The sequence below is a fragment of the Microbacterium sp. H83 genome, from assembly GCF_001650405.1.
Classification (GTDB): Bacteria; Actinomycetota; Actinomycetes; order Actinomycetales; family Microbacteriaceae; genus Microbacterium.
Genome location: NZ_LWCU01000007.1, coordinates 1 through 55,702, shown reverse-complemented (window position 1 = coordinate 55,702; position 55,702 = coordinate 1). Strand labels below are relative to the sequence as shown.

Annotated in this window: 53 protein-coding genes (1 of these 53 cut by a window edge); 35 read left to right on the top strand and 18 right to left on the bottom strand. The window is 71.7% G+C overall.

All coding sequences use genetic code 11. The features are described from left to right. Positions 1-938: the 3' portion of a LacI family DNA-binding transcriptional regulator gene (locus A4X16_RS04160; RefSeq protein WP_067116805.1), read on the top strand. 85 nt of this gene lie to the left of the window's left edge; 938 of the gene's 1,023 nt are visible here — the last part of the coding sequence; the start codon falls outside the window, past its left edge; the stop codon is at positions 936-938. A 33-nt stretch (positions 939-971) separates the two neighbouring features. On the opposite strand, the gene A4X16_RS04155 is transcribed toward A4X16_RS04160, so the two are convergent. Further along, entirely contained in the window at positions 972-1,817 is an 846-nt protein-coding gene (locus A4X16_RS04155) for an NAD-dependent epimerase/dehydratase family protein (RefSeq protein ID WP_067116802.1), read from the bottom strand. A gap of 66 nt (positions 1,818-1,883) precedes the next feature. Here A4X16_RS04155 and A4X16_RS04150 point away from each other — a divergent pair, with 66 nt between their 5' ends. From A4X16_RS04150 to A4X16_RS04130, 5 genes are all read left to right on the top strand, one after another. Next, positions 1,884-2,888: a LacI family DNA-binding transcriptional regulator gene (locus A4X16_RS04150; protein WP_067116799.1), complete on the top strand. Its 1,005-nt coding sequence runs from the start codon at positions 1,884-1,886 to the stop codon at positions 2,886-2,888. A gap of 229 nt (positions 2,889-3,117) precedes the next feature. Continuing rightward, the gene (locus A4X16_RS04145) at positions 3,118-3,855 is read left to right on the top strand and encodes an L-ribulose-5-phosphate 4-epimerase (protein WP_442922899.1); all 738 of its coding nucleotides are present in this window, start codon (positions 3,118-3,120) and stop codon (positions 3,853-3,855) included. Continuing rightward, positions 3,852-5,444 (top strand): xylulokinase, encoded by a 1,593-nt coding sequence (locus A4X16_RS04140; protein WP_067116796.1) that lies wholly within the window; start codon positions 3,852-3,854, stop codon positions 5,442-5,444. The genes A4X16_RS04145 and A4X16_RS04140 overlap by 4 nt, the downstream gene beginning before the upstream one ends. A 25-nt stretch (positions 5,445-5,469) precedes the next feature. Beyond that, complete coding sequence (gene araA / locus A4X16_RS04135) at positions 5,470-6,987, top strand: L-arabinose isomerase (protein ID WP_067116793.1); 1,518 nt, start codon at positions 5,470-5,472, stop codon at positions 6,985-6,987. Next, positions 6,987-7,898, top strand: a complete 912-nt coding sequence (locus A4X16_RS04130; RefSeq protein ID WP_067116790.1) for an aldose 1-epimerase family protein — start codon at positions 6,987-6,989, stop codon at positions 7,896-7,898. Before araA ends, A4X16_RS04130 begins: the two co-directional genes overlap by 1 nt. A 78-nt stretch (positions 7,899-7,976) precedes the next feature. Here the strand turns inward: A4X16_RS04130 and A4X16_RS04125 are convergent, their stop codons facing one another. Further along, complete coding sequence (locus A4X16_RS04125; protein ID WP_067116787.1) at positions 7,977-8,564, bottom strand: antibiotic biosynthesis monooxygenase; 588 nt, start codon at positions 8,562-8,564, stop codon at positions 7,977-7,979. Positions 8,565-8,767: 203 nt separating this feature from the next. On the opposite strand from A4X16_RS04125, the gene A4X16_RS04120 reads away from it, so the two are divergent. The 5 genes from A4X16_RS04120 to A4X16_RS04100 all read left to right on the top strand — a co-directional run bounded on the left by A4X16_RS04120 (position 8,768) and on the right by A4X16_RS04100 (position 14,919). Then, positions 8,768-9,952 carry a thiolase family protein gene (locus A4X16_RS04120; RefSeq protein ID WP_067116913.1) on the top strand — a complete coding sequence of 395 codons (1,185 nt, stop codon included), beginning with the start codon at positions 8,768-8,770 and terminating at the stop codon, positions 9,950-9,952. A gap of 396 nt (positions 9,953-10,348) precedes the next feature. Next, positions 10,349-11,851, top strand: a complete 1,503-nt coding sequence (locus A4X16_RS04115) for a CoA-acylating methylmalonate-semialdehyde dehydrogenase (RefSeq protein WP_067116784.1) — start codon at positions 10,349-10,351, stop codon at positions 11,849-11,851. A gap of 8 nt (positions 11,852-11,859) precedes the next feature. Then, positions 11,860-13,068 carry an acyl-CoA dehydrogenase family protein gene (locus A4X16_RS04110; RefSeq protein ID WP_067116781.1) on the top strand — a complete coding sequence of 403 codons (1,209 nt, stop codon included), beginning with the start codon at positions 11,860-11,862 and terminating at the stop codon, positions 13,066-13,068. Then, positions 13,065-13,976 (top strand): 3-hydroxyisobutyrate dehydrogenase, encoded by a 912-nt coding sequence (mmsB, locus tag A4X16_RS04105; protein WP_067116777.1) that lies wholly within the window; start codon positions 13,065-13,067, stop codon positions 13,974-13,976. The genes A4X16_RS04110 and mmsB overlap by 4 nt, the downstream gene beginning before the upstream one ends. A 166-nt stretch (positions 13,977-14,142) precedes the next feature. Next, entirely contained in the window at positions 14,143-14,919 is a 777-nt protein-coding gene (locus A4X16_RS04100) for an enoyl-CoA hydratase-related protein (RefSeq protein WP_067116774.1), read from the top strand. Positions 14,920-15,037: 118 nt separating this feature from the next. Here A4X16_RS04100 and A4X16_RS04095 read toward each other — a convergent pair whose 3' ends face one another. Together A4X16_RS04095 and A4X16_RS04090 are read right to left on the bottom strand one after the other, a co-directional pair. Further along, positions 15,038-15,481: a YdeI/OmpD-associated family protein gene (locus A4X16_RS04095; RefSeq protein WP_067116771.1), complete on the bottom strand. Its 444-nt coding sequence runs from the start codon at positions 15,479-15,481 to the stop codon at positions 15,038-15,040. A 45-nt stretch (positions 15,482-15,526) separates the two neighbouring features. Further along, positions 15,527-16,063 (bottom strand): MarR family winged helix-turn-helix transcriptional regulator, encoded by a 537-nt coding sequence (locus A4X16_RS04090; RefSeq protein ID WP_082914259.1) that lies wholly within the window; start codon positions 16,061-16,063, stop codon positions 15,527-15,529. Positions 16,064-16,172: 109 nt separating this feature from the next. On the opposite strand from A4X16_RS04090, the gene A4X16_RS04085 reads away from it, so the two are divergent. From A4X16_RS04085 to A4X16_RS04075, 3 genes are read left to right on the top strand one after another with little or no spacing between them, the layout of a single operon-like run. After that, the gene (locus A4X16_RS04085) at positions 16,173-16,949 is read left to right on the top strand and encodes an electron transfer flavoprotein subunit beta/FixA family protein (RefSeq protein WP_067116765.1); all 777 of its coding nucleotides are present in this window, start codon (positions 16,173-16,175) and stop codon (positions 16,947-16,949) included. 1 nt (position 16,950) lies between these two features. Beyond that, the gene (locus A4X16_RS04080) at positions 16,951-17,922 is read left to right on the top strand and encodes an electron transfer flavoprotein subunit alpha/FixB family protein (protein ID WP_067116763.1); all 972 of its coding nucleotides are present in this window, start codon (positions 16,951-16,953) and stop codon (positions 17,920-17,922) included. A gap of 2 nt (positions 17,923-17,924) precedes the next feature. Next, positions 17,925-19,688: a cytochrome b/b6 domain-containing protein gene (locus A4X16_RS04075; protein ID WP_197491766.1), complete on the top strand. Its 1,764-nt coding sequence runs from the start codon at positions 17,925-17,927 to the stop codon at positions 19,686-19,688. Positions 19,689-19,818: 130 nt separating this feature from the next. Here A4X16_RS04075 and A4X16_RS04070 read toward each other — a convergent pair whose 3' ends face one another. Next, a complete protein-coding gene (locus A4X16_RS04070) occupies positions 19,819-20,325 on the bottom strand; it encodes a GNAT family N-acetyltransferase (RefSeq protein ID WP_067116760.1) in 507 nt (168 codons plus the stop codon). A gap of 130 nt (positions 20,326-20,455) precedes the next feature. Here A4X16_RS04070 and A4X16_RS04065 point away from each other — a divergent pair, with 130 nt between their 5' ends. The 8 genes from A4X16_RS04065 (at position 20,456) to rocD (ending at position 29,695) form a co-directional block, all read left to right on the top strand. Continuing rightward, entirely contained in the window at positions 20,456-21,016 is a 561-nt protein-coding gene (locus A4X16_RS04065; protein WP_067116757.1) for an acyl-CoA thioesterase, read from the top strand. A gap of 3 nt (positions 21,017-21,019) precedes the next feature. Next, positions 21,020-21,859 carry a sugar nucleotide-binding protein gene (locus A4X16_RS04060; protein ID WP_231880265.1) on the top strand — a complete coding sequence of 280 codons (840 nt, stop codon included), beginning with the start codon at positions 21,020-21,022 and terminating at the stop codon, positions 21,857-21,859. A 57-nt stretch (positions 21,860-21,916) separates the two neighbouring features. Further along, positions 21,917-25,654, top strand: coding sequence for a proline dehydrogenase family protein (locus A4X16_RS04055; protein WP_067116754.1), 3,738 nt, complete (start codon positions 21,917-21,919; stop codon positions 25,652-25,654). Positions 25,655-25,731: 77 nt separating this feature from the next. Further along, a complete protein-coding gene (locus A4X16_RS04050) occupies positions 25,732-26,166 on the top strand; it encodes a hypothetical protein (RefSeq protein WP_067116751.1) in 435 nt (144 codons plus the stop codon). Beyond that, entirely contained in the window at positions 26,166-26,396 is a 231-nt protein-coding gene (locus A4X16_RS04045) for a helix-turn-helix transcriptional regulator (RefSeq protein ID WP_067116748.1), read from the top strand. The genes A4X16_RS04050 and A4X16_RS04045 overlap by 1 nt, the downstream gene beginning before the upstream one ends. A 1-nt stretch (position 26,397) precedes the next feature. Beyond that, positions 26,398-27,423 carry an NAD(P)-dependent alcohol dehydrogenase gene (locus A4X16_RS04040; RefSeq protein WP_067116745.1) on the top strand — a complete coding sequence of 342 codons (1,026 nt, stop codon included), beginning with the start codon at positions 26,398-26,400 and terminating at the stop codon, positions 27,421-27,423. A gap of 152 nt (positions 27,424-27,575) precedes the next feature. Beyond that, positions 27,576-28,466, top strand: a complete 891-nt coding sequence (gene ddaH, locus A4X16_RS04035) for a dimethylargininase (RefSeq protein WP_067116742.1) — start codon at positions 27,576-27,578, stop codon at positions 28,464-28,466. Then, entirely contained in the window at positions 28,463-29,695 is a 1,233-nt protein-coding gene (gene rocD / locus A4X16_RS04030) for an ornithine--oxo-acid transaminase (RefSeq protein ID WP_067116905.1), read from the top strand. The genes ddaH and rocD overlap by 4 nt, the downstream gene beginning before the upstream one ends. 124 nt (positions 29,696-29,819) lie before the next feature. Here rocD and A4X16_RS04025 read toward each other — a convergent pair whose 3' ends face one another. The 3 genes from A4X16_RS04025 to A4X16_RS04015 form a co-directional block, all read right to left on the bottom strand. Then, entirely contained in the window at positions 29,820-30,269 is a 450-nt protein-coding gene (locus A4X16_RS04025; RefSeq protein WP_067116738.1) for a hypothetical protein, read from the bottom strand. Between the two features lie 101 nt (positions 30,270-30,370). Continuing rightward, on the bottom strand, positions 30,371-31,714 hold the full coding sequence (locus A4X16_RS04020) for an MFS transporter (protein WP_067116735.1): 1,344 nt from the start codon (positions 31,712-31,714) through the stop codon (positions 30,371-30,373). A 5-nt stretch (positions 31,715-31,719) separates the two neighbouring features. Continuing rightward, positions 31,720-32,160 carry a MarR family winged helix-turn-helix transcriptional regulator gene (locus A4X16_RS04015; RefSeq protein WP_067116732.1) on the bottom strand — a complete coding sequence of 147 codons (441 nt, stop codon included), beginning with the start codon at positions 32,158-32,160 and terminating at the stop codon, positions 31,720-31,722. 81 nt (positions 32,161-32,241) lie between these two features. Here A4X16_RS04015 and A4X16_RS04010 point away from each other — a divergent pair, with 81 nt between their 5' ends. From A4X16_RS04010 to A4X16_RS03985, 6 genes are all read left to right on the top strand, one after another. After that, complete coding sequence (locus A4X16_RS04010) at positions 32,242-32,979, top strand: copper homeostasis protein CutC (RefSeq protein WP_067116729.1); 738 nt, start codon at positions 32,242-32,244, stop codon at positions 32,977-32,979. A gap of 40 nt (positions 32,980-33,019) precedes the next feature. Further along, a complete protein-coding gene (locus A4X16_RS04005; protein ID WP_067116726.1) occupies positions 33,020-33,874 on the top strand; it encodes an alpha/beta fold hydrolase in 855 nt (284 codons plus the stop codon). Positions 33,875-34,003: 129 nt separating this feature from the next. Further along, positions 34,004-34,741 carry a DUF1684 domain-containing protein gene (locus A4X16_RS04000; RefSeq protein ID WP_067116724.1) on the top strand — a complete coding sequence of 246 codons (738 nt, stop codon included), beginning with the start codon at positions 34,004-34,006 and terminating at the stop codon, positions 34,739-34,741. A 51-nt stretch (positions 34,742-34,792) separates the two neighbouring features. Beyond that, a complete protein-coding gene (locus tag A4X16_RS03995) occupies positions 34,793-35,842 on the top strand; it encodes a lipoyl protein ligase domain-containing protein (RefSeq protein ID WP_067116721.1) in 1,050 nt (349 codons plus the stop codon). Next, complete coding sequence (locus A4X16_RS03990; RefSeq protein ID WP_442922900.1) at positions 35,839-36,831, top strand: DNA-methyltransferase; 993 nt, start codon at positions 35,839-35,841, stop codon at positions 36,829-36,831. The genes A4X16_RS03995 and A4X16_RS03990 overlap by 4 nt, the downstream gene beginning before the upstream one ends. A gap of 30 nt (positions 36,832-36,861) precedes the next feature. After that, positions 36,862-38,367, top strand: coding sequence for a carboxylesterase/lipase family protein (locus A4X16_RS03985; protein WP_067116718.1), 1,506 nt, complete (start codon positions 36,862-36,864; stop codon positions 38,365-38,367). Here the strand turns inward: A4X16_RS03985 and A4X16_RS03980 are convergent. The 4 genes from A4X16_RS03980 to A4X16_RS03965 form a co-directional block, all read right to left on the bottom strand. Continuing rightward, entirely contained in the window at positions 38,355-38,702 is a 348-nt protein-coding gene (locus A4X16_RS03980) for a cupin domain-containing protein (protein ID WP_067116715.1), read from the bottom strand. The genes A4X16_RS03985 and A4X16_RS03980 overlap by 13 nt on opposite strands. Next, the gene (locus tag A4X16_RS03975) at positions 38,699-40,105 is read right to left on the bottom strand and encodes an NAD(P)/FAD-dependent oxidoreductase (RefSeq protein WP_067116899.1); all 1,407 of its coding nucleotides are present in this window, start codon (positions 40,103-40,105) and stop codon (positions 38,699-38,701) included. Before A4X16_RS03975 ends, A4X16_RS03980 begins: the two co-directional genes overlap by 4 nt. Positions 40,106-40,139: 34 nt before the next feature. Beyond that, complete coding sequence (locus tag A4X16_RS03970) at positions 40,140-40,607, bottom strand: Lrp/AsnC family transcriptional regulator (RefSeq protein WP_067116712.1); 468 nt, start codon at positions 40,605-40,607, stop codon at positions 40,140-40,142. Positions 40,608-40,708: 101 nt separating this feature from the next. Continuing rightward, positions 40,709-40,942 carry a hypothetical protein gene (locus A4X16_RS03965; protein WP_067116709.1) on the bottom strand — a complete coding sequence of 78 codons (234 nt, stop codon included), beginning with the start codon at positions 40,940-40,942 and terminating at the stop codon, positions 40,709-40,711. Between the two features lie 161 nt (positions 40,943-41,103). Here A4X16_RS03965 and A4X16_RS03960 point away from each other — a divergent pair, with 161 nt between their 5' ends. From A4X16_RS03960 to A4X16_RS03950, 3 genes are read left to right on the top strand one after another with little or no spacing between them, the layout of a single operon-like run. Further along, positions 41,104-42,285, top strand: a complete 1,182-nt coding sequence (locus A4X16_RS03960; protein ID WP_067116706.1) for an ROK family transcriptional regulator — start codon at positions 41,104-41,106, stop codon at positions 42,283-42,285. After that, positions 42,285-43,196, top strand: a complete 912-nt coding sequence (locus tag A4X16_RS03955; protein WP_067116703.1) for a polysaccharide deacetylase family protein — start codon at positions 42,285-42,287, stop codon at positions 43,194-43,196. The genes A4X16_RS03960 and A4X16_RS03955 overlap by 1 nt, the downstream gene beginning before the upstream one ends. A 5-nt stretch (positions 43,197-43,201) precedes the next feature. Next, a complete protein-coding gene (locus A4X16_RS03950) occupies positions 43,202-44,515 on the top strand; it encodes an MFS transporter (protein ID WP_231880264.1) in 1,314 nt (437 codons plus the stop codon). A gap of 10 nt (positions 44,516-44,525) precedes the next feature. On the opposite strand, the gene galE is transcribed toward A4X16_RS03950, so the two are convergent. From galE to galT, 3 genes are read right to left on the bottom strand one after another with little or no spacing between them, the layout of a single operon-like run. Next, on the bottom strand, positions 44,526-45,500 hold the full coding sequence (gene galE / locus A4X16_RS03945; RefSeq protein WP_067116697.1) for a UDP-glucose 4-epimerase GalE: 975 nt from the start codon (positions 45,498-45,500) through the stop codon (positions 44,526-44,528). Between the two features lie 39 nt (positions 45,501-45,539). Further along, on the bottom strand, positions 45,540-46,757 hold the full coding sequence (gene galK, locus A4X16_RS03940; protein WP_067116695.1) for a galactokinase: 1,218 nt from the start codon (positions 46,755-46,757) through the stop codon (positions 45,540-45,542). Further along, positions 46,754-48,001 (bottom strand): galactose-1-phosphate uridylyltransferase, encoded by a 1,248-nt coding sequence (gene galT, locus A4X16_RS03935; protein ID WP_231880263.1) that lies wholly within the window; start codon positions 47,999-48,001, stop codon positions 46,754-46,756. Before galT ends, galK begins: the two co-directional genes overlap by 4 nt. Positions 48,002-48,155: 154 nt before the next feature. Here galT and A4X16_RS03930 point away from each other — a divergent pair, with 154 nt between their 5' ends. Both A4X16_RS03930 and A4X16_RS03925 read left to right on the top strand, forming a co-directional pair. Further along, positions 48,156-49,106 (top strand): LacI family DNA-binding transcriptional regulator, encoded by a 951-nt coding sequence (locus tag A4X16_RS03930; protein ID WP_067116896.1) that lies wholly within the window; start codon positions 48,156-48,158, stop codon positions 49,104-49,106. Between the two features lie 32 nt (positions 49,107-49,138). Then, a complete protein-coding gene (locus tag A4X16_RS03925; RefSeq protein WP_067116689.1) occupies positions 49,139-50,287 on the top strand; it encodes a glycerate kinase in 1,149 nt (382 codons plus the stop codon). An 80-nt stretch (positions 50,288-50,367) separates the two neighbouring features. On the opposite strand, the gene pgm is transcribed toward A4X16_RS03925, so the two are convergent. Beyond that, complete coding sequence (gene pgm / locus A4X16_RS03920; protein WP_067116687.1) at positions 50,368-52,011, bottom strand: phosphoglucomutase (alpha-D-glucose-1,6-bisphosphate-dependent); 1,644 nt, start codon at positions 52,009-52,011, stop codon at positions 50,368-50,370. Between the two features lie 109 nt (positions 52,012-52,120). Here pgm and pheA point away from each other — a divergent pair, with 109 nt between their 5' ends. Together pheA and A4X16_RS17720 are read left to right on the top strand one after the other, a co-directional pair. After that, positions 52,121-53,071: a prephenate dehydratase gene (gene pheA / locus A4X16_RS03915; RefSeq protein ID WP_067116685.1), complete on the top strand. Its 951-nt coding sequence runs from the start codon at positions 52,121-52,123 to the stop codon at positions 53,069-53,071. 582 nt (positions 53,072-53,653) lie between these two features. Next, positions 53,654-54,223: a hypothetical protein gene (locus tag A4X16_RS17720; RefSeq protein WP_157559941.1), complete on the top strand. Its 570-nt coding sequence runs from the start codon at positions 53,654-53,656 to the stop codon at positions 54,221-54,223. A gap of 72 nt (positions 54,224-54,295) precedes the next feature. Here A4X16_RS17720 and A4X16_RS03905 read toward each other — a convergent pair whose 3' ends face one another. Further along, the gene (locus tag A4X16_RS03905; protein WP_067116679.1) at positions 54,296-54,502 is read right to left on the bottom strand and encodes a methyltransferase; all 207 of its coding nucleotides are present in this window, start codon (positions 54,500-54,502) and stop codon (positions 54,296-54,298) included. 89 nt (positions 54,503-54,591) lie between these two features. Further along, positions 54,592-55,626 carry an LLM class flavin-dependent oxidoreductase gene (locus A4X16_RS03900; RefSeq protein ID WP_067116677.1) on the bottom strand — a complete coding sequence of 345 codons (1,035 nt, stop codon included), beginning with the start codon at positions 55,624-55,626 and terminating at the stop codon, positions 54,592-54,594. Positions 55,627-55,702 lie beyond the last annotated feature (76 nt).

The following is a 55,702-nucleotide window of genomic DNA, read 5'->3' as shown; positions in this document are numbered from 1 at the left end:
CGCTCAATGACCGCGGCGATGTGTCGGCCAAGACTCGCGCGAAGGTGCAGGCGATCGCCGAGGAGCTGTCGTTCACGCCGAACGCGATGGCGCGAGGTCTGCTGGCCGGGCGCACCGGCACCGTCGGCCTGCTCACGAGCGACCTCGAGGGCCGCTTCATGATCCCGATCCTGATGGGCGCGGAGGACGCCTTCGGAGCCGGGCGCATCAACGTGTTCCTCTGCGATGCGCGCGGCGACGCGATCCGCGAGCAGCACCACCTCCGCGAGCTGCTCAGCCGCCGGGTCGACGGGATCATCGTGGTGGGGCGGCAGACCGATCCGCGGCCGTCGCTCGGTCAGGACATCCCCGTGCCGGTCGTCTACGCGTACGCCCCGTCGGACGATCCGAGCGATCTCTCGCTGACGCCCGACAACTACGCGGGCGGGCGTCTCGCGATCGAGCACCTGCTCTCGTGCGGCCGACGCCGCATCGCGCACATCTCGGGCGACCCCGCGTACGCCGCGGCTCAGGACCGCCTCGCGGGCGCCCGCGCGGCGCTCGGCGAGGCGGGGCTCGAGCTCGTCGGCGAGCCGATGTTCTCGGAGTGGACCGAGCACTGGGGGCGGGATGCCGCGGCGATGCTGCTGCAGCAGCATCCCGACATCGATGCGATCTTCTGCGGATCGGACCAGATCGCCCGTGGCGTGCTCGACTCGGCACGGGATCTCGGTCGCGGCGTCCCCGACGACCTCGCGGTGATCGGCTACGACAACTGGGAGGTCCTCGCGACGAACGCGCGTCCCGAGCTCACCAGCATCGACGCGAACCTGCAGCAGCTCGGGCGTCAGGCGGCGCTGCGGGTGTTCGACGCGATCGACGGGATCGACGTCGGCGAGGGCGCGCACCACCTGCCGGTGCGGCTCGTGATCCGGGGGTCGACGATCCCGCGGCGGTGACGCGTACCCGGCCGGTGCGGGACCGGGCAGCGATCAGACGTGGTCGCGCCAGGAGTGCTGCGGGTCGAACCCCAGGACGCGGCGGGCCTTGTCGATCGACAGCAGCGTCTCGTTCGGGGTGAACTCCCGCGCGACCGGCACGTCGGGGAAGACCTCGGCGAGCAGCTCGGCGTTCGGCCGCGACATGACCGTGTCGGCGGCCGCGATGATGAAGTTGTCGAACCCGGGAGCGGCGCTCTCGAGGGCGCGCTGCACGGCCTGGGCGCCGTCGCGGGCGTCGATGTAGCCCCAGAGGTTCCACTTGCGGCGCCGGGCGTCGGCGTCGAAGTCGGGGAACTCGGCATAGTCCTCCGGGTTCATGACGTTCGAGAAGCGCAGCGCCGTGATCGAGAGGTCGGGATGCCAGCGCACGAGCTCCCTCGCCAGCTGCTCCTCGAGCGTCTTGACCAGCGAGTAGACCGACTCCGGGCGTGCCGGATAGTCCTCGTCGACGGGCACGTAGGGCGGCGGCACGTCGAAGGGCAGGCCGAGCACGGTCTCGCTCGACGCGTAGACGATGCGGCGGATGCCGAGGCGCACGGCCGCCCAGAAGACGTTGAACGTGGCGGGCATGTTGTTGTGGAAAGTCGCCACGTCGCTGCGGATGCCGGGTGCCGGGATCGCCCCCAGGTGCACGACGGCGTCGATGCCGTCATGCCGGTCGCCGACAGCCGTGAACGCGTCGATGACCTGGCCGTAATCCGTGAGGTCGACCTGCACGAAGTCGGGGCCGCGGACGCCCGAGACGTCCATGCCGATGACCTCGTAGCCCTGGGCGCGGAGCTCCCGCGCGACGACGCTGCCGAGCTTGCCCGATGATCCGGTGAGTGCGATGCGCATGTCACCAGAGTGGCACGCCGAAGGGGGAGGCGGGCCGCTCCGCATACACTCGTCGGCGTGAGTGACATGAGCAGCCAGCCGCGACGGACCGTCGGAGTCCGCGATGTGGCGGCGCTCGCCGGGGTCTCTCGGCAGACGGTGTCACGAGTGCTCAACGACCATCCCGAGGTCGCGATCGAGACGCGGGAGCGGGTCGTCGCCGCGATGGACGAGCTCGGCTACCGCATGAACAACGCGGCGCGCGCCCTCGGCACTCGTCGGTCGCGCACGCTCGGCGTGCTCGCCTCGGACGCACTGCAGTACGGGCCGTCCCGCAGCATCGCGGCTCTCGAGGCATCGGCCCGGCGGTCGGGCTACTGGGTGAGCGCGGCATTCGCGGATGCGGGCGATGCGGACGCCGTCGTCGCCGCCGTCGACCACCTCGTGATGCAGGGGGTCGAGGGGATCGTCGTCGTCGCCCCGCACGCTCGCACGCTCGAGGCCCTGGACGCGCTGCGCATCGGGGTGCCCGTCGTGACGCTGCACTCGGCAGACCGCGGAGCGCGGGGCCTCTCGGTCGATCAGGCCGCCGGCGCCCGTCTCGCCGTCGCCGCGCTCGCCGATGCGGGGCACACGCGCATCGCGCATCTCGCCGGGCCCGCCGACTGGCTGGAGGCGGAATCCCGCGCGGACGGATTCGCGGCAGAGCTCGCCGCCCGCGGGCTGACGCCGGGACCGGTGATCGAGGGGGATTGGACCGCCGGCTCCGGGTACGCGGCGGTGGCCGAGGTGCGGGCATCCGGCGTCACCGCGGTCTTCGCAGCGAACGACCAGATGGCTCTCGGGCTGCTCGGCGGGTTGCACGAAGCGGGGCTCTCGGTGCCGGGCGACATCAGCGTGGTCGGGTTCGACGACATCCCGGACGCGGCGTACTACTGGCCGCAGCTCACCACCGTGCGACAGGACTTCGACGAGCTGGCCCGCCGCGCGGTCGCGGCGGCTCTGGCGGAGGGCGGGGTGGCGCCGGCATCCGACCTCGCGCCGGTCGCACCGGTGCTCGTGCGCCGTGACTCCGTCGCTCCGCCGCGCTGACCCTCCGCCGCTGCGCTGTTCACCACTCCGGCGCGATCACAATTCAGCAGGAGTCGGGCTGGCCGCGAGGCGGGCTCGCGTGATTCTGCGGTTTCGGGGGTCACGGCGACACGGCCGTGCTGAGTTGTGAACAGCGGCCGTCTGGTCCCCGTCGTCTTGACGCTCCGCCGCACCCCGTGACACACTGCTGTGACCGGTCACAGTGACCCCCGAGCACCCTGAGGTACCCGTGAGCAACGAAGCCCCCGCCGTCTCTGACGAGAACGTCTTCTCACCCGAGATCCATGCCGCGATCCGGGCCGTCCGCGCGGACGTCGCCCGACTGCACGCCGAGCTCGTGCGCTACGGCCTCGTCGTCTGGACCGGCGGCAACGTCTCGGGTCGCGTCCCGGGCGCCGATCTCTTCGTGATCAAGCCCTCGGGCGTCAGCTACGACGATCTCGCTCCCGAGAACATGATCCTGTGCGACCTCGACGGCGCCGTGATCCCGGGCACGCCCGGCAGCGACCGCTCTCCCTCGAGCGACACCGCGGCTCACGCCTACGTCTACCGCCACATGCCCGAGGTCGGCGGCGTCGTGCACACGCATTCGACGTACGCGGTCGCCTGGGCCGCGCGCGGCGAGGAGATCCCCTGCGTCATCACCGCCATGGCCGACGAGTTCGGCGGCCCGATCCCGGTGGGGCCGTTCGCGATCATCGGCGACGACTCGATCGGCCGCGGCATCGTCGAGACGCTGACCGGGCACCGCAGCCGCGCAGTCCTCATGCAGAACCACGGACCGTTCACGATCGGGGCGGACGCCAAGGATGCCGTGAAGGCCGCCGTCATGGTCGAGGACGTCGCGCGCACGGTGCACCTCGCCCGCGAGGCGGGACCGCTCGTCCCCATCCCGCAGGCCGCGATCGACAGCCTCTACGACCGCTACCAGAACGTCTACGGACAGAACTCGGACACCCGCCGATGACCGCGACCACCCCGACACAGGACATCGCCGACGGCCGCACGAGCCTCGGCATCGAGCTCGGCTCGACCCGCATCAAGGCCTGCCTGATCGGCTCTGACGCGACCCAGGTGCTCGCGACCGGATCGTTCTCGTGGGAGAACTCCTTCGTCGACGGCCTCTGGACCTACCCGATCGACGACGTGTGGGCCGGGCTCCAGGCCGCCTACGCCGACCTCGTCGCCGACGCCGAGCGCCGCCACGGCATCCGCCCCGAGACCTTCGGCGCGATCGGCATCTCGGCGATGATGCACGGATACCTCGCCTTCGATGCACAGGGCGAGCTGCTCGTGCCGTTCCGCACGTGGCGCAACACGAACACGGGCGCCGCGGCCGCAGAGCTCTCCGAGCTGCTCGGCGTGAACATCCCGCTGCGATGGTCGATCGCGCACCTGCATCAGGCGGTGATCGACGGCGAGGAGCACGTGCCTCGCATCGCCTCGGTCACGACGCTCGCCGGATACGTGCACGAGAGGCTGACCGGTGAACGCGTGCTGGGCGTCGGCGACGCCTCGGGCATGTTCCCGATCGACTCGACGACGGGAGACTGCGACGAGCGGATGCTGCAGGCGTACGATGCCCTCGCCGCAGACCGCCTTCCCGCTCCCGCGAGGGACCTCCTCCCGACTGTCCTCTCCGCCGGAGCCCCCGCCGGCGCGCTGAGCGATGAGGGCGCTCGTCTGCTTGACCCCACGGGCGCCCTGCGCTCCGGCATCCCGTTGTGCCCGCCCGAGGGCGATGCCGGCACCGGCATGGTCGCGACCAACTCGGTCGCCCCGCGCACCGGCAACGTGAGCGCGGGCACGAGCATCTTCGCGATGGTCGTGCTCGAGCGCCCGCTCGCCGAGCAGCACCATGAGCTCGACCTCGTCACGACCCCTGCAGGCGACGCGGTCGCGATGGTGCACTGCAACAACGGAGCGAGCGAGCTCGCCGCCTGGGCCGGTCTCTTCACTCGCTTTTCCGCGGCGGCCGGACAGCCGCTCGACGGCGACGCCGTGTTCGACGCGCTGTTCCGCGAAGCACTCGAGGGCGAAGCGGATGCCGGGGGCCTGCTCGCCTACAACCACCTCGCCGGAGAGCCGATCGCCGGGCTCACGGAGGGGCGACCGCTCGTCGTCCGCACCCCCGACAGCGCCTTCACGCTCGCGAACTTCATGCGCGCGCAGCTCTACGGGGTCTTCGGCACGCTGGCGCTCGGGATGCAGGTGCTCGCCGCAGAGGGCGTCGAACTCGACCGCATGTTCGCGCACGGCGGCATGTTCCGCACCGCCGGGGTCGCGCAGCGCTTCCTCGCGGGTGCGCTCGAGGCTCCGGTCGCGGTCGGCGAGCTCGCCGCGGAGGGGGGAGCGTGGGGCATCGCGGTGCTCGCCTCGTATCTCGCCCACGCCGACGTGGCGTCGCTCGGGGAGTACCTGGAGCGTGAGGTGTTCGCGACGGCATCCCTCTCCGTCGTCGATCCCGATCCCGCCGACGTCGTCGGCTTCGCCGCCTACCTCGACCGCTATCGCGCCGGCCTCGCCATCGAGTCCGCTGCGACCACCGCACTGTAAGCACGACCCGCACCGAAGGACTCCCATGCCGAAGCTCTCCACCTCCCTCGACGCCTACGAGGTCTGGTTCCTCACCGGCAGCCAGCACCTGTACGGGCCCGAAACCCTCGCGCAGGTCGCCGAGCAGTCGCAGGAGATCGCCCGCATCCTCGACGAGGCCGGCGAGGTCCCCGTGAAGATCGTCTGGAAGCCGGTGCTCACCGACTCTGCCGCGATCAAGCGCACGGCGCTCGAGGCGAACGCCGACGAGAGGGTCATCGGCCTCATCGCGTGGATGCACACGTTCAGCCCCGCCAAGATGTGGATCGCGGGTCTCGACGCGCTGCAGAAGCCGCTCGCGCACCTGCACACGCAGGCCAACGTCGAGCTGCCGTGGGCCGACATCGACTTCGACTTCATGAACCTCAACCAGGCGGCGCACGGCGACCGCGAGTTCGGGTACATCCAGACGCGGCTCGGCGTGCCGCGCAAGACCGTGGTCGGCCACGCGAGCGATCCGCGGGTCCGTCAGCAGATCGCGACCTGGCAGCGCGCCGCCGCCGGCCTCGCCGCCGCGCGCTCGCTGAAGCTCGCGCGGTTCGGCGACAACATGCGCTTCGTCGCCGTCACCGAGGGCGACAAGACCGAGGCCGAGCTGCGCTTCGGCGTGCAGGTCAACACGTGGGGCGTGAACGATCTGGCGGATGCCGTCGCCGCGGCATCCGCGTCGGAGATCGACGCCCTCGTGGCCGAGTACGAGGAGCTCTACGACGTCGCGCCCGAGCTGCGCGCGGGAGGCGAGCGTCACCCGTCGCTGCGCGACGGCGCGGCGATCGAGATCGGACTGCGCTCGTTCCTCGAAGAGGGCGGCTTCGGAGCCTTCACGACCTCGTTCGAGGACCTCGGCGCGCTGACGCAGCTGCCGGGACTGGCCGTGCAGCGGCTCATGGCCGAGGGCTACGGCTTCGGTGCCGAGGGCGACTGGAAGACCGCGATCCTCGTGCGCGTCGCGAACGTGATGGGCGCGGGCCTCCCCGGCGGCGCCAGCCTCATGGAGGACTACACCTACGACATGACTCCCGGCGACGAGCTGATCCTCGGGGCGCACATGCTCGAGGTGTCGCCGTCGCTCACGACCGCGAAGCCCACGCTCGAGATCCACCCGCTCGGGATCGGCGGCAAGGACGACCCTGTGCGCCTCGTCTTCACGGCCGACCCCGGTCCCGCGATCGTCGTGGCGCTGAGCGACATGCGCGACCGGTTCCGCCTGACCGCGAACGTGGTCGAGAACGTCGAGCCGCGCGCCGCGCTGCCGAAGCTCCCGGTCGGCCGCGCCGTGTGGAAGCCCGCCCCGGACTTCACCACCAGCGCCGCCGCCTGGCTGACCGCCGGTGCCGCGCACCACACGGTCATGTCGACCGCGGTCGGGCTCGAGGCGTTCCGCGACTTCGCCGAGATGGCCGAGGTCGAGCTGCTCGTGATCGACGAGGACACCACGCTGCCCGAGTTCCAGAGGCAGGTCCGCTGGAACCAGGCCTACTACCGACTCGCGCAGGGGCTGTGATGACGGCATCCGCGGCTCGTCCGCTGTCGGGTCGTCAGCTGCGCATCACCGCCGGCGGCTACGACGCCGTGATCGCGAGCGTCGGCGCCTCGCTGCGCTCGCTCACGTTCGAGGGACGCGACCTGGTCGTGCCGTTCGACGCCGACGAGGTGCGTCCGGCGTACCGCGGCGCGACTCTCGCCCCGTGGCCCAACCGCATCGTCGACGGTCGGTACACGTTCGGCGGCGTCGAGCACCGGCTCGCGCTGACCGAGCCCGAGCGCGGACAGGCCCTGCACGGCCTGCTCGCCTGGGCGGAGTTCGAGGACCGCCTCGTGCTCGACGACCGGATCGTGCTCGCGGCGGTGATCGAGCCGCAGACGGGCTACCCGTTCCGGGTCGAGGTCGAGGTCGAGTACCGCCTCGACGGCGACGGGCTGCAGCAGACGGTCACCGCGCACAACCTCGGGGCGGATACCGCGCCGTGGGGCACTGGACCGCATCCGTACCTCGTGGCCGGGCCGGGGCCGGTGGATGACTGGACGCTGACGCTGCCGGCATCCGAGGTCCTCACCGTCACCCCCGACCGGCTGAGCCCGGTCGCCGTGGAGGGCATCGACGAGCATCCGGAGTGGGACTTCCGCGCGGCGCGCCGCATCGGCGACGTCTTCATCGACCACGCCTTCACGAGGCTGGCGCGCGCGGGTGGGATCGCCGAGCTGCGGCTGACGTCGGGTGCCGGGACGGGCGTCGCGATTCGCTTCGACGAGCGCTGCCCGTGGGTGCAGGTGCACACGGCCGACACCCCCGAGGTGCCGGAGACGCACCGTCTCGGACTCGCCGTCGAGCCCATGACCTGCCCGCCGGATGCGTTCTCGACCGGGACGGACCTTGTGGTGCTCGAGCCGGGCGGGACGCACGCGGCATCCTGACGTATCGCCGCGATCTGAGGCGGGGCGGCGCGGGGGTGCGGTTCTTACCCCGCACCGACGCGAGGATGCGCGCGAGCGCTAGCGCGTGAGCCACCGTCGCAGCGACCGGGTGACGAACGGCAGCACCCAGTAGGCCATGATCGGCGTGAGCACGGCGGTCGTGATGAGCACTCGCAGCCAGATCGGCAGCTCGTTCCAGCCCGGAACCGGGCTCATCGCATATGTGAACGCGAGGTTCACCGGGAAGAAGCCGAGCCAGATCGAGACGGCCTGCTTCCAGCGCGGGGGAGTGCTCACCATCGCCACCGTGGTCGTCGTGCCGTCGGCGCGCGGGAGCGTGATCGTGTCGGTGGTCGGCTTGTCGAACCAGCCCTCGATGCCCGTTCGGCGATGCACGTGCTCGCTGCGCACGAACTGCTCGCCCGTCGACTTCCACCACCCGCGCTCGTCGGACTGCTCCCACGCGATCAGCGACTTCTCGTCGGAGAACCGGTAGAGCATGTGCCACACGTGCGAGTCCTCGCCGTCGCGCACCCAGCCGGAGCCGAGGAAGCCCGGATACCGGTTGGCCAGATTCACCCCGGTCTGCACCCAGGCGGTGGCCTGGGCGACGTGCTCGGGATCGACCTCGCGGCGGATGGAGACGGTGATGGGTTCGCTGGACATGGTGGGTCCTCGGAGAGAGCGCAGCCCGGATCGCGGGCATGTGGGGCGGGGATGCGCCAGGGTCGCGGCGCATCGACCATTGTATTTCGGATGCCGCAGCGGAGGATCCCGCGGACGGATGGACGTCGCTCGGTCGGATGCCGGAGATCCGTCCGCGGGAAGAGCAGAAGGCCGAGGGCGGGTGGCGGAGTGAGAATGGACCCATGAGCACGCGCAGCGAAGCCGTCCTGATCGATGTCGTCCGCACGCCCGTGGGCCGTGGCAAGCCGGGCGGGATCCTGTCGGGCGTCCACCCCGTCGACCTCGCGGCGGGCGTGCTCGCGGCGATCCTCGACCGCAGCGGCCTCGAGTCCGCGCAGATCGACGACGTGCTGCTCGGCTGCGTGAGCCAGGTCGGCGACCAGTCGTCGAACATCGCGCGACAGGCCGTGCTCGCCGCGGGCTTCGACGAGAGCGTGCCGGCCGCGACGATCGACCGGCAGTGCGGGTCGAGCCAGCAGGCCGTGCACTTCGCCGCCCAGGGGATCATCGCCGGCGCCTACGACGCGGTGATCGTCGGCGGGGTCGAGTCGATGAGCCGAGTGCCGCTGGGGTCGTCGGCCGCCGGCGGCAGTCCGATGTCACCGCGCCTGCGCGAGCGCTACCCCGACGGCCTGGTCAACCAGGGCGTCTCGGCCGAGCTCATCGCGCACCGGTGGGGCCTGGATCGCGACGCCCTCGACGCGTACGCCGCGGAGTCGCACCGCCGCGCGGCGGCCGCCTGGGACGAGGGGTTCTTCGACCGCACGGCGATCGGAGTCGCGGAGGCGCCGGATGCCGTGCGCGACGAGACCGTGCGCGACGGCACGACGGCATCCGGTCTCGCGGGTCTGCAGCCCGCGTTCCGCACGGATGCGCTCGCCGCCCGCTTTCCCGAGCTCGACTGGCGGATCACTCCGGGGAACTCCTCGCCGCTCACCGACGGGGCATCCGCCGCACTGCTGATGAGCGCGGACCGGGCGGAGGCGCTCGGGCTGACGCCGCGCGCGCGGTTCCACGCGTTTACGGTCATCGGCGACGATCCGCTGATGATGCTCACGGGACCGATCCCGGCGACGCGTCGGATCCTCGATCGCACCGGACTCTCGATCGACGACCTCGACGCGTACGAGGTCAACGAGGCCTTCGCGTCGGTGCCGCTGGCATGGGCGGCCGAGGTCGGGGCGGATGCCGAGCGGCTCAATCCCCGCGGCGGCGCGATCGCCCTCGGACACGCGCTGGGCTCGTCCGGCACGCGGCTGCTCGGCACCCTGGTCGATCAGCTCGATGCCGTCGGCGGCCGGTACGGACTGCAGACGATGTGCGAGGGCGGCGGCATGGCCAACGCCACGATCCTCGAGCGGCTCTAGGACGCTGCCGGCGTTCGAATCGCGCACGTGCAGAGCGAGCGATTCCACCGGCGGGCGACAGAGAAGACCCCCGCCGACCCGATTCGGCGGGGGTCTTCGCGGTGTGTCACCGCTACGGGAGCAGACGCTCACCGTGTCGCACGGAAGACGCGACTACCCGATCCGGTCTGAGTCTCTGTGTCCGCGCTCCTGCAGTTGTACCCGGTGAAGGTGTCCGGCCGGTGAACGAGGCGGGAACACGAGCGATGGCGATCGGCCCGAACCGAATCGCCTCCCCGGGACCGCTGCCTTCGCAGCCGTCCCGCCATGAGCAGATGTATGGATGCCCTAGTAAATGGCGGGATGCCGAAGTATCATCGTCATAGTGCCAAAGACGGCGCGAAGGGACATCGCACAATGACTCGTACCATCCCCCATGTCGTAGGCGGATCGCTGCTCACCCCCGACAGCGGACGCTTCGCAGACGTGTTCGATCCGAGCACCGGATCCGTGCAGGCGCGCGTGCCGCTCGCGTCCGCCGAGGAGGTCTCGCGAGTGATCGCGAACGCTCACGACGCGCAGGCCGAGTGGGCGGCGACGAATCCGCAGAAGCGTGCCCGCGTGCTCCTGCGGTTCCTCGACCTCGCGCAGCGGGAGATGACGTCGCTCGCCGAGCTGCTCGCCAGCGAGCACGGCAAGACGGTCGACGACGCCAAGGGCGACATCCAGCGCGGGCTCGAGGTCATCGAGTTCTCGGCGGGCGCGCCGCACCTGCTCAAGGGCGAGTACTCGACGGGCGCGGGGGCGGGCATCGACGTGTACTCGATGCGGCAGCCGCTCGGCGTGGTCGCGGCGATCACCCCGTTCAACTTCCCGGCCATGATCCCGCTGTGGAAGGCCGGCCCCGCACTCGCGGCCGGCAACGCCGTGGTCCTCAAGCCCAGCGAGCGCGACCCGTCGGTGCCGGTGCAGCTGGCCGAGCTGTTCCTCGAGGCGGGGCTTCCCGCCGGAGTCCTCAACGTCGTGCACGGCGACAAGGAGGCCGTCGACGCGCTGCTGACGGACGACCGCATCCGCGCGGTCGGCTTCGTGGGATCGACGCCGATCGCCGAGTACATCTACTCGACCGCGGCCGCGCACGGCAAGCGGGCGCAGTGCTTCGGCGGCGCGAAGAACCACATGATCGTGATGCCCGATGCCGATCTCGACCAGGCGGTCGACGCGCTGATCGGCTCCGGGTACGGATCGGCGGGGGAGCGCTGCATGGCCATCTCGGTCGCCGTGCCGGTCGGGCAGCAGACGGCGGATGCTCTGGCCGCGAAGCTCACCGAGCGCGTGGCCCAGCTGCGGGTAGGCCCGTCGCTCGCGAAGGACGTCGACTACGGTCCGCTCGTCACCCGGGCGGCCGTCGAGCGTGTCGAGGGGTACATCCAGCAGGGCGTCGACGAAGGAGCCACGCTGCTCGCCGACGGTCGCGGCTTCACGGTCGACGGACACGAGAGCGGCTTCTACCTCGGTCCGACGCTGTTCGATCACGTCACGACGGACATGGCGATCTACCGAGAGGAGATCTTCGGCCCGGTCCTGGTGATCGCGCGTGCGGCCGACTACGAGGAGGCGCTGCGGATGGCCTCCGAGCACGAGTACGGCAACGGCGTCGCGATCTTCACGCGCGACGGCGACGCCGCCCGCGACTTCGCCGCGCGCGTCGAGGTCGGCATGGTCGGCGTCAACGTCCCGATCCCCGTGCCGATCGCGTATTACACGTTCGGCGGATGGAAGCGGTCGGGCTTCGGCGACCTGAACCAGCACGGCGCCGACGCCTTCCGCTTCTACACGAAGACGAAGACCGTGACGAGCCGATGGCCCTCGGCCGGCATCCGCGACGGCGCCAGCTTCGTCATCCCCACCATGCACTAGGAGTCCCGATGTCCGACACGATCACCGTCACCACCACCGCCGAGGAGCGCGAGGCGATCCTCGACGCCGTGCGCGATTTCGCCGAGATCGAGCTCGCCCCGTTCGCCGCGGAGCGCGACGAGAAGCACCTCTTCCCCCGCGAGTCCCTCGGCAAGGGCGGCGAGCTGGGCCTCGGCGGGATCTACGTGCGGGAGGACTTCGGCGGCACGGCGCTGAGCCGCCTCGACTCCGTCGCGATATTCGAGGAGCTCGCCCAGGGCGATCCCGCCGTCGCCGCGTACATCTCGATCCACAACATGGTGGTGTGGATGATCGACACCTACGGCGACGACGCGCAACGCTCCGAATGGGTGCCCCGGCTCACCTCGATGCGGGAGTTCGGCGGCTACTGCCTCACCGAACCCGGCGCGGGATCCGACGCGGCGAACATCGCCACGAGCGCTGTGCGCGACGGCGACGACTACGTGCTCACCGGTGTGAAGCAGTTCATCTCCGGTGCCGGAGAAGCCGCCGTCTACGTGGTGATGGCCCGCACCGGGGAGCCCGGCGCCCGCGGGATCAGCGCCTTCCTCGTGCCGGGGGACACCGAGGGCCTGAGCTTCGGCCCACCCGAGAAGAAGATGGGCTGGCATGCCCAGCCCACGCGCCAGGTCATCATGGACGGGGCGCGGGTGCCGGCATCCGCTCTGCTCGGCGACGAAGGGCGCGGCTTCGCGATCGCGATGTCGGCGCTGAACGGCGGACGCCTCAACATCGCCGCCTGCTCGCTGGGCGGAGCGCAGTGGGCGCTCGACCGGGCCGTGCAGTACGTGCACGAGCGCGTCGCCTTCGGTGAGCCGCTGGCCGAGAAGCAGTCGATCCTCTTCGCGATCGCCGACATGCGCACCGACCTGCAGGCCGCGCGGCTCATGATCCGAGACGGCGCGCGGGCGGTCGACGAGAAGGCGCCGGATGCGACGATGCGCTGCGCGATGGCCAAGCGCTTCGCGACGGATGCCGCCTTCGACGTCGCCAACCGGGCGCTGCAGCTGCACGGCGGATACGGGTATCTGCAGGACTACGGCATCGAGCGCGTCGTCCGCGACCTGCGCGTGCATCAGATCCTCGAGGGGACGAACGAGATCATGCGGCTCATCGTCGGACGCGAGATGCTGCGCCCGTCCGGGTCGCAGTCGCTCCAGCGAAGCGGCGGAAGCCCGATGAGGAGCGCGTCATGAGCACGGCATCCGTCGGGGTGCGGGTCGCGTTCCTCGGTCTCGGGCACATGGGGCTGCCGATGGCGAGGAACCTCGTCGCCGCCGGATACGAGGTGCACGGCTTCGACCTCGTCCCGTCGGCCGTCGAGGCGGCGGAGGCCGCCGGCATCCCCGTCGCGGAGAGCGGGGCGGATGCCGTCGCCACGGCCGACGTCGTCATCACGATGTTCCCCGCCGGACGCCATGTGCTCGACGCGTACCGCACCGAGCTGCTCGCCGCGGCCCGTGCGGACACCCTGTTCATCGAATCGTCGACCATCGCCGTCGACGAGGCCCGCGCCGCCCATGCGCTCGCGCTCGCCGCGGGGCACCGCAACATCGACGCCCCGGTGTCCGGCGGGGTCGTCGGCGCCGAGAACGGGACCCTGGCATTCATGGTCGGCGGCTCCGACGAGGACTTCGCGGCCGCGCTGCCGCTGCTCGAGGTGATGGGGCGGAGGATCGTGCACTGCGGCGGCCCGGGTCTCGGCCAGGCGGCGAAGGTCTGCAACAACATGGTGCTGGCCGTGTCGCAGATCGCCGTCGCCGAGGCGTTCGTGCTGGGAGAGCGGCTCGGGCTCGAACACCAGGCGCTGTTCGACGTCGTCTCCCAGGCCTCCGGTCAGTGCTGGTCGATCAGCACGAACTGCCCGGTGCCGGGGCCGGTCCCGACGAGTCCGGCGAACCGCGACTACCAGCCGGGCTTCGCGGGGGCGCTCATGGCGAAGGACCTCGGGCTCGCGCTGCAGGCGATCGAGCAGACGTCGACGGATGCCCGGATGGGGCGTCTCGCGCAGGAGCTGTACGCCGCGTTCGCCGCGGGCGAGGGCGCTGCCCGGGACTTCTCGGGGATCATCACCGACATCCGAGACGGATCGATCGGCCGGTGAGTGGTCGTCCTCCTGCAGTCTGCCCCGCTCTGCTGACGCTGTCCCGTTCCGCGAACCCTTTCCGCGGATTCGTCCGCCGATCGGGACGTCGTGTGCAGAACGGGCAGAGGTCGGATGCCGGACACGGCGCGACATACTGAGATGACCACGACGGAGAGGGCCCACCATGACCGAGTACGAGACGATCCTGGTCGAGCAGCGCGGACGCGTCGGCTGGATCACCCTGAACCGGCCGCAGGCGCTGAACGCGCTGAACAGTCGGCTCGCCGAGGAGATCACCGCCGCGGCTCGGGCGTTCGACCTCGATGACGGCGTCGGCGCGATCGTCGTCACCGGCTCCGAGAAGGCCTTCGCCGCGGGAGCCGACATCAAGGAGATGGAGGGCATGTCGGCGGCCGAGATGCTCGACACCGACCACTTCGGCATCTGGCACGAGTTCGCGGCGGTGCGCACCCCCGTGATCGCCGCCGTGTCGGGCTTCGCTCTGGGCGGCGGCTGCGAGCTCGCGATGATGTGCGACATCATCCTCGCGGCCGACACCGCGAAGTTCGGGCAGCCCGAGATCACCCTCGGCGTGATCCCGGGCATGGGGGGCACGCAGCGGCTCATCCGAGCGGTCGGGTACTACAAGACCGCGGAGCTCGTGCTGTCCGGCCGCCTGATGGACGCCGCGGAGGCGGAGCGCTCCGGTCTCGTGTCGCGCGTCGTGCCGGCAGCCGACCTGCTCACGGAGGCGTCGACGCTCGCCGACACGATCGCCGCGAAGTCGCTGCCGTCGCTGTTCGCCGCGAAGGCCGCGCTCGACGCCGCGATGGAGACGACCCTCGCCGACGGCCTGGCGCACGAGAAGCATGCGTTCGCCGCGCTGTTCGACACCCTCGATCAGAAGGAGGGCATGGCGGCCTTCCGGGAGAAGCGTGCGCCGGACTTCCAGAACCGCTGAGCCTGCTGAGCCGTCGTGCACAACTCAGCACGATCGGCCCGATTCCGGTCATGACAGGGCCGCGCGACGGGCAGACGGCGCATTCGTGCTGACTACCGCACGGCGCACGGCCGAGAGGTCAGCCGCGCAGCGACTCGACGATCTTCTCGACGCGGCGGTCGCGGGTGGCGTCCTGCTTCGCCTCGGCGACCGACCGGGCGTGCTCCTTGCGCGTCGAGTACGACAGCGCGTCGAAGGCGGCACGCAGGCCAGGATCGGCATCGAGCGCGTCGGCCAGGGCGGGCGGGACCTCGACGGCGCGTTCGGCGGCATCCACGGCGATGACGGCGTCGACCTCCTGGCCGATCTCGACGCCGAGATCCGCCCGCACGGCTTTGCTGAACCCGATCATGTTCTGACCGCCCATGCGGGCGAGCCGGAGTCGCGCCGTCCTGCCGTCGATCGTGACGGCGACGGGGAACGCCTTGCCGGCCCCGAACGAGGCGACCTGCTCGTCGGTGAGGATGATCGCCGCCGCGGGGCCGCGGCCCTCGAGAGTCGTGTGCAGTCGCAGTTCGCTCATGCGGGCAGTGTACGCCCGGGCCCCTCGAGCACGAAGCGGGCCATGTCAGAGCGGATCGGGCTGGGGGCGCGGGTCGGCGAAGTCGCCGGCGTCCTTGCGCAGACGTGCGACGATCGCGACGAGCTCTGCGGCGTCGGCGTCGCTGAGGCCGGGCGCGGCGAACACGTCGGCGTTCAGCGCCGTGGTCGCCCGGTCGACGAGCTCGCGGCCGGAATCGGTCAGCACGAGCAGCGCCGCACGACCGTCGTGCGGGTGCGGCTCGCGGACGACGAAGCCATCGCGGACGAGGCGCTCGGCCGTGCTGGTGACGGTCGTCGCATGCACCTGCAGTCGGGCGACGACGCTCGAGAGCGGGAGGCGTCCCGAGCGGCTGAAGGCCAGCAGGCGCAGCATCTCGTAGCGGGCGAAGCTCAGCGCGAACGGCTTCAGCGCGGCATCCACCCGCGCCAACAGCAGCTGCTGGGCCCGCATCACGGAGGTGACGACGGTCATGCCGTCGGCGGCATCCGTCCATCCGTGCGCGATCCACTGCCGCTTCGCCTCGGCGAGCGGATCCACGGGCAGCGGGCGGGGTCGGACCACGCTTCTACGGTAGGGCATGAGGGGCGTCCCCGGTGCTGATCCCCAGTTGCGCGCACGATGGTACTGAGTATCAAGGGACTAGAATCGAGGCAGTCGTGAGGAGCAATCGATGAAGATCGTCGTCCTGGTCAAAGAGGTGCCCGACACCTACGGCGACCGCAAGCTGGATCTCGAGACCGGACTCGCCGACCGCGGCGCCGGCGACGTGGTGCTCGACGAGATCACCGAGCGCGCGCTCGAGGTCGCGCTGGCGCATGCCGACACGAACGAGGGCACCGAGGTGGTCGCGCTGACCATGGCTCCGGAGGGGTCCACCGCATCCGTGCGCCGTGCTCTCGCGATCGGCGCCGGCTCGGCCCTGCACGTCGCCGACGAACAGCTCGTCGGCGCCGACCTGGGGCTCACCGCCGAGGTCCTGGCGGCGGCGATCCGTCGCATCGGGCCGGATCTCGTGATCACCGGCAACCTCTCGACCGACGGGTCGGGAGGCGTCATGCCCGCGATGATCGCCGAGCACCTGGGCTGGGCGCACGCCTCGGCGCTCGCCGCGGTCGAGATCACCGCCGAGGGGATCACGGGCACGCGAGGGGCGGATGCCGGTGCGCAGCCGATCTCGGCATCGCTCCCGGTCGTGCTCTCGATCACCGAGGCTCTTCCGGATGCCCGCTTCCCGAACTTCAAGGGCATCATGGCGGCGAAGAAGAAGCCGCTCGAGGTGCTCTCGCTCGAAGACCTCGACGTCTCGGCCGACCCGTCGATCGCGCCGCGCTCGATCATGATCGCCGTCTCCGAGAAGCCGCCGCGCGCCGCGGGAGTCAAGATCGTCGACGAGGGCGATGCCGCCGACAAGCTCGTCGACTTCCTCGTGCAGAACAGGCTGGTGTGACATGGCGTACCCCGAGAACCCCGTCCTGGTCGTCGTCGACGTCCTGCCCTCCGGCGACGCGGCGCCGAGCACCGCGGCGCTGATCGGAGCCGCCGCGACCGTCGGCTCACCCGTCGCGCTCGTCGTCGGCGGATCCGACGAGGCCGTCGCGCAGGTCGCGGCGGCGGGAGCATCCGTCGTCCTCACCGCCGACGCCGATGCCAGCCTCCTCACCGGCCCGATCGTCGACGCGCTGCAGGCGGCCTTCGCGCAGGTGCAGCCGGATGCCGTGCTCCTCTCGAACTCGATCAGCGGCCGCGACATCGCCGGACGATTCGCCGTGCGCGCGAAGCTCGCGCTGTGCGTCGACGCGGTCGGGGTCTCGCGCGACGACGAGGGCATCGTCGCGCACCACTCCGTCTACGGCGGGGCCTACCTCGTGGACGCGGCCGCCACGTTCGGCCCGCCCGTCATCACGGTGCGACAGGGCGCGGTCGAGGCGCGAGCCGATGCGGCGGCCTCGCCGACGGTCGAGACGCTGACCGTGCCGGCATCCGATGCGGCCGTCGCGACCGTGGGCGAGATCGAGGCCGTCGAGGTCACGTCGTCGCGGCCCGAGCTGCGAGGCGCCACGAAGGTCGTCTCCGGCGGACGCGGTCTCGCGTCGAAGGAGAAGTTCGTCCTCGTGGAGGAGCTGGCGGATGCTCTCGGCGCCGCCGTGGGCGCCTCCCGCGCCGCGGTCGACGCGGGGTACATCCCGCAGTCACACCAGGTCGGACAGACCGGGGTGTCGGTGTCGCCGCAGCTGTATGTCGCTCTCGGCATCTCCGGTGCGATCCAGCACCGCGCCGGCATGCAGACCGCGAAGAACATCGTCGCGATCAACAAGGACGCGGAGGCGCCGATCTTCGACGTCGCCGACTTCGGCATCGTCGGCGACCTGTTCACCGTCGTGCCGCAGGTGATCGCGGCGCTCGAGGCGCGGAAGAAGTAGTCATGGCCACGCGGATGCTGCGGCGCGGGCTGCCGCGCGTACCCGGCGGCGAGCCGTGGCCGCCCGCGGATGCTGTGGCGGCGCATGCTGTGACGGCGCCGGCGGGCGTGGCGGCGTCGGCGGGCGTGGCGGCGTCGGATGCGGCGTCTTCGGATGCGGCGGCGGATGGCGTGCGGGTCCCCGCCACTTCGGGGGCCGACACGCCACGTGGCGGACCGGCCGCCCCGCAGCGTCCGACCTCTGGTGTGTCGGCCCCCGCTCTGGAAGCCGCGACGACGTCCGTGCCCGCGCTGGCGTCGCCGCCTGCTGCCGTGCGCTCCGCCGTCCGGCGCGGGCTGCCGCGCGTGCCCGGCGGCGAGCCGTGGCCCCCGGCGGATGCCGTCGCGGCGCCTTCGGGCGCACGAGAGAGCAGCGAGGCGCCCGTCGTCGTCGCCGCTTCGGGGGCCGACACGCCACTCGACGGACCGGCTGCCCCGCAGCATCCGACGTCTGGTGTGTCGGCCCCCGGAGCGGTCGCCGCAGACGCGCCCGCGGCCGTGCCCGGTGCTCCGGACCCCGGTGCTTCGGCGCCGGGCCCTTCGACAGGCTCCGGCACCCCGGGTGTCCGGCGCGGGCTTCCGCGCGTTCGCGGGGGCGAGCCGTGGCCTCCGGCCGAGACGGTCGCTGCCGCATCGGCACGGTCCGCTTCGGGGGCCGACACACCGGATGTCGGACCGGGTCCGGTCGTCGGTCCTTCGAGTGGCGTGTCGGCCCCCGAAGCCGCCGTCGCCGTCGCGACCGTCGACGTCAGCACTCCGTTGCCGGCTCCCCGCACGGTGTGGAACGGCCGCGCACCGCGACACATCACCGCGGCCGCTCCGCCATCCGGGCGCGCCCGTCCGACCTGGACCCAGGCGATCGCCGTGCTGCTCGGTGCGGCGGCCCTCGGCATCCTCGCGGGCGCCGCGGTCGCGTTCGTGCGCGCGCTGCTGAGCTTCCCGTTCATGCAGGACTTCCTCACCGCGTTCCCCGGCGAGTACGAGCCCGCGGTGCACGTCGAGCCCGGCTTCGCACCCTGGGTCAACTGGGCGCACTTCTTCAACGTGTTCCTGATGGTGCTGATCATCCGGTCGGGGCTGCGGATCCGCTCCGAGAAGCGGCCGACAGCGTTCTGGACGCCGCGGAACAACCCCAAGGGCAAGGTCAGCCTGACGATCTGGTTCCACCAGGCGCTCGACGTCCTGTGGCTCGTGAACGGCGTCGTCTTCGTGGTGCTGCTCTTCACGACGGGACACTGGGCGCGCATCGTGCCGACCAGCTGGGAGGTCGTGCCGAACGCCCTCTCGGCGGCCCTGCAGTACCTCTCGTTCGACTGGCCGCACGAGAACGGCTGGAACAACTACAACAGCCTGCAGCAGCTGGCGTACTTCGCGACCGTGTTCCTCGCCGCTCCGCTGGCGGCGATCACCGGGTTCCGGATGTCGGGGATGTGGCCCAAGAAGGCCGAGCGCCTGTCGAAGGCGTACCCGATCGAGTGGGCGCGTGCGCTGCACTTCCCGGTGATGCTGTATTTCGTCGCGTTCATCATCGTGCATGTCGCCCTCGTGATGCTCACGGGCTTCCTGCGCAACCTCAACCACATGTACGCGTCGCAGGATGCCGTCACCTGGACCGGATTCTGGGTGTTCGTGGCGTCCCTCGTGGTCATCGCCGTCGGCTGGGTCGCCGCGCGTCCGCTCGTGATCGCGCCGATCGCGAAGGTGTTCGGGAACGTCTCCGGCCGCTGACGCGGGCGTCGGAGCGCCGGCGGGTCGGTGCCCTCACGTGCAGGATTCAGCACGAACGCGCTGACGGACGGGGAAACGGCCCCCGGATGCTCATCCGGGGGCCGTTCCTGCTGAATCGTGTGCGACGGGCTCAGCGCACGAAGCGGACCTCGGTCAGCGTCTCGCCGAGGAACGGCTCGGTGTGCGTCGCGCCGTCGAGCGCGAAGCCGTTGCGGGTGTAGAAGCGGTGCGCGCGAGGGTTGTCCTCCGCGACCCAGAGGTACAGCGGCTCGTCCGCGGCGACCGCGGCGTCGAAGAGCTTCTGGCCGATGCCGGTGCCGTGATACGCGTCGAGCAGGTAGATGAAGTAGAGCTCCCGGAACGCCGGGGCGTCCTTGTCGCGGGCGGGGCCCGAACCGACGAAGCCGACGATCTCGCCGTCGATGAGGGCGGCGTTCATGATGAACTCCGGTCCCTGAGCGGCCCAGTGCGTCCACAGCTCGGCCATCCGGCGGGGGGAGACCTTCTCGAGCGCGGCCTTGCTGATCAGGTGGTCGTAGGTCTCGTGCCAGCACTGCGCGTGCACGCGACCCAGGGCTTCCGCATCCACATCACGGACCGGACGGACAATGACTTCAGGCTGGGCATCGGCGCTCATGCCGTGACTCTACGCGCGGCATATCGGATCGCGAAATCGGGCGGATGCCGCCCCGACCGCTGCCCGAGAGGGTGGAGGAATCGCACAACGAAGTTCGCCGAACGTGCGCCGATGGCTACGATCGACACTCGTGAACGTGATCTGGCGCACCCTCCTCGTCATCCTCTCCGCACGGCGGCGCGTCCGACGGGGTCAGGCGCTCGACCCGACGGCGATCGGCACCGTGGCGCTCACCACGCTGCCGACGGACATCGACATCCTCCGCCACATGAACAACGGACGGTACCTGTCGCTGTTCGACCTCGGCCGCTGGGACCTGCTGATCCGCACCGGACTGTTCGACGCGATGAAGGACCGCGGCTGGTACGCGGTCGTCTCGAGCGAGACCATCACGTTCCGCAAGTCTCTCCAGCTGTGGCAGCGCTTCGAGGTGCAGTCCCGCTTCATCGGGCACGACGACAAGGCGCTGTTCCTCGACCATCGCGCGGTCGTCGACGGCGAGGTCTACGCGCGGGCCATCGTCCGCGCGCGGATGCTGCGCCGTTCGGGCGGTACGGTGAGCAATGAGGAGCTGTTCGCCGCGGTCGGCAAGCCCGATGGCGTGCCGGAGATCGACGCCTGGGTGCACGACTGGGCCGCAGCATCCGCTCTTCCGCCGACCCGCACCCCTGCGCCGAGTGTGTGGAGCTGACCGATGACGACATCCTGGGGCCTCGGACTGCGGATGCCGGGCAGGACGCTGCTCGTCGGGTGCGGCAAGATCGGCATCCGGCTCGGGGAGAAGGTGCTCGCGTCCGGCGGCGAGGTCACCGCGATCCGCCGCACCGCGGGGGCGCTGCCCTCGGGCTTCCGGACCATCGCGGCCGACCTCGAGAAGCCGTTGGCCGATGAGCTGCCCGAGTTCGACTCGGTCGTCGTGACGCTGCCGCCGAGCCGCGCGGAGTCGGACCGCGGGTCGATCTATCCCCTCGCGCTGCCCGCTCTCGCCGACGCGCTGCCGCGGGTGCCGTCGCGGGTCGTGTTCGTGTCGTCGACGCGGGTGTTCGAAGGGCGTCCGGGGCCGACGCCGCTGACCGAGGCGGACGAGACGAGGGCCACGAGCCCGGGCGGCACCGCCCTCGCGGAGGGCGAGCAGCTGGCCAGGGATCTGTTCGGCGCGATCGTCGTGCGACCGGCGGGGATCTACGGCCCCGGCCGCGACTCCCTGATCCGTCGGGTGCTCGCCGGCGACGCGGTCGACGGCACGCGGCGGACCAACCGCATCCACGAGACCGATGTCGTGCGGCTGCTCGATGCCCTGGTGCGCGCCGAGACGCCGCCCGCGCTGGTGCACGGCGTCGATCGGGAGCCGGTGCTGCTCGGAGAGGTCGCGGCCTTCATCGCCGCCGAGCTGGGCGTCGCCGCCCCGCCTGCAGTCGACCCGCCGGTCGGCGGCGGCACCGTGCTCGACGGCGGCCTGGCGCGGCAGCTGCTCGGCGAGCTCCGATACCCGACGTTCCGCGAGGGCTACGCGGAGATGATCGCCGAGCGCTGAGCGCGCCACCGCCCGTCGTTCGGCGGCAGGCGCCGCCCGCAGATCTAGGCTGAGGGCATGGCCGACCCGTCGCTGCCCTCGGAGGGTGCATCCCCCGAGAGCGAAGCCGCATCCGTCCCGTCCTCCGACGCGAGCGCTTCTCTCGCGGACCGGGCCGTCGCGCTCGCGCGCCGCTGGGTGGTCGAGTCCGCGGCCGCGGACGTCGATCCGGCCGCCGAGCGCCTCGCGGGGGTCCTGCAGGATGCGAACGGTCTGCCGTTCACTCTCGGATTCGTCGACGGCGTCATGCGCCCGGAGAGTCTCGGCGCCGCGGCATCGCGCCTGCATCGCATCGCGCCGATCGTGCCCGAGTTCCTGCCGTGGTACCTGCGGTCCGCCGTCCGGATCGGCGGGGGAGTCGCGCCCGTCCTGCCGGCCCCCGTCGTGCCCATCGCCCGCCGGGTGCTGCGCGAGATGGTCGGCCACCTCGTGGTCGACGCCCGTCCGGCCAAGCTCGGCCCGGCGATCGAGAGGATCCGCGCCACGGGAGCCCGCCTGAACCTCAACCTCCTCGGCGAGGCCGTGCTCGGGGAGGCCGAGGCGAAGCGTCGCCTCGACGGCATCCACGAGCTGATCCGCCGCCCTGACGTCGACTACGTCTCGGTCAAGGTCTCGGCGATCATCAGCCACATCTCGATGTGGGCCTTCGATCAGGTGGTCGACGCGGTCGTCGAGAGACTGCTGCCGCTCTACCTCACGGCGGCCCACGACGGCACGTTCATCAACCTCGACATGGAGGAGTACCGCGATCTCGACCTGACGATCGTGGTCTTCACCCGTCTGCTCGAGGACCCGCGGCTCGAGCGCCTCGAAGCGGGCATCGTGCTGCAGGCCTATCTGCCCGACGCCCTGCCGGCCCTGCAGGAGCTCACGGCCTGGGCGCGCGACCGGGTCGACCACGGCGGCGCCGCGATCAAGGTGCGCCTCGTCAAGGGTGCGAATCTGGCGATGGAGCAGGTCGAGGCGCGGATGCACGGGTGGCCGCAGGCCCCCTACGACACCAAGCTCGACACGGACGCCAACTACCTCCGCTGCCTCGACTGGGCGCTGCGCCCCGAGAACGTGCGGGCGGTGCGGCTCGGGATCGCCGGTCACAACCTGTTCGGCATCGCCTACGCCTGGCTGCTGGCCGGCGAACGCGGGATCGTCGCCAGAGGTCCGGCTGCCGACGTCGCCGCCGGTCAGCCGCCGATCGAGTTCGAGATGCTGCTCGGCATGGCCCAGGGGCAGGTGCAGGCGGTGTCGCGCGAGGTCGGCGAGGTGCTGCTCTACGTCCCGGTCGTGAAGCCCGCCGAGTTCGACGTCGCGATCAGCTACCTCGTGCGCCGCCTCGAGGAGAACGCGTCCTCGGACAACTTCCTCTCGGCGGCGTTCCGGCTCGGCGACGAGGAGGCTCTGTTCGTCCGAGAGCGCGACCGGTTCCTCGACGCGCTCGACCGGTCGACGTCGCCGACGCTGCACACGGGTCCGCGTCGCACCCAGGATCGACAGGTCCCCGTGCACGAATCCGTGCGTCCCGTGCCCGCGGTCCCGGTCCCCGAGCACGATCTCACGCAGGCGGTCCTCGGGATCTCCCGCGGATCCGACGACGCCTCGGAGGCGTTCCTCGAGACCGCCGTGTACGCCCCGCGCGAGCTCGACGAGGGGTCGGGCGGAGTCCCGGGATTCGCCAACACCCCCGACAGCGACCCCTCGCTGCCGACCAATCGCGACTGGGCGCGCGACGTTCACGGACGCATCGACGCCTCGACGCTCGGGCAGACGACCATCGAGGCCGCGCGCATCGACGACGTCGCCGCGCTCGAGAGCGCCATCTCCGGTGCGGCCGAGTCCGGCATCCTCTGGGGGGCTCGTCCCGCGGCCGAGCGCGCCGACGTCCTGCTGCGCGCGGCCGTCGCCCTCGAGGCTCGACGCGGCGACCTCATCGAGGTCGCGGCGTCCGAGACCGGCAAGGTGCTCGCCGAGGCGGACATCGAGGTCAGCGAGACCGTCGACTTCGCCCGGTACTACGCCGCGAAGGCCAGGGAGCTGGATGCCGTCGCCGGCGCCGCGTTCGAGCCGGCGCGCGTGACCGTGGTCACCCCGCCGTGGAACTTCCCGCTCGCGATCCCGGCCGGCGGCGTGCTCGCCGCCCTCGCCGCGGGATCGGGAGTGGTGTTCAAGCCGGCCCCGCAGGCGCGCCGCTGCGCGGCCGTCATCGCCGAGACGCTCTGGGAGGCCGGAGTCCCGCGGGACGTCCTGGTGCTCGCGGACATCGAGGAGGGCGACCTCGGTCGTGCGCTGATCTCCCACGAGGCCGTCGACCGCGTGATCCTCACGGGTTCGTGGGAGACCGCCGCGCTGTTCCGCTCGTGGCGCCCCGACCTGCCGCTGCTCGCCGAGACCAGCGGCAAGAACGCGATGATCGTCACGCCCTCGGCCGACCTCGATCTCGCCGTCGCCGACCTCGTGCGCAGCGCGTTCGGGCATGCGGGGCAGAAGTGCTCCGCCGCGTCGCTCGCGATCCTCGTCGGCCCCGTCGGCCGCTCCGCGCGCTTCGCCCGTCAGCTGGCGGATGCCACGAGGTCGCTGCACGTCGGCTGGCCCACCGATCCGCGCGCCGAGGTCGGGCCCGTGATCGAGCGACCGCAGGGCAAGCTCGCGTGGGCTCTCACCGAGCTCGAGGGCGAGGAGCAGTGGCTGATCGAGCCGGCGGTCGCGGCCGACGACCCGAGCGGACGGCTGTGGCGTCCCGGCATCCGCGTGGGCGTGCAGCCCGGGTCCCGGTTCCACACCGAGGAGTTCTTCGGCCCGGTGCTCGGGGTCATGCACGCGCCCACGCTCGAGCGCGCGATCGAGCTGCAGAACGCCGTGGCGTACGGCCTCACGGCAGGTCTGCACACGCAGGACCCGGCCGACCTCGAACGGTGGCTCGACCGGGTGCAGGCGGGCAACCTCTACGTCAACCGCGGCATCACGGGCGCCATCGTGCAGCGGCAGCCGTTCGGCGGGTGGAAGCGCTCGTCCGTCGGCCCCGGCGCCAAGGCGGGTGGGCCGAACTATCTCATCGGTCTCGGACGCTGGCACGCGACCGGCTCGGGACCCGCGTCGAGCACGCTGCACCTGCGCGGCCTCGACTCGCGGATCACCGCCCTGATCGAGTCCGCACAGCCCTCGCTCGCGTTCGAGTCGTTCGAGTGGCTGCGGCGATCGGCGCTCTCCGACGCGCTGGCCTGGGACAGGGAGTTCGGCCAGGTGCGCGACGTGTCGCGCCTCGGCGTGGAGCGCAACCTGTTCCGATACCGTCCGGTCCCCGTCGCGATCCGGGCCACGGCCGACGCGGAGTGGCAGCAGCTGCTGCGGGTCGTCGTCGCCGCGGTGCGCGCGGGGGCCGGCTTCACCCTGTCGACCCCCGTCGGCCTTCCGGCGGCGGTGCGCCATGCGCTCGGCGAGCTCGGCGCCGTCGTCTTCCTCGAGAGCGACGACGAGTGGATCGATCGCGTGCGGGGGCGTGCCGACGCCGACGAACCGCTCGCGTCGGTCGAGGCATCGCCGCGCCCGAGTCGGGTCCGGCTCATCGGATCGCGGGATGCCGTCGCGGCGCTGCATCGGGCGCTCGCGGCCGCGGTCGACGGCGACCCGGACATCGCGGTGTACGACGGCGACGTCACGTCGGCCGGTCGCATCGAGCTGCTGCCGTTCGTGCACGAGCAGGCGATCACCATCACAGCGCACCGCTACGGAAACCCCGACGACTGGAGTGCCTCGGTCATCTGACCTGTGTAAAAGATTCTTGACATCGACCTTCGGGTCGACGTACTCTCATGTCAAGAATCTTTGACAGAGGAGTGATCATGGTCTACCAGGAGCGCAACGCCTGGGCCGGTCTCGTCGTCGCGGTGATCGCGATCACGGTCTACGTCGTCCTCGTCGTGCAGCGGGCCGGCGACGGTCCGCTCACCGACGTCGACTGGCTGCCGCTGATGCTGTGGACGATCGGCCTCGGGATCGTCGTGTCGATCGTCGTCAGCATCGTCTGGGGGATGGTGGCCGGAGCGCGCGACCCCGACGGCGTCGGCAGGTCCGACATCCGCGACCGGGACATCAGCCGGATGGGAGCTCGTGTCGAACAGGGCTTCGTGGTCATCGCGGGGCTCGGGGTCATCGCTCTGTGCGCCGTGGGCGCCGACGTCTTCTGGATCGCGAACACCATGTACGCGGGCTTCGCGGTGTCGGCGATCGTGGGCAGCATCGCCCGGGTGATCGCGTACCGCCGGGGCCTCGTCTGATGGTCAAGCCGACGCTCGTCTCCAACAGCATCCGCGTGCACCGCGAGGGCGCCGGCCTCACCCAGGCCGAGCTCGCCCGCCGCATCGGCGTGACGCGGCAGACGCTCATCGCGATCGAGCAGGAGAAGTACTCCCCGACGCTCGAGCTCGCGTTCCAGATCGCCCGCGCCTTCGGCGTCGGACTCGACGACCTCTTCCAGTACCCCGAACCCGCCACGCAGGAGCAGTGAGATGACCCCTCCGTCCATCCCCGCGACGATGCCCGCCTGGCGACGTGAGACCTACGGGTCGGCCGACGGCTTCCGGCTGGAGGAGATCCCCGTGCCCGACGCCGGTCGCGGCGAGGTCGTGCTCCGGGTCCACGCGACCGCGCTGAACGCCGGCGACGTGCGCGTGATGCTCGGGGATCCGCTGCTCGTGCGCCCGGTCTTCGGCCTGACCAGGCCGAAGCATCCGGTGCGCGGCATGGAGGTCGCCGGGACCGTGGTGGCGGTCGGACCCGACGTCGTCGGCGTCGAGATCGGCGAGGTCGTCGCGGGTGAGCTCGTCGGCGGCGGCGGACTCGCGGCGTACACGACCGTCCCGGCGGCACGCCTCGTGCCGATCCCGCCGGGCGTGAGCGTCGAGGCGGCCGCGTGTCTGCCGATCGCCGGCGGCACCGCATGGCAGGCGCTGGACGCCGCGGGCATCGGACTCCGGCCCGATGCCGCGGGCGGCGCGTCGCCGCGCGTGCTCGTGATCGGCGCCTCCGGGGGAGTGGGCACCTTCGCGGTGCAGCTCGCGGCGCTGCGGGGTGCGGAGGTGTGGGCGGCCTGCGGTGAGCGCAACAGCGCTCTCGTCGAGCACCTCGGCGCCGTGCGCGTGATCGACCACCGCCGCTCCCCGCTCTCCTCCCTCCCCGCGGCGCACTTCGACGCGGTGATCGACATCGCCGGGGGCCTCGAGCTCCGCGCGCTGCAGCGGCTGGTCGTCGACGGAGGGAGGATCGTGCTCGTCACGGGGAACGGCGGGCACGTGCTGGGCCCGGTGCCCCGCATGATCGCGGCGGCGCTCCTGTCGGCGACCTCGTCGCGCCGCATCAGCCCCCTCGCCGCCACGCCCCGGCCGGAGGTGCTCGCGAAGCTGTTGGAGCTCACCGCGCAGGGGCGGCTGACGCCCGTCATCGAGCGGGAGTACGGCTTCGATCGGGCGTCGTCCGCCCTCGCCCACGTCGAAGCCGGACACACCGTCGGCAAGGTGATCGTGCGCGCGGCGTGAGCGCTCTGGCCACGTCCAGGGCGCGAATGACAGAATGGATGCCGGCGTGCTCGAGTCGCATCTTCCCCGACGTCCGCTCTCCGCGAGAGGATCGGGTCGAAGGACCGCCGGGCCCCTGGACAGCGTCCGCCGCATCTCGTTCGAGGAGCCCCATGTCTGTCGAAACCACTGCGTCCGAGACCGCCGTCAGCGCCGCGCCCGCGCGCACCGCGCACCGCCGCCACTACCTGATGTGCGAGCCGTCGCACTTCACGGTGAACTACTCGATCAACCCGTGGATGGAGCCGGCGAAGCCGACCGACACCGCCAAGGCCGTCGAGCAGTGGCAGAAGCTGCACGACCTCTATGTCGAGCTGGGCCACGAGGTCGAGCTCATCGACCCCCTCGCCGGCTACCCCGATATGGTCTACACCGCGAACGGCGGGTTCCTCATCGACGGCCGCGCCTATGTGCCGAAGTTCCGCTTCGTCGAGCGCCAGGGCGAGGCGCCCGCCTTCGCCGACTGGTTCCGCGCGGCCGGATACGACACCGTCATCCCCGAGGAGGTCAACGAGGGCGAGGGCGACTTCCTGCTCGTCGGCGACGTGATCCTCGCGGGCACGGGCTTCCGCTCGACCGGTGACAGCCACCGCGAGGTGGGCGAGGTCTTCGGACGCGAGGTCGTCTCGCTGACCCTCACCGACCCGCGCTTCTACCACCTCGACACCGCCATCGCGGTGCTCGATCCCGTGCAGGGCGTCGAGAACGGCGGGCCCGAGCGCGCCAACATCGCCTATCTGCCCGGCGCCTTCGACGACGCGAGCCGAGCGATCCTCGAGGAGCGCTTCCCCGAGGCGATCCTCGTGTCCGACGAGGACGGCTCGGTGTTCGGCCTCAACTCGTCGAGCGACGGATACAACGTCATCATCTCGCCGCGGGCGAAGGGCTTCGAGCGGCAGCTGCGCGAGCGCGGCTACAACCCGATCCTCGTCGACCTGTCCGAGCTGCTGCTCGGCGGCGGCGGCATCAAGTGCTGCACGCTCGAGCTGCGGGGCCGGTCGTGACCGCGGTCGACGCGGGCACCGGGGCCCTTCCGCAGGTTCAGGAGCCCGCCGCCGAGGCGGCCGAGCCGCACGTCGCGCACAACTATCACCCGCTGCCCGTCACGATCGCCCGCGGCGAGGGCGCGTGGGTGACCGACGTCGAGGGCAAGCGGTACCTCGACCTGCTCGCCGCGTACTCCGCCGTGAACTTCGGGCACCGGCATCCGGCTCTCGTCGCGGCTCTCACCGAGCAGCTCGGACGCGTGACGCTTATCAGCCGGGCATTCCGCAGCGACCGGCTCGAGCCGTTCGCCGCCGCGCTCGCCCGGCTCGCCGGCAAGGACATGGTGCTCCCGATGAACACGGGTGCCGAGGCCGTCGAGACCGGCATCAAGGTCGCCCGCGCCTGGGGCTACCGCGTCAAGGGCATCGCCGACGGTGCGGCGCGCATCGTCGTCGCGGCGGGGAACTTCCACGGCCGCACCACCACGATCGTCAGCTTCAGCGACGACGAGTCGGCGCGCGCGGGCTTCGGTCCGTACACGCCCGGCTTCGACGTGGTCCCGTACGGAGACGCGGAGGCCATCGCCGCCGCGATCACCGACGACACCGCGGCCGTGCTCGTCGAGCCGATCCAGGGCGAGGCGGGGGTCGTGATCCCGCCGGAGGGCTATCTCCGCCGCATCCGCGAGATCTGCGACGAGAAGAACGTGCTCTTCATCGCCGATGAGATCCAGTCGGGTCTCGGTCGCGTCGGCGAGACGTTCGCGTGCGATCGCGAGGGCGTCGTCCCCGACCTGTATCTGCTGGGCAAGGCACTCGGCGGCGGCATCCTGCCCGTCTCGGCCGTCGTCGGCGATGCCGATGTGCTGGGGGTCATCCACCCCGGCGAGCACGGCTCCACCTTCGGCGGCAATCCGCTCGCCGCGGCGGTGGGTCTGCGCGTCGTCGAGATGCTGGAGTCGGGGGAGTTCCAGGAGCGTGCGCGAGCCCTGGGCGCGCACCTGGCCGAGGCGCTCGCACCGCTCATCGGCCACGGCGTCACCGAGGTGCGCATCGCCGGCCTGTGGGCGGGCGTCGACATCTACCCCGCGAAGGGCACGGGCCGTCAGATCGCCGAGAAGCTCCTCGAGCGCGGTGTGCTGGTGAAGGACACGCACGGGCAGACCATCCGCATCGCGCCGCCGATCGTCATCCGCGCCACCGAGCTGGACTGGGCGGTCGAGCAGCTCAAGCTCGTCCTCGGCTGACCCGGACGCGAACGATCCACGGACGGATGCTCTGCATCTGCCCGTGGATCGTCGCATCCCTCGGCCTTCTTCTGCCGAACGCGCCACCCCCCCCGGGTGATCAGGCGCGTCGGCCCTCCCCTCCTCAGGCAGGCGGATCGTTCGGGTCGAGGGTCCGCAGGGTGTCCTGCTCGACCTCGGTGTCCGCGTCCAGCTGTTCCTCGGTGGTCTCGTCGCCGCCCAGGGCCGCGTCACCCGTGGCCGCCTCGCGGTCGGGGCTGGCGTCGCCCTGGATGGCTCCGCGCGGCGATTCGCCGTGCGAGCTGTCGCCCTGGATCGCGCCGCCCTGGGCTGCGCCCTGGGTGTTCTCCTCGAAGCCGGCGTCGCCCTGGATGGCGCCGCGGGGCGATTCGCCCTCCGAGCTGTCGCCCTGGATCGCGCCGCCCTGGGCCGCGCCCTGCGCGTTGCCGTCGAGCTCGTCGGTGTCGTGGTCGGCCGAACGGCCGTCCGGAGCCGTGTTGTGCTCCGGATTGATGTCGGGAGAGCCCTCAGCCGGCTCCTCCGGGTGCGGGGTGCGTCCTGTGTCATCGCTCATGGGGCCGACGCTAGGCCCGTCGGCGAACATCGCCCAGGGCGTTGACAAACGCCCCAGGGAGCGTCAGTGACGCGCGGCGTGTCGGCGGGGCGTCCCGGGGGTCAGTCCTGCTTCGCGATGCGGATCGGGGTCGTGACCGCCGCCTGGTCGCTGAACTCCACAGGGTCGACCCTCTCGGCCATCTCGGCCTCGTCGACCACGCTCACGGGGCGGGTCTCGTCGAGGGTCAGCAGGAAGCGTCGCTCCTCCGACCGATGCAGCCGTCCGGAGGTGAACACCCACGTCGCACCGATCGCACACGCCACGAGGCCGGCCGTGCCGCCGAGCATGATGGCGCTGCGCGGCCCGAACGTGTCGGCCACCCACCCGGCGATCGGCGCGCCGACCGGGGTCGACCCCATGATGACCGCCATGTACAGCGCGAGCACGCGTCCGCGCAGGGCAGGGTCCGTCGTCATCTGCACGTATCCGTTGGCCGTGGTCAGGAGCGTCACGATCATGAATCCGGTGAAGGTGAGCGTGACGGCATACGCGACATAGGTCGGCATGGCCGACGAGATGAAGGCCGCGATGCCGAAGCCCCCGGCCGCGAGGATCACGACCCGCACGCGCGCCCGATCGCGACGGGCGGCGAGCAGCGCGCCGGCGAGCGAGCCGATCGCGAGGACCGAGCTGAGGATGCCGTAGCCGTCGGCGCCCGCGCCGAACTCGAGCGCCATGGTGGAGGCGAAGATCGGGAAGTTCATGCCGAACGCGCCGATCAGGAACACCGTCACGAACACCACGCGCAGATCGCTGCGCCCCCACACGTAGCGGAACCCCTCGGCGAGACCGCCGCGGCTGCGGTTCTTGGGGCGCGGCGCGAGCTGGCTCGTCCGCAGCGAGAGGAGCGCGACGAGCATGGCGAGGAACGTCACCGCGTTCGCGATGAACACCCAGCCCGAGCCGATCGCGACGATGAGGAGGCCGCCGACCGCGGGCCCGATCATGCGCGCGAGATTGAAGGATGCCGAGTTCAGCGCGACCGCGTTCGAGGTGTCGCCGACCGAGACCATGTCCGACACGAACGCCTGGCGAGCGGGGGCGTCGAACGCGTTGACGACGCCGAAGGCCGCGGCGAAGCCGAACATCATCGGCAGAGTCATGACGTCGTTCAGCAGCAGCACGCCCACGGCGATCGCGAGCATCAGCAGCGCGGTCTGCGTGGCCAGCAGGATGCGGCGGCGCTCGAAGCGGTCGGCCACCCACCCGGTGAGGCTGACGAGCACCAGCGGCGGACCGAACTGCAGCGCCATCGTCACGCCCATGGCGGCCGCGTCGTTGTCGGTCAGCTCGGTCAGCACGACCCAGTCCTGCGCCGTCGCCTGCATCCATCCGCCGACGTTCGAGACGAGGGCCCCGGCGAACCAGATGCGGTAGTTGATGTTCGCGAACGAACGGAACATGGCGCTCACGGCTCGACCACCTTGCGCATGAGGGCGCTGGCCGCGCGCAGGACCGCGAGCTCCTCCTCGGTGAAGTCGAGCTCGCCCAGCATCTCGGCCAGCAGCTCGTCGCGACGCCGGATCGTCTGGGCGACGATCTCCGCGCCCGCCTCCGTGATGTCGACCTGCACGCGACGGCGATCCTCGGCGTCCGGAGTGCGCACGACGTAGCCCTGCTCCTCGAGACCGTTGACCGTGCTGGTCATCGACGGGGCGGTCACGCGCTCGCGCTCGGCGAGGGCGGTGAGGGTGCGACGGCCGTGCATGCTCAGGGTCGCGAGGACGGCGAGCTGTGCGTCGCTCATGGCGTCGACCGCGCGTGCGCAGCGCAGGCGTCTGGCGAGCCGGAACGTCGCCATGCGCAGGTCTGTGGCGGTGAGCTGGAGGGATTCATCGGACGCAGACATTACTTAGACAGTCTAAGTATTCTGCGGCGAGAAGGGAAGCGGATGCCGGGATGCCGGCGCCCTGCGGGCCAGAATGGGGGGATGACCGCTTCCCTCGCCATCGAGATCGCCGTCCAGGACCCCGCCGGAGTCCGTGTGGCCTCCGCTGTCGGCGCCGCCCGCGTCGAGCTCGCCAGCGCACTGGCGCTGGGCGGGCTCACTCCGTCTCCCGCGACGCTCGAGCTCGCGATCGACGCCGCGCGGTCGTCCGGGCCCGAGGTGCACGTCCTGATCCGCCCCCGGGCGGGCGGCTTCCACTACGACGCCGACGAGCTCGCGGTCTCGGAGAAAGACGTCCGCCGCGCCGTGGACGCCGGCGCGGACGGCGTCGTGATCGGCGCCCTCGATGCGGAGGGACGGCTCGACCTCGATGCCATGGCGCGGCTGCGCGATGCGGCCGGCGCGGCATCCGTCACCCTGCATCGCGCGATCGACGTGACCGCCGATCCGGTCGCGACGCTCGTCGCAGCCCGCGATCTGGGCCTGCGTCGTGTGCTGACGTCGGGCGGCGCCTCGGCGGCGATCGACGGCGTCGACACCCTGCGCGCGCTCGTGGCCGAGGCGGCGGGAGCGATCGAGGTCATGGCGGGCAGCGGGGTGGATGCGGCCAGCGCCGCCGCTCTCGCCGCCACGGGCGTCGACGCGCTGCACTTCTCGGCCAAGCGCACCGTCAGCGAGGACGGCGGCGTGCGCATGGGATCGGCCTCCGACGGCGTCGGCGGGTACGAGGTCACCGATCTCGACATCGCGCAGGGCGTGCTCGCGGCACTCGGGCGCTGACCGATATTCCGCCCCGGCGGCTCCTCGATAGGGTGAGGACGTGACCGATACCCGCGAATTCACGGATGTCCACGGCATCGCCATCGTCTACGACGTCCACCCGGCAGTGGGCGACGCGCGAGGCGTGGTGCAGCTGCTGCACGGCGTCGGCGAGCACGCGGGACGGTACGGCACCCTCATCACGGCCCTGACCGAGGCCGGTTTCCACGTGTACGCCGACGATCACCGCGGGCACGGGCGCACCGGCATCCGGCAGCACGACGGCATCGCGGGGCTCGGCCGGCTCGGCAGGGGCGGCCTGCGCGCCGCCGAGGCGGCGATCTGGCAGCTCACCGGCATCATCGCCGACGAGCATCCGGACCTTCCGCTCGTGCTGCTCGGCCACTCGTGGGGCTCGTTCCTCGCGCAGATGCTCGTGAACCACCACCCGGAGGCCTGGGACGCCGTCATCCTGTCGGGTTCCGCGCTGCGGATGCCGGGCTCGCTCAACGCCGCGCCCCTCAACGCACGGTGGAAGGCGACGGATGCGACCGGCCTCGAATGGCTCAGCCGCGATCCGGAGGTGTGGGCGTCGTTCGCCGACGACCCGCTGACCACCGACGTGCCGCTGCTGACGCTGTTCGGGCCGATCGAGGCCGCGCGGCTCTACGGCCGCCCGCGCCGAGACCTCGGGCACGACATCCCCTTGCTGCTCCTCGTCGGCCGCGACGACCCGGTCGGCGGTCCGCGCAGCGTGCACCGGCTGGCGGACGAGTACCGCACGCGGTCGGGGTTCACGGACATCACGACGCTCGTCTATCCCGATGCGCGTCACGAGATCTTCAACGAGCTGCAGCAGGACGAGGTTCGCGCCGACCTGCTGGCCTGGCTCGACGCGCGCATACCCGCCCGCTGACCGACCGCGGCTCCGGGGTCCGCGTGTTACGCGCCGTGAACCCGTGTGACAGCGGGTGAATCCGCGTGACGCCCGCCCCGCCCGTCGTCGTCCCTGCGCCGTAGATTCGCCCCGAGAGGGAGGTGCGGGGTGGGTTTCGAAGACGACTGGCGGATCTGGCACGCGTCGCGCGAGCGGTACGCCGCCGCTGAGTACGGGCCGGCAGCGCTGGAGTCGACGAACTGGCTCATCACCGAACCCGCTGCCGTCGAGGGGGTCCCCGGGCTCTGGGCGCTCACGGGAGACGGAGGGATCCGCGGCAGCGATCTCGGCACCGCCGGATCGGTCGTGACCCTGCGCGGAAGCGACTCGCTGCGGCTCGGGAGGCGGGAGCTGCGGGTGTTCGACAGGCGGGGCTCCGTGGCGCTGCGGGTGTTCAACCCGCGTCGGCCGCAGCGCGAGCTCTTCAGCGCGATCGACGCGTATCCGCCGCGGGAGGGGTGGCGGATACGCGCCGATTTCGAGCCGACGCCGGGTGAGACGATCGCGATCACGGCGATCGACGGCATGGTGACGGAGTCGGAGCTCGCGGGTCGGCTGCACTTCCGGCTCGACGGCATCCCGCTCTCCCTGGTCGCGACCCGCTCGTCGCGCGGCGGCCTCACGGCCGTGTTCGCCGACGGCACGAACGGCGTGGAGACGTACCGGTTCCGCTTCCTGCCGATCGAGGAGCCGGATGCCGACGGCACGGCCATCGTCGACTTCAACAGGGCGTACCTCCCGCCGTGCGCGTTCTCCGACCAGTTCTTCTGCCCGCAGCCGCCCGCGGCCAACCGCTATTCGCTGCCCATCCGCGCGGGCGAGCGCGCCCTCGTGCTCGGCGGCTGACTCGGCCCCGCGAGCCGCCCGCCGACGGGGGTCGCGCCTTAAGCTGGAGGCGTGCACGGTGAATACAAGGTCCCCGGAGGAAAGCTCGTCGTCGTCGACCTCGAGGTCGAGGACGGACGCATAGCCCGCTTCCGCCTCGCCGGCGACTTCTTCCTCGAGCCCGACACCGCCCTCGACGACATCGACGCCGCGGTCACGGGTCTGCCCGTCGAATCGGATGCCACCGCGATCGCCGCCGCCGTGCGCGGAGTGCTCCCGGAGGGCGCCCAGCTGCTCGGCTTCACGCCGGAAGCGGTCGGGACCGCCGTCCGCCGCGCCCTCGTCACCGCCCCCGGCTGGGGCGACTTCGACTGGGAGATCGTGCACGAGAAGGCCGTCTCGCCGCAGATGAACCTGGCTCTCGACGAGGTGCTCACCGCGCGCGTGGGTGAGGGGCGTCGCCGCCCGACGCTGCGCATCTGGGAATGGGACCAGTCGGCCGTCGTCATCGGGTCGTTCCAGTCGTACCGCAACGAGGTCGACCCCGAGGGTGCCGCGCAGCACGGCTTCGACGTCGTCCGGCGCATCTCGGGCGGCGGCGCGATGCTCATGGCCGCGGGGCAGATCATCACGTACTCGCTGTATGTGCCGGCATCCCTCGTGCAGGGCATGACGTTCGCCGACTCCTACGCCTTCCTCGACGACTGGGTGCTGCAGGCGCTGCGCTCGCTCGGGATCGACGCGATCTACCAGCCGCTCAACGACATCGCGTCGTCGTCGGGCAAGATCGGCGGCGCGGCGCAGAAGCGCCTCGCGAACGGCGGCGTGCTGCACCACGCGACGCTCTCGTACGACATCGACGGGCAGACCATGACCGAGGTGCTGCGCATCGGTCGCGAGAAGCTGAGCGACAAGGGCACGACGTCGGCGGCGAAGCGCGTCGACCCGCTGCGGAGCCAGACCGGCCTGTCGCGCGCCGAGATCATCGAGCGCTTCATCGCGACGTTCCGCTCGCTCACCTCGGCCGAGGACGGTGCGATCACCCCCGACGAGTACGCCGACGCCGAGGCGCTCGTCGAATCGAAGTTCTCCACCGACGCGTGGCTGCACCGGGTTCCGTGATCGATCCTGCCGCCGGGGTCGAGGGGGTTCCCGCCCCGCTCGCGCCGGGCGCGGTCTCGATCATCCAGGGCGACAACCTCGCGGTGGCCGCGACTCTGCCGTCGGGGTCGTTCACCCTCGTCTACCTCGACCCGCCGTTCAACACGGGTCGCGCGCAGGAGCGGCAGGTCGTGACCGCGACCCGCGCGTTCACAACTCAGCAGGATTCGGATGACGGAGAGGGAGCGGCCGCGGAGATCCGGGCCGCCGCGGTCGGCGATGACCCGATCATGCTGAATACGGAACCGGTCGCGCCGAGCCCCGAGGTGCGGCACGGCTTCCACGGACACGCATACGAGCGCGTCCGCGGCATGCTGCGGACCTACGACGACCGGTTCGACGACTACGGCGCCTTCCTCATGCCGCGGCTGGAGGAGGCCTGGCGTCTGCTCGCCGACGACGGCACCCTGTACCTGCACCTCGACTACCGCGAGGCGCACTACGCCAAGGTGATGCTCGACGCCGTGTTCGGTCGCGACTGCTTCCTCAACGAGCTCATCTGGGCCTACGACTACGGGGCGAAGTCCCGCCGGCGCTGGCCGACCAAGCACGACACGATCCTCGTGTACGTGAAGAACCCGCGGGAGTACGTCTTCAACTCCGACGACGTCGACCGGGAGCCGTACATGGCCCCGGGCCTCGTCACCCCCGAGAAGGCCGCGCGGGGCAAGCTGCCCACCGACGTGTGGTGGCACACGATCGTCCCGACCACCGGCCGGGAGAAGACGGGCTACCCGACGCAGAAGCCCGAGGGGGTCCTGCGCCGCATCGTGCGCGCGTCGAGCCGGCCGGGCGATCGCGTGCTCGACCTCTTCGCCGGAAGCGGCACGACCGGCGCCGTCGCCTCGGCCCTCGGCCGCGATGCGGTGCTCGTGGACGACAACCCCGAGGCGGTCCGGGTCATGACGGAGCGGATGCCGCACGCCGAGGTCGCGACGCTCGGAGAGTGACCCCGGACGATCGTCCGAGAGAATGAGTCCATGCCGGACACCGAAGACGTCGAGGTCGACACTGCTGCAGGACGAGTCCGAGGGCGCTGGCGCTCTGACCCTGATGGCCGGATGCCGCGGTCGGCCGCGTTCCTCGGCATCCCGTTCGCGGAGCCGCCGGTCGGCCCGCTGAGGTTCCAGGCGCCCGTGCCGCACTCGCCGTGGCAGGGCGTGCGCGATGCCCTCGGCCACGGGGCCACGGCGCAGCGCGGCGACCAGGGCGACACGCTCATCCCCGAACCGAGCGTCGAGGGCGATTCGACCCTGAACGTCAACGTGTTCACGCCGGATCCCGCGGCGTCCGAACTGCCGGTGCTCGTGTGGATCCACGGCGGCGGCTTCACCTCCGGGTCGCCGGCCAGCCCCTGGTACGACGGCCGGGCCTTCGCGCGCGACGGCGTCGTGACGGTGACGCTCTCGTACCGGCTCGGCTTCGACGGGTTCGGCTGGATCGAGGACGCTCCGTCGAACCGGGGCGTGCGCGACTGGCTTCTGGCGCTCGAGTGGGTGCAGCAGAACATCGCCGCGTTCGGCGGTGATCCCCGACGCGTGACGATCGCGGGGCAGTCCGCGGGCGGAGGAGCGGTGCTCACGCTGCTCGGGATGCCGGCGGCGCAGCACCTGTTCCACGGGGTCTACGCGATCTCGTCCGCGCTCACGGACGTGGCCGCATCCCGAGCGGAGGCCTTCGGGCGAAGGCTCGCCGCGTCGGCGGGTGGGGAGCCGACCGTCGCCGGCTGGTCGGACGTCGACGAGGAGCGGGTGCTCGCCCTGCAGAAGGCCGCGACCCGCGTCGCACCCCAGGAGATGGCGACGCTGATCGACGACGGGCTGACGCTCGGGCCGGTCGTGGACGGCGACCTGATCCCCCGGCCGACGCGGGAGTCGCTGCGCGCGGGCGTGGGCGCCGACAAGCCGCTCGTGCTCGGAGCGACCGACGACGAGTTCACGATGGTGTTCGGCGGTGCGGTGGCGAAGGCTCTGCGCTGGGTGCCGCGCGGTCTGCTGCTCGACCGGCTCGGCCTCGATCGCAGCATCCGCTCGGAGTACCTCGCGGCGAACGCCGACGTCGTGCGCCTGGGCAAGTCCCGCCTCGCCGGCCGCGTGATCACCGACCGCCTGTTCCGCGCCGGGGTGCTGCGCGTCGCCGCCGATCGCGGCGAGGCGCCCACCTGGGTGTACCGCTTCTCGTGGCCGTCCGGTCGCTTCGGGTTCGCCGAGCACTGCCTCGACGTGCCGTTCTTCTTCGACTGCCTCGACGGTCCCGGCATCGAGGCGCTCGCCGGTCCGCACCCGCCCCAGCAGCTCGCCGACGAGGTGCACGCGGGTGCGGTGTCGTTCATCACCGCCGGAGACCCCGGCTGGCCGCGGCATGAGGGGGACGCCGGAGTCGTCCGGATCTACGACGCGAGGACGCGGGACGAGGCGGACGCGTACGCGACGGTGCGGCCGCTGCTCGGAGCGGTCTCCGAGTCGGCAGCCGCTCAGGCGATGTAGACCTTGCGCAGCGTCTCGGTGACCGTCCACGTGGTCCGCTGGCCTTCGGCGAGCCGCACGACAGACCCGGGGCCGACCTCGATCGCCGAAAGCGTCGGCTCGACGAACTCGATCCGGGCGTGGCCGGAGATCACGACGAACACCTCGTCGACCTCGGTGTCGGATGCCGTGCCGGGCGTCATCTCCCAGACGCCGACCTCGACGTCGCCGAGCGTCGCCAGCGCGAGGGAGGCGGCCGTCGGCCTGCCGATGAGAACCTCGTCAGCCGGCAGCGGCTCGTGCACGAGCGGCAGCGCCGCAGCATCCGCCGCCTCGCCCGCGGCGAGCTCGCTCACGAGTCGAACCCCATCCCGACCGCGTCGAGGGTCCGGAGGAGCAGGTTGCGCCTGCCCTCGTCGTGATCGGCGCGATCCATGGCGGCGCGCACGAGGTTGACGCCGATCGAGGCGACGGGCTCGGGAGGGAACGGGATCGGCTTCTCGCGGACCATCGCGAGCTCCGTGCGCTCGGTCGGCTGCCCCGACAGCTCGTCGAGCATGACGTCGGCGGCGAAGCGCGCCGCCCCCACGCCGAGGCCGGTGAATCCGGACGCGTACGCCACTCGTCCGCGCCGGGCGGTGCCGAAGAACGCGCAGAACCTGCTCGACGAGTCGATCGCCCCCGCCCAGCGGTGCGTGAAGCGCAGACCCTCGAGCTGCGGGAACGTGGTGAAGAAGTGCGAGGCGAGGCGGCGGTGGCTCTCCATCCGGTCCTCGTACTCCGGGCGCACCTTGCCGCCGAAGTGGTAGACCGCGTCGTACCCGCCGAACAGGATGCGATCGTCCGCCGTCAGACGGTAGTAGTGGAACTGGTTCGCGCTGTCGGCGAGGCCCTGCCGGTTCGACCAGCCGATCGACGCCAGCTGCTCACCCGACAGCGGCTCGGTCATCAGCACGTAGTCGTACACCGGCACCGTCATCAGGCGGTTGCGCTTCAGCAGCGACGGGAAGACGTTCGTGCTCAGGGCCACGGCATCCGCCCGCACGCGACCGCCGTTCCTCGTGACGAGCGTGACGGCGCCCGTCCCGTCGCCGTCGACGGCGCGCACCAGGGAGTTCTCGTAGACCTCGACCCCGAGCTCGACGGCGACGCGGGCGAGCTCCATCCCCAGCTTCGCCGGATGCACCAGGGCGGTCGTGTCTCGGTCCCAGGCGCCGGCGAGGAAGGTGTCGGAGTGCACCTCGGCCTGCACGGCCTCACGATCGAGGAAGCCCTCCTCCTCGCGCAGCCACTCGACCTGGTGCGGCTCGACGGCCACGGCGAGCTGCCCGGTGCGTTCGAAGTCGACGTCCATCGCGTAGCGCTCGACCGTCTGCTGGATGCCGTCGAGGTTCGCCATGCCGAGCTCCTCGAGCCGGTCGATCTCCTCGGGCCAGCGCGTCAGGCCGTTCTCGTGGCCGTGCGTGAGGCTCGCCTCGCAGAACCCGCCGTTGCGCCCGGACGCCGCCCACGCGATGCGCGACGCCTCGAGCAGCACCACGCGGCGCTCCGGGTCGCGCTCCTTGGCGCGGATCGCCGTCCAGAGTCCCGTGTAGCCGCCGCCGACGATCGCGAGGTCGGCCGTGATGCTGCCGGTGAGCGACGGATGCCGCGGGCGCTCCACGTCGTCGAGCCAGAAGGTCGCCAGTGCGGTGCCGCGCAGCGACGCGTCGATGACGGCATCCGATGGTCGGCGGCGTTCGAAGACGGTGGTTCCCATGATCACTCCCTCGGTGTGCGCGACGGGTGGCGCCTCAGCGCGTGCCCCAGTTGTAGAGGTCCTTATACAGACCCGCGTAGAGCAGGCTCTCGGTGTGCGCGACGCCGGGGAGCGTGCGGATGCGGGTGGAGATGAGCTCGAGCAGGTGCTCGTCGCTCTCGCAGACCGCCTCGACGAGGATGTCGAACGTGCCGAGTGTCACGACGACGTAGGCCAGCTCGGTGATCTTCGTCAGCTCCTCGGCGACGAGGCGCGGATCGCCGTTCACGCGGAGTCCGATCATGGACATGCGGTGGAAGCCGAGCTGCATCGGGTCGGTGACGGCCACGATCTGGATGATGCCGGCCTCGGTCATGCGCTGCACACGCTGCCTCGCAGCGGCCTCGCTGAGGCCGACCTCGCGGCCGATCTCGGCGTAGGGCCGGCGGCCGTCCTCCTGCAGGAGCTCGACGATGCGCTTCGAGATGTCGTCGAGGGCGGGCTGCTTCGCTGCGGGGCTCATGTGTCGATATTGACAGGATGGCGTACGTTCGGCAACTGATTCCGTCGAATGAGATGCCTGAGAGTGCGGCTTCCGGCGATCGACCGCTCCGGGAGCAGCTGCTACCAGCGGTGGCGGATGAGGCGGCCGTCGGTGAACCGGATGACGGAGATCGTCATCGCGACCGCGCCCGGACGCACGACGAGCGCGCGGGCGAGCATGCTGCGCGCGGCCGGTCGGACCTCGGCGAGCGTGGTCACCCGGCAGCGCAGATCGAGGTCGGCGATGCGCACGACCCACCAGCCGTTCTCGACCATCGCGGTCACTTCGTACGGAACGGACGAGGTCTTCGTCACGGGGAACCCTTCGTCCGTGGAACGGGAGGCGGGCCCGCGGATGAGGGCCCGGATACAAGACCCGCCTGCGGACCGATCGTGACGCGAGCGCCGGGCAACCCCTCGACCGGTGAGACGCGATGTGTCATGCTGAGTCGGACGTCGATCCCGGGGGGAATCTCATGGCACGGCCGCTCGCCGGACCCCAGACCCTGCTCCGCACCCTCAACGGGCGGGCGATCCTCGAGACCCTCGCTCGTCGAGGGCCGCTCACGCGCAGCGAGCTGGTGGGGGAGACAGGGCTGTCGCGCACCGCCGTCACGCAGGTGCTGCGGATGTTCGAGAGCTCGAGCGCCGTCGCCGCGGCCGGGCTCGACCGGGACACGAGGGGGCCGGCGGCAGGCCGCGTGGCGCTGCACCCCCAGCTCGGATTCGCCGCCGCCGTGCACGTCGACCCGCATGCCGCGCACGTCGTCCTCGTGGATCCGACGGGCACCGTGCGCGCCGAGCAGCACGGCGCCTTCCCGGTGCAGGGCGACCGGGTCGAGCACATCGCCGCGCTCGTGGAGGCCTGCCGCAGCGCAGTGCGCGGACCCCTGGTGCTGACCGTGGTCGCCGTGCCTGGCATCGTGACGGCCGACGGCGGCATCCGCGATGATCAGGGCCCCGACGGCGGAGCGTTCCGCGCGTCGCTGGCCACGCGTCTGGACTGTCCGGTGCGGGTCGAGAACGACGTCAACCTCGCCGCTCTCGCCGAGCTGACCGAGGGCTCGGGGGCCGAGCTGGCGAGCTTCGCCCTGCTGCTCCTCGATGACGGGCTGGGCGCGGGCATCGTCATCGACGGCGTGCTGCACCGCGGCTTCTCCGGCGTCGCGGGCGAGGTCATGTACGTGCCGCAGACGCCGCTCCCCATCGGAGCCCCTGTGCTCGGTGAGGACGTCGTGCAGGATCTCGCGACGGCCCACGGTCTCGACCCCGAGGAGCCGCTCGACCGTCACCTCGACGCCGCGTCCGCGGGCGACGAGGCCGCACTCGCGCTGGTCTCGGAGATGGGACGCCGCCTCGCCTACGTCGCGGGCACGATCGCGCTGGTCCTCGACCCCGAGGCCTTCGTCCTCAGCGGATACGCCGCGCACCCCGCTCTCGTCGATGCCGTCGCCGCCGTCGCGGAGGAGCTGGCCGCGCAGCTGCCGATGCGGTTCACGGTGTCGTCTTTCGGGCCGGAGGCCCCGCTCGTCGGCGCCGTCGATCAGGCGGCGTCGGCGCTGCGCGCCACGGTCTTCTCGCAGCTCGTCCCGTCGGCGGAGCGCCGCACCGGACGACGGGCGGCGGAGAGGCGCGTGCTGGTCGAAGGAGGACGCTGATGTCCGACCTCGCGGAACGGCTCGGCCTCGACCCCGATGCCAGGGCGATCATCCTCAACGCCGACGACTTCGGGATGTGTCACGCGGCGAACACCGCGATCGCGGGGCTGTTGGATGCCGGATACGTCGACTCGGCGACCGTGATGGTGCCATGCGCCTGGGCGCCGGAGGCGCTGTCGTTCGCGGCGTCTCGCACCGACCTCGACGTCGGGGTCCATCTCGTGCTCACCAGCGAGTGGACGCGCTACCGCTGGCGGCCGCTCACCGGAACCGGGACGACGCTCGTCGACGAGGCGGGGTTCTTCCCGGCTGACGTCCTCTCCGTGGAGGAGACCGCCGCCGTCGCGGACGTGTCCGCCGAGATCGCCGCGCAGCTGCAGACCGCGCTCGCCGCGGGGGTGGACGTGACGCACCTCGACAATCACATGGGCTCGGTCTACGGCCTTCTCACCGGACGGGACTTCCTGCGACCGGTGCTCGAGCTCGCGGCGCAGCACGGTCTGCCGTTCCGGCTGCCGCGCAGCATGGAGGGCACGGCGACCGACCCCGCGCTGCAGGCGAAGCTGGATGCCGCGTCGGCGGCGGCCGATGCGCTCGGCGTCGAGATCGTCGACCGGCTGTGGACCCACCCGTTCGAGGCGGCGCCCGGTGAGACCTACGAGCAGGTCAGGGACGGCTTCGTCGCGCTGCTGCGGGCCATACCGTCCGGGGTCACCGAGATCTACCTGCATCCGATGACCGACGACGACGAGCTGCGGGCGCTCGTCGACGTCGCCGCCGAGAAGCGCGGCCATGAGCTGCGCCTGCTGTCGGACCCGGTCGTGCTCCATGCGATCGCGGACGAGGGGCTCGTGCGTCTGGGATGGCGGGCGCTGCGCGACCTCCAACGGCAGGGCGGAGGCGCCTCATGATGTCGATGACCGCTCGACTGCGCGACCGTCGCCTCGACGCGGCCCCGTCGAGAGCGCAGACGATCGCGTTCGGGGCGTCGGGCTTCCCGACGCAGCTCATGACGCAGACGTTCTCCGCGTTCGTCGTGTACTTCTACGTCACCCATCTCGGGGTGGCGCCGGGATGGGTGGCGGCGGCGATGATCGCGCACGGCGTGCTCAACGCGGTGCTCAACCCGGTGGTCGGGGCGGTGTCCGATCGCTTCCGCACGCCGTGGGGCCGGCGCATCCCGTGGATAGGAATCGGGATCGTGCCGCTCGTGGTCGCCTTCGCGCTCGTGTGGATGCCGCCGGAGCTGCCGACCGCCGGCCTCATCGTGTGGTTCCTCGTCGTCGTGGCCGTGTACGACATCGCGTACGTGGTGGTCGTCCTCAACATCTCGGCGCTGTTCCCCGAGATCTTCCGCACCACCGAGGAGCGCGCCCGTGGCAACGTCCCCCGGCAGATCTTCGCGATCCTCGGCATGGTGCTCGGGACCGCAGGGGCGCCCGCGCTGTACGACTCGATCGGCTGGCCCGGCATGGCGGTCGTGCTCAGCGCCGTGTGCCTCGTGTTCCTGGTGTGGTCGTTCGCCGGCGGCATGATCGAGCGCCGCGTGCCCGAAGCCGCATCCGAGGCGATGCGCTGGCGCGACCAGCTCACCTACACCTTCGCGAACCGCGCGTTCGTGCCGTACGTGCTGGGGTCGCTGTGCGTGCAGACGGCGATCGCCGTCATCCTCGCCGCGCTGCCGTTCTACGTGCGGTACTCGCTGCATGCGGCCGAGGGGGAGGGGAGCATCCTGCTGGGGGCGATCTTCCTCACGGCGATCCCGTCGATCGTGCTATGGAGCGCGGTCGTCCGACGGACGTCGCCGCGCTCCGCGCTGCTGGCGAGCGTCGCGGTGTTCGGCGTGGCCGTGCTCGGCTACCTCCTCCCGTCGAGCGTGCTCGCGGCCGCGCTGGTGGGCGTCGCGGTGGGCGTCGGCGTCGGCGGGCTGCTGCAGCTGCTCGAGGTCGTGCTCGCCCAGATCATCGACGACGACGCGGCGCGCACAGGGCATCGCCGCGAGGGCGCGTACTTCGGCGTCAACGGCTTCGTGGTGCGCGGCTCGGTCGTGCTGCAGGCCGTGGTCGCCGCCGCTGTGCTCACCGGGTCGGGCTTCGATGCGGCTCTCGGCGACGCGCAGCCCGAGTCGGTCGACGGCGGAATCCGGCTGATGGTCGCCGTCGTCCCGATGGCGTTCTGCGCCCTCGGCTGGCTGTGCTTCTTCCTCTACCCGCTCCGCACCCGCGACTGACGGTCGTCCGCTACGCGGAGCGCCGTGCCTCCCAGCCGGTCCGCACCATCTCGTCGACCGAGTAGCGCATCCTCCAGTCCAGATCGCGAGCGGCGAGTTCTCCCGTCGCGACGATGCGGTCGGGATCGCCCGGTCGGCGAGGGCCGATCTCGGCCGTGAAGTCGATGCCCGTGACGCGGGACATGGCGTCCATGATCTGCTTCACGCTGAGGCCGTCGCCGGAGCCGAGGTTGTAGGCCGCCTCGATGGGCTCGCCCGCGGCGAGGCGCTTCGCGGCGGCGACGTGCGCGGCCGCGATGTCGCCGACGTGCACGTAGTCGCGCACGTTCGTGCCGTCCTCCGTGTCGTAGTCGTCGCCGTTGATGCGAGGGGTCTCGCCTGCGAGGAGCTTCTCGAACACGATCGGGAAGAGGTTGTGCGGGCTGACGTCGTAGACCGTCGGGTCGGCGGAGCCGACGACGTTGAAGTACCGCAGCGACGTGTGCCGCAGCGGAGCATCCGAGTCGGCTGTGGCGACCGCCTGGTCGCGCAGCAGCCATTCGCCGATGAGCTTGGACTCGCCGTAGGGGCTGGCCGGCTTCTTCTCGGTGCTCTCGACCACGAGCGGCACGTCGGGGGTGCCGAACACGGCGGCGGAGGACGAGAACACGATGTTCGTGACGCCGGCCGCCTGCATCGCCTCGAGGATCACGCGCGTGCCCTCGACGTTCTGCGCGTACGTGTGCAGGGGGCGCTGCACAGAGACCCCGGCGTACTTGTAGCCCGCGACGTGGATGACACCGTCGGCCTCGTGCTCGCGCAGCGTCTTCTCGACGAGGTCGCGGTTCAGGATGCTGCCCTGCACGAACGGCACGCCCTCGGGCACGAACGACGCCACCCCGCTGGAGAGGTCGTCGAGGACGACGGGGGTCAGTCCCGCATCCGCGAGTGCGCGGACGACGTGCGAGCCGATGTAGCCGGCGCCGCCGGTGACGATCCAGGACATGGTGCTCCTCTGGTCGGGAGAAGGGGAGGCTTCAGTATCTCAAACGTCCCGGTGGGCGCCCGCGGCGGGCGTGACGGTGAACACCGCCGGAGCCTCGAACCCGGATGCCGCGAAGGCCGCGGCGACCGCATCAGAGACGGACTTCACGGCGTCCTGCTCGATCAGCGCGATCGCGGCGCCGCCGAAGCCGCCGCCCGTCATGCGTGCGCCGAGGGCGCCGGCGGCGAGGGCCGCGTCGACCGCCGTGTCGAGCTCGGGGACGGAGATCTCGAAGTCGTCGCGCATCGAGGCGTGCGAGGCGACCAGGAGGTCGCCGATCGCCCTGGCGCCGTCTTCGCGCAGCACTCGCACGGTGTCGAGGACGCGCTGGTTCTCGGTGACGATGTGCCGCACGCGGCGGAAGGTCACGTCGTCCATGAGCTCGGCGGCGCGGGGCAGGTCGTCCACCGACACGTCGCGGAGGCTCGGGACGCCCATGATCTCTGCGCCCTTCTCGCACGACGCGCGGCGCTCCCGGTATCCGCCGGTCGAATGGGCGTGCTTCACGCGGGTGTCCATGACGAGGATGGCGAGGCCCGCCTCGGCGACGCCGACGGGCACGAGAGCGGCGTCGAGGGTGCGACAGTCGAGGAAGATCGCGGCGTCGGGCTCGCCGAGCATCGACGCCATCTGATCCATGATGCCGGTCGGCGCGCCCACGGCCTCGTTCTCGGCGCGACGGCCGATGCGGGCGAGGGCCACGCGGTCGAGCCCGGCGCTCCAGAGGTCGTTCAGCGCCGATGCCGCGGCTCCCTCGATCGCGGCGGAGGACGACAGCCCCGCGCCGACCGGCACGTCCGAGGCGATCGCGATGTCGACGCCGGGGCCGGACGCACCCGCCTGGCGCAGCGCCCAGGCGACCCCGAGGGGGTAGGCCGCCCACTCCGGAACGCGGGGGGACGTGCCGGCGGGAGTGGGGAAGAGATCGTCGAGGTCGTCGAGAGCGACCTCCACGGCGTCCTCGGCGAAGGTCGAGGCGACCCGGATGCGGGCGTCGTCGCGCACGCCGACCGCCGCGACGGTGCGAAACGGGATCGCGAAGGGGAGGACGAACCCCTCGTTGTAGTCGGTGTGCTCGCCGATGAGATTCGCGCGGCCGGGAGCCGACCAGACGCCGTCCGGCTCGCGTCCGGTGAGCTCGGCGAAGAGGGTCGCGGCGTCGGCATCCGTCGCCGTGGGAGTGGTCGGCGTCGGGGGAGCGGGCTCGGAAGCGGTCATGCGGATACCTCGTCGGTGGGGGTGGTCTCGGTGAGCGCGGGCTCGGTCTGCGCGGCGTCGGGCGCGTCGGCGTCGTCGGCCCTCGCGATGGCCTCACGAATGCGGGCGGCGCCCTGCTCGGGGGTGACCTCGGCGGCCCAGGCCCACATGGCGGCTTCGGATCCGGCGAGGAACTTCAGCTTGTCGGCCGCGCGGCGGGGGCTCGTGAGCTGCAGGTGCAGGCGCACGCTCTCGCGTCCGGTGTGCACGGGAGCCTGGTGCCAGGCCGCGATGTACGGCGTCGGCGTGTCGTAGAGCGCGTCGACCCCGCGGAGCAGCCGCAGGTACAGGGGCGCGAGCTCGTCGCGCTCGGCGGTGGTCGTCTCGGCGAAGTCGGGCACGTGCCGGTGCGGCATGAGGTGCACCTCGAGGGGCCAGCGCGCGGCGAAGGGCACGAACGCCGTCCAGTGCTCGCCGCGGAAGACGACGCGCTCGGACGCCTGCTCGAACTCGAGGATGCGCTGGAACAGGTCGGGCGCCGTGCGGTCGATCGAGTCCAGCAGACGTGTGGTGCGCGGGGTGACGTACGGGTAGGCGTAGATCTGGCCGTGCGGATGCGGCAGGGTGACGCCGATCGCCTCGCCGCGGTTCTCGAACGGGAAGACCTGCTCGATACCGGGCAGCGTCGACAGGGCGGCGGTGCGGTCGGCCCAGGCCTCGATGACGGTGCGCGCACGGGTGACGGACTGGGTGCCGAACGAGCCGGTGTGCTCCGGGCTGAAGCACACGACCTCGCAGCGCCCGACCGAGGTGCGGGTGCGGCCGAGGCCCAGCGCGGCGAGGTCGTCGAGGCCGCGCGGCGGATTGCCCGCGGCGGGCGCGGCGCCGATCGCCTCGGCGAGCGCGGGGCCGAACGCGGGGGAGCGGTTCTCGAAGACCGCGACGTCGTACAGCGACGGGACCTCGGAGGGGTTGGTCGGCGACTGCGGCGCGAGCGGGTCGGCGTCGGCGCTGGGCATCATGACGCGGTTCTGCCGATTGGCGGCGACCGTGATCCAGTCTCCGGTGAGCACGTCGAGGCGCATCGTCGCGGTCTCGCCGCGGGGGTCCAGGGTGCGGGCGTCGACGGCGCGGTCGGCGCCGAGCGTGGTGCCGGGGTCGTCGAAGTAGATGAGCTCGCGGCCGTCGGCGAGCGTGGTGGCTCGTTTCACGACGCCGGCGCTCAGGGTCTCGGTTCGCAACTCCGCAGATTCGTCCGTGTTCACGTAAACATGGTAGGCACACGGCCGTGGTAACGTCAACATTCCGGAGTTGTGAACGGCGAAGACAGTCGACGGAGGAGGGCGGATGCACGACGACGACCTGTCGCGCGGCGCTGACCGCCCGCGCCGACAGCGCACGGCCTCGGGCCGCGTCTCGATGGCCATGGTCGCCGGCAGGGCGGGAGTGTCGGGGCAGACCGTCTCGCGGGTCGTGAACGACAGCCCCCGGGTCGATCCCACCACCCGGGAGCGCGTCGAGAGGGCCATGGCCGAGCTGGGCTACCGCCCGCACCGCGCCGCCCGGGCGCTGCGGACCGGACGCTCCCAGACCATCGGTCTCGTCGTGACGACGCTGGCCACGGTCGGCAACTCCCGGATGCTGCAGGCCACCGCCGAGGCCGCTGCCGAGCGCGGCTACGCCCTCACCCTCGTCACGGCGGGCGACAGCGTGGCCGACGCCTTCGACCGCCTCGCCGAGCAGGAGGTCGACGGCGCGATCGTGCTCAACGAGGCCTCGGCTCTCCTTCCCGCGGCGCAGCGGCCCGTCGGTCTGCGCCTCGTCGTCATCGACGCCCCGCCCTCGGCCGACCTCGTCGTCGTGCACAGCGACCACGTCGGCGGTGCGGCCACCGCGACAGCGCGCCTGCTCGCCCTCGGGCGCGACGCCGTGCACCACCTCGCGGGACCCGCCGACTCGTTCGCCGCGGCGGAGCGCGAACGCGGCTGGCGCGAGACGCTCGTCGCGGCCGGGGTCGCACCGCCGGCCGTGGTGCGGGGCGATTGGTCGGCGGAGTCCGGCTACGCGGCGGGAGAGGCTCTGGCCACGGCATCCGCCGTCTTCTGCGCCAACGACCAGATGGCGCTCGGCCTGCTGCGCGCGCTCGCCGAGCGGGGCCGGCGGGTTCCGGAGGACGTCGCGGTGATCGGGTTCGACGACGTGCCGGATGCCGCGAACTACCGCCCGCCGCTGACGACGATCCGCCAGGACTTCAGTGCCCTCGCGCATCGCGCCGTCGAGCTGCTCGTGACCGAGATCGAGGGTGCGGGCGCGGCCTCGGCATCCGCCGTCGTCCCCACGCATCTCGTCGAGCGCTCCAGCGCCCGCTGAGCACGACGCCGCCCGGCAGTAGGCTCGGCGGCATGACCGAGCCGGATGCCGCGCCGCGTGCAGGAGCGCGGGTCGTCCTCGCCCCCGACAGCTTCAAGGGCACGATCACGGCGGCGGATGCGGCGACCGCCCTCGCCGCGGGATGGGCCGCGGTCGATCCCGCCGTGACGTTCCTGCACCGGCCGATGGCCGACGGCGGGGAGGGCACCGTCGCGGCCTTCGCGGCGGCCGTGCCGGGCGTGGAGCGGATGCCGATCATCGTCGACGGTCCGGCCGGCGCCCCGGCCGAGACGAGCTGGCTGCTGCTGCCCGCATCCGCGGACGCCCCCGGCGGCACGGCCGTCGTGGACCTCGCGTCGACGTCGGGCATCGAGATGCTCGACCGGCTCCGCCCGGAGGACGCCGACACGACGGGGTTCGGGCAGGCGATCGCGGCGGCCCTCGATCACGGGGTGTCGCGGCTCGTGCTGGGGATCGGATCGAGCGCGTCGACTGACGGCGGCACGGGGATGCTGTCGGCGCTGGGCGCGCGCTTCCTCGATGCGTCCGGTGCCCCGGTCGCCCCCGGCGCACGAGGGCTCGCCGCCATCGCGTCCGTCGACCTCCGCGGCCTGCGTGCGGCGCCGGAGGTGCGCGTGCTCACGGACGTCGCGAATCCGCTCACCGGTCCGCGCGGCGCGGCGGCCGTCTTCGGCCCGCAGAAGGGGCTGGATCGCTCCGGGATCGAGCGGGCGGATGCGGGCCTCGCGCGCCTCGCCGATCTGCTGTCCCTCGATCCGACGCTGCCCGGAGCGGGTGCGGCCGGCGGCACGGGAGGCGCCCTGGCGGTATGGGGCGCCACGCTGACGCCGGGAGCTGCAGAGGTCGCGCACCTCATCGGGCTGGCCGACGCGATCCGCGACGCCGACGTCGTGATCACGGGAGAGGGGTCCTACGACGGGCAGTCCGGCGACGGCAAGGCGCCGTCGTTCGTCGCGGCGCTCGCCGCCTCCGCGGACACCCGCGTACTGCTCGTCGCGGGCCGGATCGGCGCGGACGCCGACAGGTCGCCGTTCGCGGCATCCGTCTCGCTGACCGATCTCGCCGGGTCGATGGATGCCGCGCGCGCGGAGCCCGCGCGCTGGCTGCGCGAAGCCGGCTCCGCGCTCGCGAGGAGCATGCCGCCGGCGCTCAGGCGCTGAGCGCGCCCGGCGCCGCATGCCGCCGGCGCTCAGGCTCCGACCGCGCTCAGGCGCCGACCGCGCTCAGGCGCCGACCGCGCTCAGGCGCCGAGCGCCGCCGAGACGACCGCGCGAGCCTCGGCCTGCACCTCGGCGAGGTGCTCCGGTCCGCGCAGGCTCTCGGCGTACAGCTTGTAGACGTCCTCCGTGCCCGACGGACGCGCGGCGAACCACGCGTGCTCGGTCTGCACCTTGAGCCCGCCGATCGCGGCGCCGTTGCCCGGCGCGTGCGACAGCCTGGCGGTGATCTCCTCGCCCGCGAGGGTCGTGGCCGTCACGGCATCCGGAGACAGCTTGCCGAGCGTGGCCTTCTGCTCGGGCGTCGCGGGCGCGTCGACGCGCTGATACGCGGACGATCCGAACGCCTCCTCGAGCTCGCGGTACCTCTCCGACGGCGTCTTTCCCGTCACGGCGATGATCTCGGCCGCGAGCAGGCAGAGCAGGATGCCGTCCTTGTCGGTCGACCACACGGAGCCGTCCCTGCGCAGGAACGACGCACCGGCCGACTCCTCGCCGCCGAACGCGACGGATCCGTCGAGCAGGCCGGGCACGAACCACTTGAAGCCGACCGGCACCTCGAGCAGGCGGCGTCCGAGCGATTCGGCGACGCGATCGATGATCATCGACGACACGAGCGTCTTGCCGATCGCCGCGTCGCGCGGCCACTCGGCGCGGTGCGAGAACAGGTAGTCGATCGCGACCGCGAGGTAGTGGTTCGGGTTCATCAGCCCGGCGTCGGGGGTGACGATGCCGTGGCGGTCGGCGTCCGCATCGTTGCCGGTGAGGACGTCGTAGTCGCCCTTCTTCGCCACGAGCGAGGCCATGGCCGAGGGGGAGGACGGATCCATGCGGATCTTCTCGTCCCAGTCGAGCGTCATGAAGCGCCACGTCGGATCGACCTCGGGGTTCACGACGGTCAGGTCGAGGTCGTAGACCTCGCCGATCAGCTGCCAGTACTCCACCGATGCCCCGCCGAGGGGGTCGGCGCCGATGCGCACACCGGCGGCGCGGATCGCGTCGATGTCGATGATCGAGGCGAGGTCGCGCACGTAGGCGTCGCGGAAGTCGTAGTTCGGCAGAGCGTCGAAGTCGATGTCGGCGAAGCGCTCGCGCTGCACGCCCTCGAGGCCGGCCGCGATCAGCTCGTTGGCCCGGTTCGCGATCCAGCCGGTCGCGTCGGTGTCGGCCGGGCCACCGTGCGGCGGGTTGTACTTGAAGCCTCCGTCACGGGGAGGGTTGTGCGACGGGGTGACGACGATGCCGTCGGCGCGGCCTGCGGCATCCGGGGCGAGGTCCCGGTTGAAGGTGAGGATGGCGTGGCTCAGCGCGGGGGTCGGCACCCAGGAGTCGCGGGAGTCGACGCGCACGTCCACGCCGTTGGCGACGAGCACCTCGATGGCGCTGCGCTCGGCGGGTAGCGACAGGGCGTGGGTGTCGCGTCCGAGGAACAGGGGTCCGGTGATGCCCTGCGCCGTGCGGTAGTCGACGATGGCCTGGGTCGTGGCGAGGATGTGATGCTCGTTGAAGCTGTTCGACAGCGACGAGCCGCGGTGGCCGCTCGTGCCGAACACCACGCGCTCGGCGGCGACCTCGGGATCCGGGGTGCGATCGTAGTAGGCGGCGATCAGCTCGTCGACGTCGATCAGGTCAGTGTCCTCCGCGGGGAGGCCGGCACGGCTCGTCATGCAGACAGTCTGCCCCGATCTCGGCATCCGCGCATCTCTCACGTCGGCCCTTGACGCGGGTGGGCCCAGGGCGGCAGAGGGGGCGTCGGGGCCGTGCCGAGTCGCTAAGGTGAAACGCGTGACTGAACGCCGCACCTACAGCTACCTCGGCCCCGCCGGAACCTTCACGGAGGCGGCGCTCGAACAGGTTGCCGAGGCGCGAGGACAGGACTGGCGAGCGGTGCACAACGTGGGCGAGGCGCTCGACGACGTGCTCTCGGGCGTCTCGGACGCCGCGATGATCGCGATCGAGAACTCCATCGAGGGCGGCGTCTCGACGACCCAGGATGCTCTCGCGACACTGCCAGGCCTGCGGATCATCGGCGAGTATCTGGTGCCGGTGAACTTCGTGCTCGTCGCGCCGCGCGGCACGACCCTCGACGATGTGACCGTGATCGCCGCCCATCCCGTCGCCTACGCGCAGTGCCACGGCTGGCTCGGCGCGCACGTGCCGTCGCACTCGCACATCCCGGCGGCGAGCAACGTGGCATCCGCGATCGGCGTGCTCGACGGCACGCTCCCTGCGCAGGCGGCCATCGCCGCCCCCGGCATCGTGAAGCACCTCGACGTCGATGTGCTCGCCGAGGGGATCGGCGACAACGCGCAGGCGGTCACGCGGTTCGTGCTCGTCACGCGCACGACCACCGCACCGGCTCCGACCGGAGCGGACAAGACATCGCTCATCGTCGAGCTGCCCCATGACCACCCGGGATCGCTGCTGGAGATGCTCGAGCAGTTCTCGACCAGGGGCATCAACCTGTCGCTCATCGAGTCGCGGCCCATCGGCGACGAGCTCGGCCGCTACCGGTTCGTCATCGACGCCGACGGACACATCTCGCACGAGCGCATGGCCGATGCGCTGCTCGGCATCCGTCGGTTCAGCCCGCGCGTCGTGTTCCTCGGATCGTACCCGCGTGCCGATCGGCAGATCGTGCAGTACCCCGACCGCTACGCCGACGACGTCTTCGTCGAGGCGCGCGACTGGCTGCGCGGCCTGCTCTCGGGCGAGCCCGAGGCGTAGCGCCGGGCGCGGGCCGTCCGAGCCGGGATGGATGGAAAACGCCTCGCGCTGACCCCCGGCAGCGGCGTTTTCCATCCATCCCGCGAAGGGCTCGCCGGGGCACCTGTCCTGCACAGATCGGGGTGGCGAGGAGAGTGTCGCGGATGCCGGCGGGTCGGCGGCGGATGCGTCGGGGGAGCCATGGCGTCGTGGCAGCATGTCGCGATGCATCATCGGCGTCGTCTTCCACCCTCGCTCGGCGACGAGTTCAGCATCCGGCATGCGCTTTCGCGCGGCGTCAGCAGGGGGCGCGCGGATGCTCGCGATCTCGCTCGTCCCTTCCATGGCGTGAGATCGACCGCTCTGCCGACGACCTTCCGAGCGCGGGTGGAGTGCTATCTGCCGCGGATGCGTGCTGGCCAGAGACTCGTGGCGCGGAGCGCCGTGCGACAGTGGTCCCTGCCCTATCCGCAGAGGTGGCGGATCGAGGAACCCCTGGAGATCGCCTGCCCGCAGCAGCAGAATCCGCCCCGCACGTCCGGCGTGAGCGGTCGGCGGCTCGCCGCGGAGCGAGCGGACACGTGGTTCGTTCGAGGAGCGCCCGTGGTCGACCCGGTCTCAGCTGTGTTCTCGAGCGCGGGCGGGCTCACGGTCCTGCAGGTGGTCGTGCTCCTCGATGCTGTGATCGCGACCGCGGACAACTACCCGGGGCGCGACGAGACACCCCGGCCGAGGGTGACCCTCGACGATGTGGTGCAGCAGCTGGATCGCTGGGGACGCTTCGCCGGAAGCGCGACGGTTCGGAAGGCCATCAGGTTCGTGCGAGAGCGTGTCGAATCTCCCAAGGAGACGGAGACGCGGATGCTGATCATTCAGGCCGGGCTTCCTGAGCCGGTGGTCCAGTTCGACGTCCGGGACGCCGACGTGTCGATCGCGCGGCTCGATCTGGCGTACCCCGAGTGGCGGATCGCCATCGAGTACGAGGGAGACGGCCATCGGACGAGCAGTGCGCAGTGGCGTCGCGACATCCGGCGGCATCGCGACCTCGAAGACCGGGGATGGGCGGTGATCCGGCTCACGCAACAGGATCTCGACGCTCCCGAGGCCTTCCTCGCGCTCGTCCGGCGGCTCATCACACTCAGACGCACCGAGATGGATGGAAATCGCCGCTGAGCGCTCCCAGCCAGCGACGTTTTCCATCCATCCCTCGAGTCGGGGTGGGCGCGGCGGGGCCGGGCGAGGGGCTCAGTGCTCGCGGAACAGCGGCCAGCCGCTGCCCGGCCGCATCTTCGAGTGCAGGGCGCCCTTCGCCGATTCCAGCGTCGGGTAGGTGCCGGTCGCGGCATCCGATCCCGCCATCACGACGGTGTACCCCTCGCTGTCATGGCGGATGCTGCCCACCACGCCGTTCGTGCCGTACGCCACCCACAGGGCCAAGGTGCTGGTGCTCATCGTCGAACCCCTTCCGTTGCCGCTGACGCTACGCCCGCCCGAACCGGAATACCAGCCCCCGCGCCGCGCGATCCGCCGCGAGGCCCGGGTCAGACCGCGGCCGCGACGAGCTCGAGCGTCTGAGCGCGGCCGGCCGCGGAGTCGCGGGGCTCGGCCTCGTAGGCGCCGGCGACGGGCGACAGCATGACCTCGTCGACCCCGTGGGTCGTCGCGAACGCGCGCAGCTCCTGGGCGACCGACTCCCCGGTCCCGACGAACCACCGCGAGCGCGCGGCCTCGATGACCTGGTCGGTCGCGGCATCCGTCTGCGCCGCGAGCGCCTCTTCGACCGTCTCCAGGGCGACGAGCGGCTGGTTGAGCCGCAGTCGCGCCATCATCCGCAGCTGAGGGAGCGCGCGGGCCTCGGCCTCCTCCTGCGTCGGGGAGGCGACGGCGTTGACGGTGAGGAACGTCCGGGGCTCGGGGTGCTCCTCGCTCGGGCGGTACCCGCTGCGGTACAGGTCGAGCGCGCGTTCGAGACCCTGCCCCGAGAAGTGGTTCGCGAAGACGTACGGCAGCCCGTGCGAGGCCGCGAGCTGTGCGGAGTAGTCGCTCGATCCGAGCAGCCACACCTCCGGGGCGCCGGTCGCGGCGGGCGTCGCGCGCACGGTGTACTCGCCGCCCGACGTGAACCGCACGGTCGCGCCGTCGCCCGACACGAGGGCCCCGATGTCCTGCACGTGCCGCGGGAACTGCTCGACGTCGCTCGTCGTGCCCGATCCGCGCAGCAGCTGGGTGATCACGGGGTCGCTGCCGGGGGCGCGGCCGAGTCCGAGGTCGATGCGTCCCGGAGCGATGGCCTCGAGCGCGGCGAACTGCTCGGCGACGATGAGCGGAGCATGGTTCGGCAGCATGACCCCGCCGGACCCCAGGCGGATGCTCGTGGTCCGCGTCGCGGCCGCGGCGATGAGCACCGGGGGCGTCGTCGACGCGACGGCCGGCATGTTGTGGTGCTCGGCGAACCAGTAGCGGCGATACCCGAGCCGATCCGCCGCCTCGGCGAGGGACAGGGAAGCCGCGATGGCTTCGGCGCTGGTCTGCCCGGTGCGCACCGGGACGAGGTCGAGAACGGAGAGAGCAGTCATCGACGGATGCAACGGCGAGGGCGGGCTCGGAATTCCCGCCCGCCGCGTCGCCGCCCCCTCTCCGCCCCCCTTCCGC

What these genes read in the sequence shown, in the direction of transcription:
- ddaH (WP_067116742.1), top strand. Translation starts at nt 27,576, where the DNA reads ATGTCTGTCGAAACCACTGCGTCCGAGACCGCCGTCAGCGCCGCGCCC.
- A4X16_RS04095 (WP_067116771.1), bottom strand. Translation starts at nt 15,481, where the DNA reads ATGAGCGAACTGCGACTGCACACGACTCTCGAGGGCCGCGGCCCCGCG.
- A4X16_RS04140 (WP_067116796.1), top strand. Translation starts at nt 3,852, where the DNA reads ATGACCGCGACCACCCCGACACAGGACATCGCCGACGGCCGCACGAGC.
- A4X16_RS04085 (WP_067116765.1), top strand. Translation starts at nt 16,173, where the DNA reads ATGAAGATCGTCGTCCTGGTCAAAGAGGTGCCCGACACCTACGGCGAC.
- A4X16_RS04070 (WP_067116760.1), bottom strand. Translation starts at nt 20,325, where the DNA reads ATGAGCGCCGATGCCCAGCCTGAAGTCATTGTCCGTCCGGTCCGTGAT.
- galK (WP_067116695.1), bottom strand. Translation starts at nt 46,757, where the DNA reads ATGACCGCTTCCGAGCCCGCTCCCCCGACGCCGACCACTCCCACGGCG.
- A4X16_RS04075 (WP_197491766.1), top strand. Translation starts at nt 17,925, where the DNA reads ATGGCCACGCGGATGCTGCGGCGCGGGCTGCCGCGCGTACCCGGCGGC.
- A4X16_RS03930 (WP_067116896.1), top strand. Translation starts at nt 48,156, where the DNA reads ATGGCCATGGTCGCCGGCAGGGCGGGAGTGTCGGGGCAGACCGTCTCG.
- A4X16_RS04100 (WP_067116774.1), top strand. Translation starts at nt 14,143, where the DNA reads ATGACCGAGTACGAGACGATCCTGGTCGAGCAGCGCGGACGCGTCGGC.
- A4X16_RS04055 (WP_067116754.1), top strand. Translation starts at nt 21,917, where the DNA reads ATGGCCGACCCGTCGCTGCCCTCGGAGGGTGCATCCCCCGAGAGCGAA.
- A4X16_RS04050 (WP_067116751.1), top strand. Translation starts at nt 25,732, where the DNA reads ATGGTCTACCAGGAGCGCAACGCCTGGGCCGGTCTCGTCGTCGCGGTG.
- A4X16_RS03925 (WP_067116689.1), top strand. Translation starts at nt 49,139, where the DNA reads ATGACCGAGCCGGATGCCGCGCCGCGTGCAGGAGCGCGGGTCGTCCTC.
- A4X16_RS04045 (WP_067116748.1), top strand. Translation starts at nt 26,166, where the DNA reads ATGGTCAAGCCGACGCTCGTCTCCAACAGCATCCGCGTGCACCGCGAG.
- galE (WP_067116697.1), bottom strand. Translation starts at nt 45,500, where the DNA reads ATGTCCTGGATCGTCACCGGCGGCGCCGGCTACATCGGCTCGCACGTC.
- A4X16_RS03905 (WP_067116679.1), bottom strand. Translation starts at nt 54,502, where the DNA reads ATGAGCACCAGCACCTTGGCCCTGTGGGTGGCGTACGGCACGAACGGC.
- A4X16_RS04150 (WP_067116799.1), top strand. Translation starts at nt 1,884, where the DNA reads ATGAGCAGCCAGCCGCGACGGACCGTCGGAGTCCGCGATGTGGCGGCG.
- A4X16_RS03955 (WP_067116703.1), top strand. Translation starts at nt 42,285, where the DNA reads ATGTCCGACCTCGCGGAACGGCTCGGCCTCGACCCCGATGCCAGGGCG.
- A4X16_RS04060 (WP_231880265.1), top strand. Translation starts at nt 21,020, where the DNA reads ATGACGACATCCTGGGGCCTCGGACTGCGGATGCCGGGCAGGACGCTG.
- A4X16_RS03970 (WP_067116712.1), bottom strand. Translation starts at nt 40,607, where the DNA reads ATGAGCCCCGCAGCGAAGCAGCCCGCCCTCGACGACATCTCGAAGCGC.
- A4X16_RS04020 (WP_067116735.1), bottom strand. Translation starts at nt 31,714, where the DNA reads ATGTTCCGTTCGTTCGCGAACATCAACTACCGCATCTGGTTCGCCGGG.
- A4X16_RS04130 (WP_067116790.1), top strand. Translation starts at nt 6,987, where the DNA reads ATGACGGCATCCGCGGCTCGTCCGCTGTCGGGTCGTCAGCTGCGCATC.
- A4X16_RS03985 (WP_067116718.1), top strand. Translation starts at nt 36,862, where the DNA reads ATGCCGGACACCGAAGACGTCGAGGTCGACACTGCTGCAGGACGAGTC.
- A4X16_RS03960 (WP_067116706.1), top strand. Translation starts at nt 41,104, where the DNA reads ATGGCACGGCCGCTCGCCGGACCCCAGACCCTGCTCCGCACCCTCAAC.
- A4X16_RS04040 (WP_067116745.1), top strand. Translation starts at nt 26,398, where the DNA reads ATGACCCCTCCGTCCATCCCCGCGACGATGCCCGCCTGGCGACGTGAG.
- A4X16_RS04155 (WP_067116802.1), bottom strand. Translation starts at nt 1,817, where the DNA reads ATGCGCATCGCACTCACCGGATCATCGGGCAAGCTCGGCAGCGTCGTC.
- A4X16_RS04120 (WP_067116913.1), top strand. Translation starts at nt 8,768, where the DNA reads ATGAGCACGCGCAGCGAAGCCGTCCTGATCGATGTCGTCCGCACGCCC.
- A4X16_RS03900 (WP_067116677.1), bottom strand. Translation starts at nt 55,626, where the DNA reads ATGACTGCTCTCTCCGTTCTCGACCTCGTCCCGGTGCGCACCGGGCAG.
- A4X16_RS04115 (WP_067116784.1), top strand. Translation starts at nt 10,349, where the DNA reads ATGACTCGTACCATCCCCCATGTCGTAGGCGGATCGCTGCTCACCCCC.
- araA (WP_067116793.1), top strand. Translation starts at nt 5,470, where the DNA reads ATGCCGAAGCTCTCCACCTCCCTCGACGCCTACGAGGTCTGGTTCCTC.
- A4X16_RS04015 (WP_067116732.1), bottom strand. Translation starts at nt 32,160, where the DNA reads ATGTCTGCGTCCGATGAATCCCTCCAGCTCACCGCCACAGACCTGCGC.
- A4X16_RS04025 (WP_067116738.1), bottom strand. Translation starts at nt 30,269, where the DNA reads ATGAGCGATGACACAGGACGCACCCCGCACCCGGAGGAGCCGGCTGAG.
- A4X16_RS04110 (WP_067116781.1), top strand. Translation starts at nt 11,860, where the DNA reads ATGTCCGACACGATCACCGTCACCACCACCGCCGAGGAGCGCGAGGCG.
- A4X16_RS04080 (WP_067116763.1), top strand. Translation starts at nt 16,951, where the DNA reads ATGGCGTACCCCGAGAACCCCGTCCTGGTCGTCGTCGACGTCCTGCCC.
- A4X16_RS03950 (WP_231880264.1), top strand. Translation starts at nt 43,202, where the DNA reads ATGACCGCTCGACTGCGCGACCGTCGCCTCGACGCGGCCCCGTCGAGA.
- A4X16_RS03975 (WP_067116899.1), bottom strand. Translation starts at nt 40,105, where the DNA reads ATGGGAACCACCGTCTTCGAACGCCGCCGACCATCGGATGCCGTCATC.
- A4X16_RS04125 (WP_067116787.1), bottom strand. Translation starts at nt 8,564, where the DNA reads ATGTCCAGCGAACCCATCACCGTCTCCATCCGCCGCGAGGTCGATCCC.
- mmsB (WP_067116777.1), top strand. Translation starts at nt 13,065, where the DNA reads ATGAGCACGGCATCCGTCGGGGTGCGGGTCGCGTTCCTCGGTCTCGGG.
- A4X16_RS04010 (WP_067116729.1), top strand. Translation starts at nt 32,242, where the DNA reads ATGACCGCTTCCCTCGCCATCGAGATCGCCGTCCAGGACCCCGCCGGA.
- pgm (WP_067116687.1), bottom strand. Translation starts at nt 52,011, where the DNA reads ATGACGAGCCGTGCCGGCCTCCCCGCGGAGGACACTGACCTGATCGAC.